Source organism: Pseudomonas sp. AC255 (assembly GCF_979258175.1).
Map to the genome: position 1 here is coordinate 5088823 of NZ_OZ409841.1, position 56609 is coordinate 5145431.

At 61.2% G+C, this 56609-nt stretch carries 50 protein-coding genes, 1 tRNA gene and 2 pseudogenes (2 of these 53 only partly in view); 13 read left to right on the forward strand and 40 right to left on the reverse strand.

Features of this window, described 5'->3' with window-relative positions:
- On the forward strand, window positions 1-550 hold the final stretch of the coding sequence (locus tag ACZZ0K_RS22940) for an alkaline phosphatase family protein (RefSeq protein WP_258707439.1). It extends 1067 nt beyond the left edge of the window; the window shows 550 of its 1617 coding nt (coding positions 1068-1617); its start codon lies off the left edge, out of view; it ends in the stop codon at window positions 548-550.
- Window positions 551-747: 197 nt separating this feature from the next.
- Here ACZZ0K_RS22940 and ACZZ0K_RS22945 read toward each other — a convergent pair whose 3' ends face one another.
- Window positions 748-1656 (reverse strand): TauD/TfdA dioxygenase family protein, encoded by a 909-nt coding sequence (locus ACZZ0K_RS22945; protein WP_463559402.1) that lies wholly within the window; start codon window positions 1654-1656, stop codon window positions 748-750.
- Window positions 1657-1838: 182 nt separating this feature from the next.
- On the opposite strand from ACZZ0K_RS22945, the gene ACZZ0K_RS22950 reads away from it, so the two are divergent.
- A complete protein-coding gene (locus ACZZ0K_RS22950; RefSeq protein ID WP_095181123.1) occupies window positions 1839-2759 on the forward strand; it encodes a LysR family transcriptional regulator in 921 nt (306 codons plus the stop codon).
- A gap of 100 nt (window positions 2760-2859) precedes the next feature.
- On the opposite strand, the gene ACZZ0K_RS22955 is transcribed toward ACZZ0K_RS22950, so the two are convergent.
- The gene (locus ACZZ0K_RS22955) at window positions 2860-3873 is read right to left on the reverse strand and encodes an ABC transporter substrate-binding protein (protein ID WP_258707437.1); all 1014 of its coding nucleotides are present in this window, start codon (window positions 3871-3873) and stop codon (window positions 2860-2862) included.
- A gap of 395 nt (window positions 3874-4268) precedes the next feature.
- Between ACZZ0K_RS22955 and ACZZ0K_RS22960 the strand changes: the two genes are divergently transcribed.
- From ACZZ0K_RS22960 to ACZZ0K_RS22970, 3 genes are read left to right on the forward strand one after another with little or no spacing between them, the layout of a single operon-like run.
- Window positions 4269-5867 (forward strand): ABC transporter permease, encoded by a 1599-nt coding sequence (locus tag ACZZ0K_RS22960; RefSeq protein ID WP_258707436.1) that lies wholly within the window; start codon window positions 4269-4271, stop codon window positions 5865-5867.
- Entirely contained in the window at window positions 5864-6679 is an 816-nt protein-coding gene (locus tag ACZZ0K_RS22965; protein ID WP_041477445.1) for an ABC transporter ATP-binding protein, read from the forward strand. Before ACZZ0K_RS22960 ends, ACZZ0K_RS22965 begins: the two co-directional genes overlap by 4 nt.
- A gap of 14 nt (window positions 6680-6693) precedes the next feature.
- Window positions 6694-8304 (forward strand): arylsulfatase, encoded by a 1611-nt coding sequence (locus ACZZ0K_RS22970; RefSeq protein ID WP_258707435.1) that lies wholly within the window; start codon window positions 6694-6696, stop codon window positions 8302-8304.
- A gap of 178 nt (window positions 8305-8482) precedes the next feature.
- Here ACZZ0K_RS22970 and ACZZ0K_RS22975 read toward each other — a convergent pair whose 3' ends face one another.
- On the reverse strand, window positions 8483-9553 hold the full coding sequence (locus ACZZ0K_RS22975) for a fatty acid desaturase (protein ID WP_056787009.1): 1071 nt from the start codon (window positions 9551-9553) through the stop codon (window positions 8483-8485).
- A 100-nt stretch (window positions 9554-9653) separates the two neighbouring features.
- Between ACZZ0K_RS22975 and ACZZ0K_RS22980 the strand changes: the two genes are divergently transcribed.
- Window positions 9654-10658, forward strand: coding sequence for an AraC family transcriptional regulator (locus ACZZ0K_RS22980; protein WP_252868593.1), 1005 nt, complete (start codon window positions 9654-9656; stop codon window positions 10656-10658).
- A gap of 3 nt (window positions 10659-10661) precedes the next feature.
- Here ACZZ0K_RS22980 and ACZZ0K_RS22985 read toward each other — a convergent pair whose 3' ends face one another.
- The 4 genes from ACZZ0K_RS22985 to ACZZ0K_RS23000 all read right to left on the reverse strand — a co-directional run bounded on the left by ACZZ0K_RS22985 (window position 10662) and on the right by ACZZ0K_RS23000 (window position 14295).
- Window positions 10662-11885, reverse strand: coding sequence for a type II toxin-antitoxin system HipA family toxin (locus tag ACZZ0K_RS22985; protein WP_252879215.1), 1224 nt, complete (start codon window positions 11883-11885; stop codon window positions 10662-10664).
- Window positions 11878-12126, reverse strand: coding sequence for a helix-turn-helix domain-containing protein (locus ACZZ0K_RS22990; protein ID WP_016772238.1), 249 nt, complete (start codon window positions 12124-12126; stop codon window positions 11878-11880). Before ACZZ0K_RS22990 ends, ACZZ0K_RS22985 begins: the two co-directional genes overlap by 8 nt.
- A 110-nt stretch (window positions 12127-12236) precedes the next feature.
- Window positions 12237-13625, reverse strand: a complete 1389-nt coding sequence (locus tag ACZZ0K_RS22995; RefSeq protein ID WP_258707434.1) for a heavy metal sensor histidine kinase — start codon at window positions 13623-13625, stop codon at window positions 12237-12239.
- Window positions 13615-14295: a heavy metal response regulator transcription factor gene (locus tag ACZZ0K_RS23000; RefSeq protein WP_041477440.1), complete on the reverse strand. Its 681-nt coding sequence runs from the start codon at window positions 14293-14295 to the stop codon at window positions 13615-13617. The genes ACZZ0K_RS22995 and ACZZ0K_RS23000 overlap by 11 nt, the downstream gene beginning before the upstream one ends.
- A gap of 136 nt (window positions 14296-14431) precedes the next feature.
- Here ACZZ0K_RS23000 and ACZZ0K_RS23005 point away from each other — a divergent pair, with 136 nt between their 5' ends.
- Both ACZZ0K_RS23005 and uraH read left to right on the forward strand, forming a co-directional pair.
- Complete coding sequence (locus tag ACZZ0K_RS23005) at window positions 14432-14917, forward strand: GlcG/HbpS family heme-binding protein (RefSeq protein ID WP_258707433.1); 486 nt, start codon at window positions 14432-14434, stop codon at window positions 14915-14917.
- Between the two features lie 11 nt (window positions 14918-14928).
- Window positions 14929-15339, forward strand: coding sequence for a hydroxyisourate hydrolase (gene uraH, locus ACZZ0K_RS23010; protein ID WP_150637862.1), 411 nt, complete (start codon window positions 14929-14931; stop codon window positions 15337-15339).
- 160 nt (window positions 15340-15499) lie between these two features.
- On the opposite strand, the gene ACZZ0K_RS23015 is transcribed toward uraH, so the two are convergent.
- Entirely contained in the window at window positions 15500-16177 is a 678-nt protein-coding gene (locus ACZZ0K_RS23015; protein WP_258707432.1) for a Crp/Fnr family transcriptional regulator, read from the reverse strand.
- 84 nt (window positions 16178-16261) lie between these two features.
- On the opposite strand from ACZZ0K_RS23015, the gene ACZZ0K_RS23020 reads away from it, so the two are divergent.
- Entirely contained in the window at window positions 16262-16786 is a 525-nt protein-coding gene (locus tag ACZZ0K_RS23020; protein WP_258707431.1) for an Mpo1 family 2-hydroxy fatty acid dioxygenase, read from the forward strand.
- A gap of 82 nt (window positions 16787-16868) precedes the next feature.
- On the opposite strand, the gene ACZZ0K_RS23025 is transcribed toward ACZZ0K_RS23020, so the two are convergent.
- The 6 genes from ACZZ0K_RS23025 to dibA form a co-directional block, all read right to left on the reverse strand.
- Window positions 16869-17858 carry a sulfate/molybdate ABC transporter ATP-binding protein gene (locus ACZZ0K_RS23025; protein WP_056786991.1) on the reverse strand — a complete coding sequence of 330 codons (990 nt, stop codon included), beginning with the start codon at window positions 17856-17858 and terminating at the stop codon, window positions 16869-16871.
- A 3-nt stretch (window positions 17859-17861) separates the two neighbouring features.
- Complete coding sequence (gene cysW, locus ACZZ0K_RS23030; RefSeq protein ID WP_041477435.1) at window positions 17862-18734, reverse strand: sulfate ABC transporter permease subunit CysW; 873 nt, start codon at window positions 18732-18734, stop codon at window positions 17862-17864.
- 12 nt (window positions 18735-18746) lie between these two features.
- On the reverse strand, window positions 18747-19565 hold the full coding sequence (gene cysT / locus ACZZ0K_RS23035) for a sulfate ABC transporter permease subunit CysT (protein WP_016772245.1): 819 nt from the start codon (window positions 19563-19565) through the stop codon (window positions 18747-18749).
- Window positions 19566-19691: 126 nt separating this feature from the next.
- Window positions 19692-20705 carry a sulfate ABC transporter substrate-binding protein gene (locus ACZZ0K_RS23040; protein ID WP_258707430.1) on the reverse strand — a complete coding sequence of 338 codons (1014 nt, stop codon included), beginning with the start codon at window positions 20703-20705 and terminating at the stop codon, window positions 19692-19694.
- A gap of 145 nt (window positions 20706-20850) precedes the next feature.
- On the reverse strand, window positions 20851-21033 hold the full coding sequence (gene oscA, locus ACZZ0K_RS23045) for a sulfur starvation response protein OscA (protein WP_007917682.1): 183 nt from the start codon (window positions 21031-21033) through the stop codon (window positions 20851-20853).
- A gap of 298 nt (window positions 21034-21331) precedes the next feature.
- Window positions 21332-23251 (reverse strand): phosphodiesterase DibA, encoded by a 1920-nt coding sequence (gene dibA, locus ACZZ0K_RS23050; protein WP_463559413.1) that lies wholly within the window; start codon window positions 23249-23251, stop codon window positions 21332-21334.
- 147 nt (window positions 23252-23398) lie between these two features.
- On the opposite strand from dibA, the gene desA reads away from it, so the two are divergent.
- Window positions 23399-24583: a delta-9 fatty acid desaturase DesA gene (desA, locus tag ACZZ0K_RS23055; RefSeq protein ID WP_016772248.1), complete on the forward strand. Its 1185-nt coding sequence runs from the start codon at window positions 23399-23401 to the stop codon at window positions 24581-24583.
- A 195-nt stretch (window positions 24584-24778) separates the two neighbouring features.
- Window positions 24779-25768, forward strand: coding sequence for a GGDEF domain-containing protein (locus tag ACZZ0K_RS23060; RefSeq protein WP_150638089.1), 990 nt, complete (start codon window positions 24779-24781; stop codon window positions 25766-25768).
- A gap of 135 nt (window positions 25769-25903) precedes the next feature.
- Here the strand turns inward: ACZZ0K_RS23060 and ACZZ0K_RS23065 are convergent, their stop codons facing one another.
- The 3 genes from ACZZ0K_RS23065 to gabD all read right to left on the reverse strand — a co-directional run bounded on the left by ACZZ0K_RS23065 (window position 25904) and on the right by gabD (window position 30155).
- Window positions 25904-27115: a response regulator gene (locus tag ACZZ0K_RS23065; RefSeq protein WP_150637854.1), complete on the reverse strand. Its 1212-nt coding sequence runs from the start codon at window positions 27113-27115 to the stop codon at window positions 25904-25906.
- 134 nt (window positions 27116-27249) lie between these two features.
- Entirely contained in the window at window positions 27250-28527 is a 1278-nt protein-coding gene (gabT, locus tag ACZZ0K_RS23070; RefSeq protein WP_003220503.1) for a 4-aminobutyrate--2-oxoglutarate transaminase, read from the reverse strand.
- Between the two features lie 185 nt (window positions 28528-28712).
- Entirely contained in the window at window positions 28713-30155 is a 1443-nt protein-coding gene (gene gabD / locus ACZZ0K_RS23075; protein ID WP_024011131.1) for an NADP-dependent succinate-semialdehyde dehydrogenase, read from the reverse strand.
- A 432-nt stretch (window positions 30156-30587) separates the two neighbouring features.
- Here gabD and ACZZ0K_RS23080 point away from each other — a divergent pair.
- Window positions 30588-30664: transfer RNA gene (locus tag ACZZ0K_RS23080), tRNA-Arg, on the forward strand.
- Window positions 30665-30741: 77 nt separating this feature from the next.
- Here ACZZ0K_RS23080 and ACZZ0K_RS23085 read toward each other — a convergent pair.
- Both ACZZ0K_RS23085 and ACZZ0K_RS23090 read right to left on the reverse strand, forming a co-directional pair.
- Window positions 30742-31011, reverse strand: a complete 270-nt coding sequence (locus tag ACZZ0K_RS23085; RefSeq protein WP_463559417.1) for a hypothetical protein — start codon at window positions 31009-31011, stop codon at window positions 30742-30744.
- 46 nt (window positions 31012-31057) lie between these two features.
- Complete coding sequence (locus ACZZ0K_RS23090; RefSeq protein WP_258707428.1) at window positions 31058-31618, reverse strand: YbhB/YbcL family Raf kinase inhibitor-like protein; 561 nt, start codon at window positions 31616-31618, stop codon at window positions 31058-31060.
- Between the two features lie 139 nt (window positions 31619-31757).
- Between ACZZ0K_RS23090 and ACZZ0K_RS23095 the strand changes: the two genes are divergently transcribed.
- Window positions 31758-33281 carry an FAD-dependent oxidoreductase gene (locus ACZZ0K_RS23095; RefSeq protein ID WP_258707427.1) on the forward strand — a complete coding sequence of 508 codons (1524 nt, stop codon included), beginning with the start codon at window positions 31758-31760 and terminating at the stop codon, window positions 33279-33281.
- A gap of 110 nt (window positions 33282-33391) precedes the next feature.
- Here the strand turns inward: ACZZ0K_RS23095 and pgaD are convergent, their stop codons facing one another.
- From pgaD to ACZZ0K_RS23200, 21 genes and pseudogenes are all read right to left on the reverse strand, one after another.
- Window positions 33392-33913, reverse strand: coding sequence for a poly-beta-1,6-N-acetyl-D-glucosamine biosynthesis protein PgaD (gene pgaD, locus ACZZ0K_RS23100; protein WP_095181140.1), 522 nt, complete (start codon window positions 33911-33913; stop codon window positions 33392-33394).
- Window positions 33910-35265 carry a poly-beta-1,6-N-acetyl-D-glucosamine synthase gene (pgaC, locus tag ACZZ0K_RS23105; RefSeq protein WP_252882972.1) on the reverse strand — a complete coding sequence of 452 codons (1356 nt, stop codon included), beginning with the start codon at window positions 35263-35265 and terminating at the stop codon, window positions 33910-33912. Before pgaC ends, pgaD begins: the two co-directional genes overlap by 4 nt.
- 1 nt (window position 35266) lies before the next feature.
- A pseudogene (gene pgaB / locus ACZZ0K_RS23110) lies at window positions 35267-37263 on the reverse strand (poly-beta-1,6-N-acetyl-D-glucosamine N-deacetylase PgaB).
- A 12-nt stretch (window positions 37264-37275) separates the two neighbouring features.
- Entirely contained in the window at window positions 37276-39756 is a 2481-nt protein-coding gene (pgaA, locus tag ACZZ0K_RS23115; RefSeq protein WP_258707426.1) for a poly-beta-1,6 N-acetyl-D-glucosamine export porin PgaA, read from the reverse strand.
- Between the two features lie 234 nt (window positions 39757-39990).
- The gene (locus tag ACZZ0K_RS23120) at window positions 39991-41496 is read right to left on the reverse strand and encodes a YdgA family protein (protein ID WP_016772258.1); all 1506 of its coding nucleotides are present in this window, start codon (window positions 41494-41496) and stop codon (window positions 39991-39993) included.
- A 248-nt stretch (window positions 41497-41744) separates the two neighbouring features.
- Window positions 41745-42380, reverse strand: coding sequence for an NADH:ubiquinone oxidoreductase subunit N (locus tag ACZZ0K_RS23125; protein WP_252885117.1), 636 nt, complete (start codon window positions 42378-42380; stop codon window positions 41745-41747).
- A 93-nt stretch (window positions 42381-42473) separates the two neighbouring features.
- Window positions 42474-43916, reverse strand: coding sequence for an efflux transporter outer membrane subunit (locus tag ACZZ0K_RS23130; protein WP_150742986.1), 1443 nt, complete (start codon window positions 43914-43916; stop codon window positions 42474-42476).
- Window positions 43913-44800 carry an efflux RND transporter periplasmic adaptor subunit gene (locus tag ACZZ0K_RS23135; protein WP_056786955.1) on the reverse strand — a complete coding sequence of 296 codons (888 nt, stop codon included), beginning with the start codon at window positions 44798-44800 and terminating at the stop codon, window positions 43913-43915. Before ACZZ0K_RS23135 ends, ACZZ0K_RS23130 begins: the two co-directional genes overlap by 4 nt.
- The gene (locus ACZZ0K_RS23140) at window positions 44797-45006 is read right to left on the reverse strand and encodes a DUF1656 domain-containing protein (RefSeq protein ID WP_016772264.1); all 210 of its coding nucleotides are present in this window, start codon (window positions 45004-45006) and stop codon (window positions 44797-44799) included. The genes ACZZ0K_RS23135 and ACZZ0K_RS23140 overlap by 4 nt, the downstream gene beginning before the upstream one ends.
- On the reverse strand, window positions 45003-47066 hold the full coding sequence (locus ACZZ0K_RS23145; RefSeq protein WP_150742985.1) for an FUSC family protein: 2064 nt from the start codon (window positions 47064-47066) through the stop codon (window positions 45003-45005). The genes ACZZ0K_RS23140 and ACZZ0K_RS23145 overlap by 4 nt, the downstream gene beginning before the upstream one ends.
- The gene (locus ACZZ0K_RS23150; protein ID WP_016772266.1) at window positions 47063-47491 is read right to left on the reverse strand and encodes a MarR family winged helix-turn-helix transcriptional regulator; all 429 of its coding nucleotides are present in this window, start codon (window positions 47489-47491) and stop codon (window positions 47063-47065) included. The genes ACZZ0K_RS23145 and ACZZ0K_RS23150 overlap by 4 nt, the downstream gene beginning before the upstream one ends.
- Window positions 47492-47853: 362 nt before the next feature.
- Window positions 47854-48135 (reverse strand): type II toxin-antitoxin system RelE family toxin, encoded by a 282-nt coding sequence (locus ACZZ0K_RS23155; protein ID WP_252877214.1) that lies wholly within the window; start codon window positions 48133-48135, stop codon window positions 47854-47856.
- A pseudogene (locus ACZZ0K_RS23160) lies at window positions 48125-48368 on the reverse strand (type II toxin-antitoxin system Phd/YefM family antitoxin). The gene ACZZ0K_RS23155 and the pseudogene ACZZ0K_RS23160 overlap by 11 nt, the downstream one beginning before the upstream one ends.
- 89 nt (window positions 48369-48457) lie before the next feature.
- A complete protein-coding gene (locus ACZZ0K_RS23165; RefSeq protein WP_252885116.1) occupies window positions 48458-48703 on the reverse strand; it encodes a DUF2789 domain-containing protein in 246 nt (81 codons plus the stop codon).
- 78 nt (window positions 48704-48781) lie between these two features.
- Window positions 48782-50377, reverse strand: coding sequence for an efflux transporter outer membrane subunit (locus tag ACZZ0K_RS23170; protein WP_258707425.1), 1596 nt, complete (start codon window positions 50375-50377; stop codon window positions 48782-48784).
- Window positions 50374-51441, reverse strand: a complete 1068-nt coding sequence (locus ACZZ0K_RS23175) for an HlyD family secretion protein (protein ID WP_150637840.1) — start codon at window positions 51439-51441, stop codon at window positions 50374-50376. Before ACZZ0K_RS23175 ends, ACZZ0K_RS23170 begins: the two co-directional genes overlap by 4 nt.
- 27 nt (window positions 51442-51468) lie before the next feature.
- Window positions 51469-53007, reverse strand: a complete 1539-nt coding sequence (locus ACZZ0K_RS23180; protein WP_258707424.1) for an MFS transporter — start codon at window positions 53005-53007, stop codon at window positions 51469-51471.
- 223 nt (window positions 53008-53230) lie between these two features.
- Window positions 53231-54148, reverse strand: a complete 918-nt coding sequence (locus tag ACZZ0K_RS23185; protein ID WP_016772273.1) for a LysR family transcriptional regulator — start codon at window positions 54146-54148, stop codon at window positions 53231-53233.
- Between the two features lie 132 nt (window positions 54149-54280).
- Window positions 54281-55147: an ABC transporter permease gene (locus ACZZ0K_RS23190; protein ID WP_041477414.1), complete on the reverse strand. Its 867-nt coding sequence runs from the start codon at window positions 55145-55147 to the stop codon at window positions 54281-54283.
- A gap of 20 nt (window positions 55148-55167) precedes the next feature.
- Window positions 55168-56028 (reverse strand): ABC transporter ATP-binding protein, encoded by an 861-nt coding sequence (locus ACZZ0K_RS23195; RefSeq protein WP_236168265.1) that lies wholly within the window; start codon window positions 56026-56028, stop codon window positions 55168-55170.
- A 17-nt stretch (window positions 56029-56045) separates the two neighbouring features.
- Window positions 56046-56609 carry the 3' portion of a TauD/TfdA dioxygenase family protein gene (locus ACZZ0K_RS23200; RefSeq protein WP_130928977.1) on the reverse strand. It continues 333 nt past the right edge of the window, so only the last 564 of its 897 coding nucleotides appear in the window; its start codon lies off the right edge, out of view — the gene reads right to left on this strand; it ends in the stop codon at window positions 56046-56048.

A 56609-nucleotide genomic window follows, 5' to 3' on the forward strand; every position in this document is an offset into this window, starting at 1 on the left:
TGTGCCGTTGATCGTGCGCGATCCTCGGGGGGCGGCGGATGTCACTCGCGGCACTGTCGATGAGCGCTTGGCAGAAACCATCGATGCGCTGCCGACATTTCTTCAAGCACTGGGATTGCCGGCAGCAGAGCATCGGCTTGAAGGGCGTTCATTGATCCCGTTGCTGCACGGGGAAAATCCCGATTGGCGCCGCTATGCAATCAGCGAATACGACTACGCCTTCCAGGCCCCGGCGCGGGAACGTCTCGGCCAGCCGATCGACCGTTGCCGCATGACCATGGTGCGCAGCGAGCGCTGGAAATACCTGGCGTACGACGGGTTTAGACCGCAGCTGTTTGATCTGTTGAATGATCCGCAGGAGCTGAATGATCTGGGTGAGGACCCGGCATACGCGGCGGTGCGCGAGGAGCATGCCGGATATCTGTTTGAGTGGATGAGGGGGTTGAAGCGGCGGACGACGATCAGCCATCCGGAGATCGATTTGCGCGGGCAGCGGTTTCGTTATGGCGAACCGGAAACCGAGAAGGTTGTTCAGATTGGTGTTTGGTAGCGGGAAGAGCCCCTCACCCTAACCCTCTCCCGGAGGGAGAGGGGACTGAATGGGGGATATTTCAGAGGTGCACCGACCTGATCCAGCTTCACCGAATCCATAATCGATAAGGTCTTTCAGGTCGATGCATAACGCTAGATAACTCGGTCGGCTCCCTCTCCCTCTGGGAGAGGGCTGGGGTGAGGGGCTCTTGATCTTCAATCACGACCTTTGATGGTCTGGCTGCGCTGCCCATTCACCCCCACCGGCACCTCGCCCTTGAGCGTCACCCGGCGCACCACGCGATCCTGGCTGCCGTAATCATCAATCGCGTAATGCTGCGTCGAGCGGTTGTCCCAGATCGCCACATCTCCAGCCTGCCAGCGCCAGCGCACGGTGTTTTCCTGGCGGATCACATGGCTCTGCAGCAAGCCGAACAGGTGTGCCGAATCGGCCTGTGAATAACCTTTGATGCGTTTGACGAAATGCCCCAGCAGCAAGCTCTTCTCGCCGCTGATCGGGTGCACGCGCACCACCGGGTGCTCGGTTTCGTAGACGGTCGAGGTGAAGACTTTGCGATAGCGCTCCAGCTTCTCTGCCGAGACGTCCGGCTTCGCCCCGGCGTAGTCGTACTCGTTGCTGTGCACAGCGGTCAGTTTGTCGGCCAGCTCACGCAGCTCGCTCGGCAAACCGCTGTAAGCGGTCGCGGTGTTGGCCCACAGCGTATCGCCGCCGAATGCCGGCGCAACCACCGAGCGCAGGATCGATGCTTTCGGATAGGCATCAACGAAGGTCACGTCGGTGTGCCAGGAATTGGCGCGCTGGCCCTCGGCGCCGTCCAGCTCCAGAAGGTAGCGAGTGCCTTCACGCACCGGCACGGTCGGGTGCGCCACCGGTTCGCCAAGCAGATGGGCAAAGGCTTCCTGACGCTGATCGTCGAGTTGCGTCTGCTCGCGGAAGAACAGCACTTTGTATTCGACCAAGGCTTGCTGGATGGCTTCGACAGTGGCGGCGTCCAGCTCACCGGACAGGTGAACGCCGCGGATTTCGGCACCGATACGACCGGCCACCGGGTGAATTTCCAGCGCGTGAGAAACGGGTTTTACAGCGAGTGCGGCATTGCTCATGGGAAGACCCTCATCGACGGCTTGCGGTTTTGACGGCAGCGAAACAACGCTCTATCTATATTCCATTTACATCTAATAGATAATCACATGCTTCGTTGACGGAATAAGAGCTTGCATTTAAAACCTCAAGCAACCCTCGTCGCAAATGCCTTCGAGCTATTTTTAGGATGCCGGAAAAGCATATGGATCTTCGCCAGTTGCGCTACTTCATCGCCCTTAACGAACACCGCAGTTTTGTCCGTGCGGCAGACGCCATGGGCATCACTCAACCGGCGTTCAGCCGCAGCATTCAGGGGCTGGAGCAGGAATTCGGTTGCGTGCTGGTCGATCGCGGCAACAAGGATCTGCGCCCTACGCCCGAAGGCCAGGTGGTGCTGCAACACGCCCTGAGCCTGGTGCAGGGCGCAGCTTTGCTCAGCGCCGAAGTGACGCAGATGACCAAGCTCGACGCTGGCGAGGTGCACTTCGGCTGCGGCCCGGCACCCGCGGTGAAACTGGTGCCGGATGCGGTGGCGCAATTCATCAATGCGCACCCGAAAGTGCGCACCTGTTTTCAAGTGGATAACTGGGAAAAACTCAGCCGTGCGCTGAGCCGCGAAGAGATCGAATTCTTCATCGCCGACATCCGCCATTTCGAGTCCGACCCGAATTTCCAGACGCAACCGCTGACGCCCAAGCGCGGCGTGTTTTTCTGCCGACCGGGGCATCCGTTGCTGGCCAAGGAAAGCCTGTCGACCAACGACATGTTCGACTACCCGCTGGCCGCCACACTGATCCCGCCGGGCATTCGCAAGCTGCTGGCGAACCTGAGCGGGCGCATCGATTTCTCGCCGACCATCGAGACCGAGCACTTTCCGGCACTGGTCAAAGTGGTGCTGCAATCCAATGCGATAGGTGTCGGTACCGAGGAGGCGTTTGCCGAGGATGTCGCCAAGGGCTCGCTGGTGCTGCTGCACTGGCGCAACCTGCCGCAGAACCTCGAAACGATGAACGCGCGCTGCGGCATCGTCAGCCGCACCGGGTTTCGACTATCACCAGCAGCGAGGGCAATGATCGAGACGTTGATCGCGTTGGATCGGCAGGACGTCAGCGTCGCTGTCTGAAACCCTTTCGCGAGCAGGCTCGCTCCCACACAGGACCTGTGTACACATCCAATGTGGGAGCGAGCCTGCTCGCGAAGAGGGCAGCGAAGACGCTGGAGATCTAAAGCTTGGCGGCTGAGAGTTCAGGCGCCACCCAATCACTGACCTTGAACGGCTTGCGGATCAGCTTCTGCTGCGCCGCCAGGTCGACCTTGTCTTGCAGGCCGCTCAAGAACACCGGATCCAGTGTCGACGGGAAAATCTCGCTGAGATTCTGATCCTTCAGATCCTGAGCAAGAATCACCGGCGGATAACTGGCCAGCCCTGATACCAGCTGCACATAGGCGTCCTTGTTGCTGTCCTGCGTCAGCCACTCGACCGCTTGCTGCTGCGCCTTGAGCAGTTTCGCAATGACCTCAGGATGGGCGTCGACAAACTTGCCATTACCCAGCAGCACCGCCTGCACGCTGCCAGCGCCGCCAAGGTCCTTGGTGTTGAGCGGCAATTCCGCCAGGCCTTTGGCTTGCAAGGCACTCAGCGCGGAGCTGCCCCACGAGGCATCGATCTGCTTGGCCGCGAGTGCCGAAACCGCCGCGTTGAAATCCAGATTGATGACCTTCAGATCCTTCTCGCTCAGGCCCTGACTGGCGAGCGCCGCATCGAACGACAGCTGCGTCGCCGTCCCGCGAAAGATCGCCACGCGTTTGCCCTTGAGATCCTGCAAGGTCTTGATCCCCGAGCCGGGCACCACGCCGAGGTATTGCTTGACCCCACGCGCCGTCGCGCTGAGCAGGCGCGTGTCCAGACCGTTGGACTTGCCGATGATGGCGGCCAGATCACCGAGATAGGCCAGATCGACCTGCCCATTGGCAAACGCCTCATTGATCACCGGCCCGGCGCCCTTGAAGAAACTCCACTGGATCTTGATGCCCTGCTCGGCGAAGGCCTTTTCGAAGATCTGCTGATCGTGCAGCACATCGACGATGCCGCCGCCGCTGTGCTGCGTACCGGCGCTGAGGTCGGGCACGGCGATGCGGATTTCCTTGAGCTCCTCGGCTTGGGCGCCAAGCGCGAGAAAGCCTGCAAGCGCGGGGACGGCAAACAGGCTGAGGATTCGTTTGAAGGGAAGGTTCATGGGTGCGGCTCCTTGATCGCTGAGGAGCCGAAAGTAGGCTGACTGGCTACATTCGCTTAAATACTAAAAATTCACATTTTTATATCTTTATGAGCTAAGCAAGTGGTTGTGCGGCGTGCAGCGCGATATGCATTAACAGCATCGAAAATATTCTTCGAATGCATTGGATGCGCGTAAGCAGGCAAGCCTTAAATGGATTCGCTTATCTCCCGATAGCATCGAACGCAACTTTGTTAGATCAGTTTCATATATGACGAAACCCAGTGTGGGAGCGAGCCTGCTCGCGAATAGGCCATACCAGCCGACATCAGTGCTGCCTGAAACAGCCATTCGCGAGCAGGCTCGCTCCCACATGAAAAGCGGTTCGCCATGCAACCCGACAACGGAGGTCACCCATGGCCCGTCAATCTCTGCTCAGCCTGCCGCTGGCCGCGCCGCCGCTGAAAAGCCGTCGCACCTGGCCGAGCCTGAATCAACGCCTGTTGCCCTGGCTGCTACCCGTCAGCCTGTTCGTCCTGTGGTGGCTGGCCGCGCGCAATCAGTGGATGAGCGAGCAGATCCTGCCGGCGCCATCGCTGGTGTGGAGCAGCGCTGTGGAACTGGCCCAAGGCGAGTTGTGGAGTCATTTGTGGATCAGCCTGCAACGGTTGTTCTGGGGTTTGTTGGCAGGCGTTTCGACCGGCGCGGTGCTTGGCGCCGCACTGGGTTTCAGTCGACGTCTGGAGCGCCTGGTTTTTCCGACATTCGCTGGATTGGCGCAGGTGCCGACGCTGGCGTGGATTCCGCTGTTCATGGTGTTCTTCGGCATCGGCGAAGTGCTGAAACTGGTGGTGCTGATCAAGGCCATTGTGGTGCCGGTGACCTTGCACACACTGGTCGGTGTGCGCGATGCGCAACCGAAACTGCGCGAAGCCGCCGCCGTGCTGCGCCTGCCGCCGCTTCTGCTGATTCGGCGTCTGGTGCTCCCAGCGGCGTTGCCGGCGTTCATGGCCGGTGTGCGCCTGGCACTCGCCGCCGGCTGGACCTCGTTGCTGGCGGTCGAGCTGCTGGCCTCCAGTGAAGGCATCGGCTATCTGATGGTCTGGGCGCGGCAGCTGTTCATGCTCGACATCGTGTTCGTGTGCATCGTGGTCATCGGTCTGATCGGTGTGGCCATGGATCGCGGCATCGGCCTTCTCGACCGCAGACTGGTGCACTGGCCGCACCCGGCCACCGCGCAAATCACTCGCGGCCCGCGCTATCAGGGCTGGCAACGCCTGCAACCGTGGCTGTTGCCGCTGGGCTTGTTGGCGCTTTGGCAAACGGCCAATGATCAGCAGTGGGTCGACGCGAATATTCTGATCAGCCCTGCGGCTGTGCTGAGCACGACATGGGACGGATTGCTCGACGGCACGCTGGTCAACGGCATGGCGCTGAGCCTGAGCCGCACCCTGAGCGGCTTGCTGATCGGTGGCGGCCTCGGCTTCGCCCTGGGCTTGCTCCTCGGCCTGTCGCGTTTCAGCGAACGCCTGCTCGGCCCGACACTCGCCGCACTGCGGCAGATTGCGATTTTCGCCTGGGTGCCACTGCTCACCGCGTGGTTCGGTCTCGGCGAACTGGCCAAGTGGGTCTTTGTCGCCCTCGCTGCTTTCTTTCCGCTGTTCGTCGCCACCCAGCGCAGCGTCGCCAACCTCTCGCCGCAACTCAACGAAGCCGCGCAAGTGCTGCGCCTGAGCCTCGGCCAGCGCCTGCGTCGACTGGTCCTTCCCGGTGCTGCGCCGGGGATTTTCGCAGGGCTCAGATTGAGCCTGATCTACGCCTGGCTCGGCACCATCGGCGCTGAATATTTCATGCCGTCCAATGGCGGCATCGGCAGCCAGATGATCGGCGCGCAGCAGCTGTTGCGCATGGATCTGATCATGGCCGGCATGCTGCTTGTCGGCCTCACCGGCGCCCTGCTCAACCTGATCGGCCAACGCCTGGAAATTCGCGCGACCCGCTGGAGACACGCATGAACGCACCGATTGTCAGCTTCAACCACGTAGGCAAATCCTTCGCCGTCAACGGTTTCGAACTGGAGGCGATTCGCGAATTCAACCTGGACATTGCCGAGGGCGAATTCGTCGCCATCGTCGGCTCCAGCGGCTGCGGCAAATCCACTTTGCTGCGTTTGCTGGTCGGCCTCGACACCGAGTTTCGCGGACAGATCAGTGTCGATGGCAAGGCCGTCAGCGGCATCGGCGGCGAGCGCGGTATCGTCTTTCAGGAACATCGTCTGTTTCCGTGGCTGACGGTCGCCGACAACATCGGCCTCGGTCTGGTCAATGAACCGCTGAGCGGAGCGCAGAAACAACAACGCATCAAAGACTTTATCGAGCTGGTCGGCCTCAGCGATTTCACCGCGGCCTATCCGCATCAACTCTCCGGCGGCATGGCGCAGCGCGTGGCGATTGCTCGCGGTCTCGTCGCCAGCCCGCGAATCCTGTTGCTCGACGAACCCTTCGGCGCCCTCGACGCACTGACCCGCCAGCAAATGCAGGACGAACTGCTGGCAATCCGCGAACGAGCAAAGATCACCACGATTCTGGTGACCCACGATGTCGAGGAAGCGATTTTTCTGGCCGATCGCGTGGTGGTGATGGAGCCGCGTCCGGGGCGGATCAAGCAAGTGGTCGACATCGCCCTGCCGCACCCGCGCCAGCGCAGCAGTTACGACTTTCATCAGCTGCGCGAAGAACTGCTGCACGAGCTGACCAGTGATGACCATTACCAACCGAGCGCACCGGTGCAGATCCGCGATCTGCCGCTGACGTTCATTGCCTGCTGAACAGGAGTTTCGCGATGCCGCAACGTCCCAACTTTCTAGTGATTCTGGCCGACGACCTAGGCTTTTCCGACATCGGTGCGTTCGGCGGCGAAATCGCTACGCCGAACCTCGATGCGCTGGCCGAGAACGGCCTGCGCCTGACCGATTTCCACACCGCACCGACCTGCTCGCCGACGCGCTCGATGCTGCTGACCGGCACCGATCACCACATCGCCGGCATCGGCACCATGGCCGAAGCGTTGACCCCGGAACTGATCGGCAAACCTGGCTACGAAGGCTACCTGAATGACCGCGTCGTCGCCCTGCCCGAGCTGCTGCGCGAGGCCGGCTATCAAACCTTGATGAGCGGCAAATGGCATTTGGGTCTGAAGGCTGAACTGGCGCCCCATGCGCGCGGTTTCGAGCGCTCGTTTTCACTGTTGCCGGGCGCTGCCAACCACTATGGTTTCGAGCCGACCTACGATGAGCAAACGCCGGGCCTGCTGAAATCCACCCCGGCGCTGTACATCGAGGACGATCAGTTTGTTGACGAGTTGCCGAAGGATTTCTATTCCTCCGATGCCTTCGGCGACAAGCTGCTGCAGTACCTCAAGGAACGCGATCAGACCCGGCCGTTCTTCGCTTACCTGCCCTTCTCCGCGCCGCACTGGCCGCTGCAGGCACCGGCCGAGATCGTCGAGAAATACCGTGGCCGCTATGACGCCGGCCCACAAGTGCTGCGCCTCGAACGCCTGGAAAAACTCAAGGCACTGGGTCTGATCGAGGCAGACGTCGAACCGCACCCGCTGATTCAGCTCAGCGCGCAGTGGGACGCGATGAGCGATGAACAAAGGCAGATTTCCGCACGAGCCATGGAGGTCTACGCGGCGATGGTCGAGCGCATGGACTGGAACATCGGCCGGGTCGTCTATTACCTGCGCCAGCAAGGCCAGCTCGACAACACCTTCATCCTGTTCATGTCCGACAACGGTGCCGAAGGCGCGCTGCTGGAAGCGTTCCCCAAATTCGGCCCGGAGCTGATGACCTACCTCAACCAGCATTACGACAACAGCCTCGACAACATCGGCCGGGCCAATTCCTACGTCTGGTACGGGCCGAACTGGGCGCAAGTGGCAACCGCGCCGTCACGCTTGTTCAAGGCTTTCACCACCGAGGGCGGGATCCGCGTGCCGGCGCTGCTGCACTATCCACAATTGCCGCTGAAAGGGCAGATCAGCCATGGTTTCGGCACGGTGATGGACATCACCCCGACCATTCTCGATCTGGCTGGCGTGCGGCATCCGGGCAAACAGTGGAAAGGCAAAGCCGTGGCGCCACTGCGCGGCAAGTCGTGGCTGGGCTTCCTGTCCGGCGAGACCGCGCAGGTGCATGACGAGCATACGGTCACCGGTTGGGAATTGTTCGGACGCCGGGCGATTCGCCAGGGCTCGTGGAAAGCGGTATGGATCCCCGGGCCGGTCGGGCCAGCGACCTGGCAGCTTTATGATCTGGCGAATGATCCAGGGGAGATTCATGATCTGGCGTTGAGTCAGCCGCAGAAACTCACTGACCTGATCGGGCATTGGCAGCGGTATGTAGAAGAGACCGGGGTGATCCTCAGTGCTTCGCCGTTTCAGCCGGATTGAACCAAGATCAAAAGCCCCCTCACCCCCAGCCCTCTCCCTGAGGGGGAGGGGGAAAGGGAGCAGATCTTCATGCTTTTCCAACCTGAGGTCGGCTCGAAATTTCAGGTCGATGTATCCAGCATAAACAGCTGGATCAGTCCCCTCTCCCCTGGGAGAGGGTTAGGGTGAGGGGCATCTGTCAGGCCTCCACCGCCTCCCCGGACACCACTTCCTCATCTCCGCGCACAAACCGGTTCGCCCGGCCAAACGTGCCGAAATCATTGAACCGCACGCCCATCTCGCGCATCACCTTGTGCGCCACCGGCACGGTCATCTGACGAATGTAAAACGGCTCCTTGACCACGAAATGATGAATCCCGTGACTGCTGCCGAAGTTGAAGCAGAACGCTTGCAACGGCCACAGCCACCACGGGTTCAGCACCTGGCATTGCTGCAGCACATTGCCCGGTTCGACGTCGCCGTAGTAATGCATGTTCGAGCTGATGAAGTGCAGGCAGAAAGTGCGCAGCACGTTGGGGCCGATGATCACCACGGCGGCGATATCGATCACCTGCATCACCGACAGCGTGGTGGCCGACCATTCGATGGGCGAGCCGAGCAAATGCGCAATGCCATTGGCCGCGTGAAAGCCGAGAAACACATACCACGCGCCCCAATGCAGCAGCGCCAGCGGTGCGTAGACCTTGAGCACGCGTTTGGCGATGCTCCACTTGTGTGCCCAGGTCCTGGCGCGGAGCAGGCGGATAAACGCCGACATGACGTTATCGCCAACCATCAGCAGACGGGCAAACCCCCACGGCTCGCCATTGGTGATTGCGCGCTCTTCCATGTCGGCTTCAGTGCCGGAAACCTTGTGATGGTTGAGGTGCAGATGACGACGGATCCACGGGTTGATCGTGCTCGGTCGCGCCAGCCAGACCAGGCCCATCATCAGGTTGTGCGGCACGCGCTGCTTGCGGAAGTACATGCTGTGGATCAGGTCGTGTTCCAGCTCATGGGTCAGCGAGGCGAAAAACCCGTTGAGCAGCAGGCACACCCACCAGGCCATATGGCCAGTGATGTACAGCGCCGCCGAGCCGATCATCCCGGCCAGCGCCAACGCCAGAATCCCCGCACCGAGGGCATCCTGATGCTGAAGCATCGGGTAGCGCTCACGCAATTGCGCACCCTTGGCCAACACCACTTGGCGAATATGTGCCGAGCGCTGCGCCGCATTCAGTCGTTCAGGGCTTGCAGAAGTACCGTCCATGCTTCCATCCTCGGGTCTAAGATGAATGCATCGTGCCTTGCCGGGGTTCGATCCGCGCTAGCCAAGAACGCCAACCTGTTGACCGGACGCGCCAATCAGCATGAAGGAACCGACCTCCCTCGCCAGCTGGACCCGCGCCTTGCGCAAACAACTCGACGCGCTCGGGCTGGACAGCCTTGCCTTGTGCCAACAGGCCGGGCTCGACCCAACGCTGATGGACGACCCCAATGCGCGCTATCCGCTATCCGGTACCACGCGCCTGTGGGCGCTCGCCGTTGAAGCCAGCGGCGACCCGGCGCTGGGCTTGCGCGTGTCGCGTTTCGTCAGCCCGACCACGTTCCACGCGCTTGGTTATGCACTGGTGGCGAGCGGCAGCTTGCGCGAAGTGTTCGAACGCATCGTGCGTTATCATCCGGTGGTCAGCGATGCGCTGGAGCTGGAGCTGAGCCGTAGCAATGACCGTTATCAATTTCGCCTGAAAATTCCGCCCGGCAACCCGGCGCCGGCCTTCGAAGCCATCGACGCATTTACGGCGATCTACGTGCGCACCTGCCGCAATCGCCTCGGCCGTGACTACGCACCGCTGGCGGTGTACTTGCGCCGCCCCGAACCGAGCGATGCCCAGCAATGGCACAAAGTCTTCCGCGCGCCGGTGTATTTTTCCGCCGCCGAGGACCGCCTGGAATTCGCCCTCAGCGACTTCGACAGCCACCTCGACGACGCCAACCCGGAACTGGCCGAGCACAACGAAGCCGTACTCAAACGCACCCTCGCCCAGCTCAAACCGCTGACCTGGGAGCGCAAGGTGCGCGATGCCATTGAAGAACAACTGCCCGAAGGCGAACCGAGCGCCGAGCGCATCGCCCAGGCCTTGCACCTGAGCCTGCGCAGCCTGCAGCGGCATCTGGCGGATGAGGGCTGTCGCTTCGACACCCTGCTCAACGAAAGCCGCGAAAATCTCGCGCTGCTGCACCTGCGTGACCCGCAGTGTTCCTTGAGTGAAGTCAGCTATCTGCTGGGATTCGCCGACACCAGCAGCTTCAGCCGCGCGTTCAAGCGCTGGACCGGGATGACGCCGGGGCAGTTTCGGGATCAGTTGCGCTGAGTTTCAACTGTTGCGCAGGCTGCGCGCCAGACCGGCCGACCATTGTTCGATCATTGCAGCGCCCACCTCTGCGAAGGCAGGATGATTTGCGCTGTACTCCGCCATTTCGCCCAGCGCTTGCTGTACACCCTGCGCGACCATTTGCAGTAACTGGTTGCAACGCGCTTCACTTAGATTGCAGGCCGTACGACCAAACCTGGTAAGCATTTTATGCTTGGGCCACGCCTTCGAACCGCCCAACAGCAGTGCCATGCTATCGCTCTTGATGTACACCGACGTGGTGATGATGTCGTACGCCGGAGCCAGCCTGACCAATGCGCGCTCGCCACAATCCTCATAGAGCACGCCAAAGTTTTTCAGGTGGGCATCGCCGTTTTTCAATGCCGCCGATAAAGCGACAATCTTGAAGAAAGCTTCCAGTGCGTGCTTGAGTAATGAGGGCGAAACAAACGCCTTGATCTGCCGTGCGACTCCTTCGTAAGAGCCATCGTATTTGGCCTTCGACGGCCAGCCGTTGAGCACGCAAAAGTCTTCGAAACCGAGGTATCCGGTGTCGCTCAAGTCAAAACGCTCGATGACGAGAAACTTGCCATGCTCGCTGAGTTCGAAATGCGGCACGTCGAGGCCACAAAGTTGCGCAGCGCGCAGGCAGAAATATTCGTTGGTTGCCAGCTCGGGATACTCTTCGGCACGGAAGGCTTTGACCAGATGAGTCGAGCCTCGGTGCGTCAGTCGGTCTATTGCAGCGGCACTGTCACGCACCAACACTTTGGGCTGCACGCCTGAAACTCCGGAATACTGCCCGTAAGTCTGCAAAAGATCCTCGAACAAACCTTGCGCACCGTCATGAACCAACAATTCAGCCAGCGAGGTTTCAGGTGGACGATCAGTTGTCGATGCGCTCGCGATCGAAAGACGCCCGAGTTGATGCGGGCCGACGATACTTAGTAAAGCGAAGTCATCGAAGCCGCGCACGGCTTTGCTGAAACGCCTGACCAACTCATCGCGCAACGCACCTTCAGGAAGATTCATCTCGAATATCGGATGAATGCCGCGTTCATAACCATAACTTTCCAGGCGTGTCGGCATGGTCAGCGAAACGGCATTTTCATCAATCGCATCGTCCCGATAGCTGAACACGCTGTCGACACCTGCGTGCCCGCGCCCCAATCTTCCAACCTCATGGCCGCCGACGCAGACCTGCAAGCGGTCCAATGCCTCAGTCATGGAAGTTCACCTTGCGCAGCGTGTCGAGTGTCGGCCGTCGAGAGGCGCGGGGGATTGCGGCCAATTCGTAGCCGAATCCGTTAAGAATCGCTTCGACTTTACGCAGACCGATTTCCGAGATTGTGTTGTTTTCAATCCCCGAGATTGTTGCGCGGCTCATGCCGTATTGCTGCGCCAAAGCTTGCTGGGACAGCTTTTCAGCCTTACGCAAGCTTCTGATCAACTCGCCAATTTTTTCCATCACCGCCCCAGATGCATTGTTTACAATGCAAATCCACTAAAAAAATTAACTGCATCATAAGCAATGCAATTAATTGAGCTTAGCGTAGATGGTCAGCCATCGCTAACGTCTTAACACCGCCCCGCAAACCCCAACTCAAACACCGTCCCCCCCACATCACTCCTCACCCGCACCTGCCCGCCATGCAACTGCATGATCGACTGCACGATCGCCAAACCCAGCCCACCCGAATCTCCCGGTTCCGCACGTGAAGGATCGACGCGGTAGAAACGGTCGAACAGTTTGCCCAGATGCTCAGGCGCGATGACCGGGCCGTGGTTGTGCACTTGCAGCCAGCACATACCCGGTTCATCGCGGCGTTGCAGGCTGATCAGGGTGCCGGGGTCGGCGTGGCGTACGGCATTGGCCAGCAGATTGCCGAGGGCGCGTTGCAGCAGTTGCTGGTCGGCGAGCAATTCGCCGTGCATGCGGTTTTGCAGTTGGAGGTCGCGGTCATCGGCGAGGGCTTCGAAGTAATCGCAGAGTTCGTCGCCGACGTTGCGCAAGTCCAGTGTTTGCAGATTTAGCGCACGTTCGGCCTGTTCGGCGCGGGCGAGGAACATCAGGTTCTCGGCCATGCGCTTGAGCCGTTCGAACTCTTCCATGTTCGAGGCCAGCACTTCCTGATATTCGGCCGTGCTGCGCGGATGGTTCAGGGCCTGGCCGTTGCTGGCGAGCAAGGTGTGCAGAGGGGTGCGGATTTCGTGGGCGAGGTCGGCGGAGAATTGCGACAGGCGCTGCACGCTGTCGTCCAGCCGCGCCAGCATGGTGTTGAGCGCGTGCACCGGCTCGCGCAGTTCGCTCGGCGTGCCCTCGGTAGGCAGGCGTCGATCGAGGCTGCGCAGATCGATACTGCGCACCGCTTCGCTCAACTGATGCAAGGGCTGCAAGCCACGCCGCAGCAATAACAGACCCAAGGCAAATGCGAGCACCGCGCCGAGGCCGACGGACAGGTACAGACGCAGGCGATAACTGCCGAGCATCTGCTCGCGCTCGCTGAGCACTTTGCCGGCGATCACCGTGAGGGTTTCACCGTTGGGGCCTTGCGCCTGGCCGGACAGCAAGGCCAATTCGGCGCCGTCGCTGGCCTGCCAGGTGAGCACGTCACGGCGCTGCGGCATTTGCTCTCGCGGTAATGCATTGAGCGCGGGCAGTTCACGCTGACGCGGGTTGATCGCGATCACGCTGGAACCGTCGGCCCGGCGCACCAGCAGCAGACTGTCGAGATTACCGAGCATGTTCTGATACAACCGTGGCCGTGCCTGCAAGGCGTCGAGGCTGTCGCTGTCGGCGAGCAAGGCGCGTACTTGCTCGAGGCGACCGAGCAGGGCCATGTCGTCACGAAAGGCCAATTCCGAGGCCAGCGAGCGGTAGAGAAACACGCCGATTGCGCTCAGCACCAGCGCGCAGACCATGGCGAAGGCCAGCGCCAATCGCCAGGCGATCGACTTACTCCACATCGTCCGGCGCTTCCAGTTGATAACCGACGCCGCGCACGGTGTGGATAAGTTTCGGCATGTACGGATCATCAACCTTGGCGCGCAGACGCCGGACGGCGACTTCGACCATGTTGGTGTCGCTGTCGAAATTCAGGTTCCACACTTGCGAGGCGATCAGCGTGCGCGAAAGCACTTCGCCCTGGCGGCTGGCGAGCAGTTGCAAGAGGGCGAATTCCTTGTTGGTCAGGGCAATGCGCTGGCCGCCGCGACTGACCCGTCGGCGCAATACGTCGATTTCCAGGTCGGCGATGCTGTACGACTCGGCTTCGCGCATCGGCCCGCGTCGCAGTAGCGTGCGCACGCGCGCGAGCAGTTCGGCGAAGGCGAAGGGTTTAAGCAGGTAGTCATCTGCGCCCAGCTCAAGACCACGCACGCGGTCTTCGATAGCGTCCTTGGCGGTGAGAAACAGCACCGGTGTGGCGCCGCGCTGGCGGATCAGTTGCAACAATTGCCAGCCGTTGAGACCCGGGAGCATCACGTCGAGGATGATCAGGTCGTATTCCTGCTGCTCGATAAAATAGCGGCCGTCGAGGCCATTGAGCGCCACATCCACGGCGAAACCCGACTCGCCCAGGCCCTTGGCGAGGAAATTGGCGGTTTTGGCTTCATCTTCTACGACCAGCAAACGCATGGCACACCTCGATTGATCAGGTACACAGGCTAGGCGTGTTCGGCGCCGTTGCCCATTACAAACTTGTAATCCGCCTGACGGAGTTCTGACGAAGTGCGCCGGTTAAGGTGCAGACATCCCCATTCGGAGCCTGCCCATGACCGTCAAATACCTTGTCGCCAGCCTGATCCTCGGCCTCAGCGGCGCAGCAAGTGCCACGCCAGAACTGCCGCGCCACGCCGATCTCGACCTGAAAACCGCACGCTGGCTGGCGGACAAGGCGATGAGCAGTTGCACCGGCACGGTGTCGGTGCTCGACCGTGGCGGCAACCTGCTGGTGACTCTGCGTGGTGACGGCGTTGGCCCGCACAACACCGCCGCCAGCCAACGCAAGGCCTACACCGCGCTGTCGACCAAGACGCCGACACGGCTGTTCGCCGAGCGCGCCCGCAGCAACCCGGAAACCGCCAACCTCAACACCCTCGATGAATTGCTCTTGCTCGGCGGCGGCATTCCGCTGTTCGCCGGCAGCGAACTGGTCGGCGCCTTGGGCGTGGCCGGTTCCGGCGGCGGTGAGCAAGACGAAAACTGCGCCCGCGCCGCCGCCGACAAAGCCGGCCTGACCATCACCCGTTCCCACTAAGGAGATCCACCATGACCACCCTGCGCATGACCCTCGCCGCGCTCAGCCTGAGCGCTGTTTCCAGCCTGGCGCTGGCCGCCGGCAATCCGCTGAGCGTGCACGTGCTCAACCTGGAAAACGGCCTGCCGTCACCGGGCATCAACGTCACCCTGGAAAAACACGTCGGCGAAAACTGGCAGCCACTGGCCAAAGGCACCACCAACGAGCAAGGGCGGATCGCCGAGCTGTTCCCTGCCAAACAGCCATTCGAAGCCGGTGAATACCGCGTGGTGTTCAAGACCGGCGAGTATTACCAGAAGATCAAGCATGAGACGTTCTTCCCGGAAATTCCGGTGATCTTTCAGGTCAAGCAGACCGATCAGCACTACCACATCCCGCTGCTGCTGAGCCCGTACGGTTTCTCGACCTATCGCGGTTCGTAAAATAAACACAGATCCTTTGTTGGAACTGGTTTCTGTGGCGAGGGGATTTATCCCGGTTGGACTGCGCAGCGGTCCCATTTTTCAGGGCCGCTTCGCGCCCCAGCGGGGATAAATCCCCTCGCCACAGGTGCCAGTTCCGACATTGGATCGGTTTCAGTTTTCAGATCGTGGCCAAGGCACGCAATCTCACCGCATCGAGAATTTCGATTTCGCCGTATGCGAGCCCGATAATCCCCTGCCCCTGCAGATCCTTGAGGATCTGATTGGTGGTCTGCCGCGACAGCGACAGCATCGCCGCCAGCTGCTCCTGCGGCAGTTGCAGCGTCCGGCGTGGTGCGTCGAGTTCGCCGTAGCCTTCGGCAATCATCAGCAGCCGATGGGCGAGACGCGCCGGGGCTGGCAGCAGGCTCAGCTGTTCGAGATTGATGAAGGCCAGGCGCAATTTGTGGCTCATCAACAGCGCCAGATGCCGCCAGTACTGCGGCTGTTCGTCGAGCAATTTGAGCAACGCCGCTTGCGGAACATTCAGCAAGGTGCACGACCCGACTGCATAGGCATCGTGAGTGCGAGGCTGGCCATCGAACAGGCAGATTTCGCCGAACCAGTGCGGCGCCTCCACCAGACTCAACAACGCCTCCTTGCCCTGCTCGCTCACCGCGCCGATGCGCACGGCGCCATCGAGCACTGCATACAGACCGCACGGCGCATCGCCACGCTGGAACAATCGTTGTCCCGCCGTCAGCCGCCGCTCCCGAGCCAGCGCCAGCAGGCTATCCTGAAAAGATGCAGGCAAATGACTGAACCACTGGCCGCTGAGTAACTGTGCACGAATTTGCATAACCACTCCTGGAGTGTCGCCTGCCCGACAGAGCGAACGCGGATCCCGAGAGATGATGCATTCAACCCCACTGGAGGAACAACAATGAAAAGCCTCGTCGACCATCTCAGTCAATACGCCGCCTACCACCGCGACCCGCGCAACATTGCCAGCCACTTTATCGGCATTCCGCTGATCGTGGTGGCGGTGGCTGTCCTGCTGTCACGGCCGCAGTGGGCGCTGGGCGGGCTGTGGATATCTCCAGCCGTCGTGGTGGCGCTGGCCTCGGCGTGGTTTTACCTGCGTCTGGAGTTGAAGCTTGGCGTGTTGATGACAGTACTGATGGGGCTGTCGGTGTGGGCCGGGCATGCACTGGCGCAGCAGAGCACCATGGTCTGGCTGAGCAGCGGCCTGGCGATGTTTGTGATCGGCTGGGTGATCCAGTTTGTCGGGCATCACTATGAAGGGCGCAAACCGGCGTTTGTCGATGACATCAGCGGGCTGATTGTCGGGCCGTTGTTCGTTGTGGCTGAGTTGGCGTTTCTGCTGGGGATACGGCAGGAATTGAAACAAGAGATCGAGTTGCGGGCGGGGATGGTGCGTGTCAATCCGAATCGCGCTGCTGTCTAGATCGTATTCGCGAGCAGGCTCGCTCCCACATTTGGAATGAGTTTTCCCTGTGGGAGCGAGCCTGCTCGCGAAGCTTTTGCCTTTAAATATTGGCGACTTTCTGCCAGACCTTCGGCTTGAAGAACAGGGTTTCACCCTTGGCCAACCCGATCAGGCTGTCGTGGTCTTTCACCACTTCGGCCTCGATCAAATCCGTCTGCCCTTCCACCTTCAGCGTCACCCGCGTCGTCGCACCCAATGGGCGGATATCGCGCACTTCAGCGGCATGGTGATCTTCCAGCTCATGCTTGGACAACGACACTTCATGCGGGCGGAACAGCACGTGGTTGTCGTCGCTCAACAGCAAGCGGTTCGAATCGCCGAGGAAGTGATAGACGAAATCGCTGGCCGGGTTTTCGTAGACGTCGCCCGGTGAGCCGATCTGCTCGATCACACCCTTGTTCATCACCACGATGCGGTCGGCGACTTCCATCGCTTCTTCCTGGTCGTGGGTCACGAACACCGAAGTCAGGTTGATGTCTTCGTGCAACCGCGCCAGCCAGCGCCGCAGTTCCTTGCGCACCTTGGCGTCGAGGGCGCCGAACGGTTCATCCAGCAGCAGCACTTTAGGTTCCACCGCCAAAGCACGGGCCAACGCGATGCGCTGACGCTGACCACCGGACAACTGCTCCGGGTAGCGATCCGACAACCAGTCCAGCTGGACCATGTTCAGCAGTTCGTGAACCTTGGTGGCGATCTGGCTTTCGCTCGGGCGCTGGTTTTTCGGTTTCATCCGCAGGCCGAACGCGACGTTGTCGAACACCGTCATGTGGCGGAACAAGGCGTAATGCTGGAACACGAAACCGACGTTACGATCACGCACGTCGTGGCCGGAAACGTCCTCGCCGTGAAAAACGATGTTGCCCTGATCCGGAGTTTCCAGACCGGCAATAATCCGCAGCAAGGTGGTTTTGCCGCAGCCCGACGGACCAAGCAGCGCGACCAGCTCACCGCTGTGGATATCCAGGCTGATGTTGTCCAGCGCCTTGAACGCGTTGAAATTCTTGCTGACGTTACGCACTTCGATCGACATGAATTATTCCTCCGCGGCGCTGGCGCGCAGGCGGTTGATACGGTTTTCGCTCCACTGCTTGAGCAGCAGGATGAAGAGCGCCAGGATCAGCAACAGGCTCGCCACGGCGAACGCGGCCACGTGGTTGTATTCGTTGTAGAGGATCTCGACGTGCAGCGGCAAGGTGTTGGTCACCCCGCGAATGTGCCCGGAAACCACCGACACCGCACCGAACTCGCCCATGGCCCGCGCGGTACACAGCACCACGCCATAAATCAGGCCCCACTTGATGTTCGGCACGGTGACGTGCCAGAACATCTGCCAGCCATTGGCACCGAGCAGGCGCGCGGCTTCCTCCTCTTGGGTGCCTTGTTCCTGCATCAGCGGAATCAGTTCACGGGCCACGAACGGCACGGTGACGAAAATCGTCGCCAGCACAATGCCCGGCAGGGCGAAGACGATCTGGATGTCGTGATCCTGCAGCCACGGCCCGAACAGGCCCTGCGCACCGAACATCAGCACGTAGACCAGACCGGCGATCACCGGCGACACCGAGAACGGCAGGTCGATCAGCGTGACCAGCATGCTCTTGCCACGGAACGAGTATTTGCTCACGCACCACGCCGCACTGACACCGAACACCAGGTTCAGCGGCACCGAAATCAGCACGGCGAACACGGTAAGTTTCAGTGCCGACAGTGCGTCCGGTTCAAAGATCGCGGTGAAAAATGCACCGAGGCCATTCTTCAAACCCTGCGACACCACGATGAACAATGGCAGCAGCAGAAACAGGAAAAAGATCAGCCAGCCAAGACCGATCAGGACTCTGCGCGAAGTGGCGCTGCCACGGCGCGCAGCGTTGGCCGAAGAGGCGGCCGCAATGGACGATTGGGACATGTTCGCGCCTCCTTATGGTGTTTCGATGCGTCGCTGCAGCAAGTTGATCAGCAGCAACAGGATGAAGGAAACCACCAGCATCAATACGCCGATGGCGGTAGCGCCGGTGTAATCGTATTGGTCGAGTTTGACCATGATCAGCAGCGGCAGGATCTCGGTTTTCATCGGCATGTTGCCGGCAATGAAAATCACCGAACCGTACTCGCCGACGCCACGCGCGAACGCCAGGGCAAAACCGGTCAGCCAGGCGGGCAGCAGTGCCGGAACCAGAATGTGGCGAAATACCTGCCATGGCTTCGCACCCAGGCACGCCGCCGCTTCTTCGACTTCACGGGGAATATCGGCCAGCACCGGCTGCACCGTGCGCACCACGAACGGCAGCGTGACGAAGGTCAGTGCGAGGGTGATGCCCAGTGGGGTGTAGGCGATTTTGAAACCGAGGTCGGCGGCGAACTGCCCGACCAGCCCGGCCGGCGCGTACAGCGCGGTCAGCGCGATACCGGCCACAGCGGTCGGCAGGGCGAACGGCAGATCGATCATCGCATCGATCACCTTGCGCCCGGGGAAGGTGTAGCGCACCAGCACCCAGGCCAGCAGCGTGCCGATGATACCGTTGATGATCGCCGCACACAGTGCGGTACCGAAGCTCAGCTTCAACGCCGCCAGCACCCGTGGTGCGGAGATGATCGTCCAGAACTGATCCCAGGTCAGCTGGGCGGCATGGACGAACATCGCCGCCAGCGGGATAAGCACAATCAGACTGAGGTACACCAAGGTGTAACCCAGCGTCAGCCCGAAGCCGGGTATGACGGGGGAGATACGACGCGACATAAAAGTCCCTGGTTGAAAACGCATCAATGTGAGAGTGAGCCCTGTGGTGAGGGGACTTATCCCCTCACCACAAAAGCTCAGTCCCACATGTCATGTGCCCAGACATCAGGCCGGTTGAAGGCGAGATTACTGCGCCTGATAAATCTGGTCGAACACGCCGCCGTCGTTGAAGAATTTCGGCTGCGCGGATTTCCAGCCGCCGAAGTCCTTGTCGATGGTCACCAGTTCCAGTTTCGGGAACTGCTGGGCGTACTTGGCCGCTACGTCCTTGTCACGTGGACGATAGAAGTTTTTCGCGGCGATTTCCTGGCCGGCCGGGCTGTACAGGTGCTTGAGATATGCTTCAGCGATCTGCGCGTTGCCCTTCTTCTCGGCATTCTTGTCGACCACCGCCACTGGCGGTTCGGCGAGGATCGACAGCGACGGCACGACGATATCGAACTTGTCCGCGCCGCCGTCTTCTTTCAACGCCAGGAACGCTTCGTTTTCCCAGGCCAGCAACACGTCGCCCTGACCGTTGTTGACGAAGGTGATGGTCGAACCGCGGGCGCCGGTGTCGAGGATCGGCACGTGCTTGAACAGGGTTTGCACGTATTCCTTGGCCTTGGCTTCATCACCGCCGTTGGCTTTCAGGCCATAGGCCCACGCGGCGAGGAAGTTCCAGCGCGCACCGCCCGAGGTTTTCGGGTTTGGCGTGATCACCGAGACATCGTTCTTGACCAGATCGCCCCAGTCCTTGATGCCTTTCGGGTTGCCCTTGCGCACCAGAAACACAATGGTCGAGGTGTACGGCGTGCTCGCTTGCGGCAGACGCTTCTGCCAGTCGGCCGGCAGGCTCTTGCCGAGCTTGGCGATTTCATCGATGTCGCCAGCCAGGGCCAGGGTCACCACGTCAGCACGCAGACCGTCGATCACCGCACGGCCCTGCTTGCCCGAGCCACCGTGGGACTGCTGGATTTTTACAGTGTCGCCGGCATGGTCCTTCTGCCAGAACTTGATGAATTCGGCGTTGTATTCCTGATACAGCTCCCGCGTCGGGTCATACGACACGTTGAGCAGCTCGTAATCCTTGGCAACGGCGGAACCGGCAAACACGGCACTGACCAGCGTGGCCAGAGCGTAACGGCGAATCGACGACATGGTGAAAGCTCCTGGAATTCTTGGTGATGGCTTTTTCTTATGTATTGCTGGAATCGGATCGCGTTGAAAGATCGCCGCCTTCGCCAGCTCCTGCACGCAGCCCCCTGTAGGAGCTGCCGAAGGCTGCGATCTTTTGATCTTCAGCTCAGCCCGGTTGCTTACCGGGTTGCTGCAAACGGAATTTCTCTTTGCGTTCGATCTGTACGACTTGCGCGTTGTGCACAGTGATCTCCACTGCGCCGAACCGCAGATCGCGCAGGGCACTCTGGATTTCACGCAAGATGGTGCTTTCGTCCTGACCGTCAACGCTGCGAAGGGATGCGCTCATGGTGCTGCTCCTTTGAAGGGGATTTGCCTGGCAGTGGGCGGCACTGCGTTCGGCGTGGGAGCAATATAAGAGAGGCATGGATATTCTTAAAAAGACTATTTAAGAATGTTTATATAACCAGAAATCAATATGAGAGAGGGCAAGGGGTTTGCGCTGATTTGAAATCGTCAAGAGAACTTGTGGCGAGGGGATTTATCCCCGTTGGACTGCGTAGCAGTCCCATTTCTTGGGGCCGCTACGCGACCCAACGGGGATAAATCCCCTCACCACAAGGTCGGTGATAGCCTGATAGGCCTTTTCAGCCAATCAATGGCGTTTTCGCCCAATCAAGCCTATCCGCAGACACCGGCCGCCCAAACCAGTAGCCCTGCCCCAGATCGCATTCCTGCGCCAACAGAAATGCCGCCTGCTCAACCTGTTCGATCCCTTCGGCATGGACCTGCATGCCCATGCTGCGGGCCAGCGCGATGATCACCCGGACAATCGCCACGTCATCTTCATCCCACGGCAACCCGGCGACGAAGCCCTGATCGATCTTGAGTTTCTGCACCGGCAGGCGCTTGAGCCGCAGCAGCGACGAATAGCCAGTACCGAAATCATCAATAGCCAGACGCACACCCAGCTCGCGCAAGCGATGCATCTGTTCCAGCGCCACTTCAGGGTCATCCATCACCGCGCTTTCGGTAACTTCCAGTTCCAGATAGACCGGATCCAGCCCCGTGTCGTGCAGCACCTGCGCTACCTGCTGGTAAAGCTCACGTCGGGCAAACAGCCGCGAGGAGACATTCACCGCGACGAACGCCAGCACCACACCGCTCTGCTGCCACTGACACATCTGCCGGCAGGCCTGTTGCATCACCCAGGCATCGATCTCGGCGATCAGGCCGGTGCGCTCGGCAATCGGAATGAATTCTGCCGGCGACACCAGACCGCGCTGCGGATGCTGCCAGCGCACCAGTGCTTCGACGCCGACCAGACGGCCGCTTTGCAGGTCATGCACCGGTTGGTAGTAGACGCGCAGTTCCTCCTGCTCCAGTGCGCGGCGCAGTTCGAAGGCGATTTCGACCCGTTGCTGGGCATGGGCGGTCAGCTCTTCGGTATACAGCGCGTAGCCATTGCGCCCGCTGCTTTTGGCCTTGAACAGCGCGCTGTCGGCGTTGCGTAACAACTGCTCGGCGCTGAGGGCATCGCTGGGAAACAGGCTGATGCCGATGCTCGCGTTGATGAACAGTTGATTGCCATCTACCAGCACCGGCTCCTTCAAGGCGTCCAGAGTCCGTTGCGCCAGCGCGGCAGCCTGGGCCGGCTGTGGACAACTTTCCGCGAGCACCGCGAACTCGTCACCGCCGAGCCGCGCCAAGGTAATGCCGTGGCCGAAGAGTTCCTGCAAACGCGTCGCCACCGCTTTTAGCAACCGATCGCCGACGTTATGCCCGAGGCTGTCGTTGATCATCTTGAAATGATCCAGATCGAGCATCAGCAGCGCGCAGCCACGCTTGTGCGTCTGCGCGGAAGCCAACGCCTGTTCGGCGCGGTCGCTGAACAGCAGGCGATTGGGCAGATCGGTAAACGGATCGTGATGCGCCAGGTGTTTGAGCTCGGACTCGGAATCCTTGATCGCACTGATGTCGGAGAACACCGCCACGTAATGGCTGAGCCGGCCGGAATCATCGTGAATCACCCGGATGGTTTGCCACTGTGGATAAATCTCGCCAGTCTTGCGCCGGTTCCAGATCTCGCCGCTCCACTCACCTTCAGCCTCGAGGGTAGCGAACATCGCCTGATAGAAGCCCGGCGGATGATGGCCGGACTTGAACAGACTGGGCTGCTGGCCGATGACCTCGTCGCGCCGATAACCGGTGATCTCGATAAAGGCGCGATTGACGTGGACGATCAGGCCCCGGTGGTCGGTAACCAGCACCCCTTCGCGAGTGCAGTCGAACACGGCGGCCGCCTGACGCAGACGCTCACGGTCGGTGTGGCGCTCGCGCAAATGCGCGCCGATGCCGAGAAACCCGCACAGCCGCGCCCGTGCGAGGAAAATCAGCGCGGCGCTGATCGTCGCCAGCAGATAACCGTTGATCAGTTGCCAATGGGTCAGCTCACGGGAGTCATCGAAGAATCTGCTTAATAAATGATCAGAAACTTGCAGCCACAGGGCGGCCAGTACGAGGTAGAGCAGCGCTGCACGCAAGGCATCGCGGTAAGTCGCAGACATTCGGTCGTCCATGTCCCTACAAAAAGGTTGGAATTATAGGTCAAGAAACATTCAGCGACTTCTTATCTGAAAGGGCGACTGGTTTTATCTGTGTGCTTAGTGATAATGCAACGGCTGTTTTTATCTTTATCGAGGGCCCTATAGCCTATGTGGTACGAAGGTTTTCTTGGCTTGTCGGCCTGGTCACTGGTCGCGGTCACCCTGCTGATGACCCATGTGACGATTGTCGCCGTCACGGTCTATCTGCACCGTTACTCGGCCCACCGCTCGCTCGAGCTGAATGCGGGTCTGAAGCACTTTTTCCGTTTCTGGCTGTGGCTCACCACGGCGCAGAACACCCGCGAGTGGACTGCCATCCACCGCAAACACCACGCCAAATGCGAAACCGAGGATGACCCGCACAGCCCGGTCATCAAGGGTCTGTCCACCGTACTGCGCACCGGCGCCGAGCTGTACCGCAGCGAAGCGCAGAACCCGGAAACCCTGCGCATCTACGGCAAGAACTGCCCGGAAGACTGGATCGAACGCAACGTCTACAGCCGCTATCCGCTGCTGGGCGTGGCGATCATGGGCGTGATCGACCTGCTGCTGTTCGGCACCATCGGCATCACCATCTGGGCGATCCAGATGATGTGGATTCCGGTGTGGGCCGCTGGCGTGATCAACGGTCTGGGCCATGCTGTCGGCTACCGCAACTTCGAATGCCGTGACGCGGCGACCAATCTGGTGCCGTGGGGCATCCTGATCGGCGGTGAAGAGCTGCACAACAACCATCACACCTACCCCAACTCGGCCAAGCTGTCGGTGAAGAAGTGGGAATTCGACCTCGGCTGGGCGTGGATCAAGGTCTTCTGCTTCCTGCGCCTGGCCAAGGTGCAGCGGGTCGCACCGATTGCCCACCGCGTCGAAGGCAAAGGCAGCCTGGACATGGACACCGCCATGGCGATCCTCAACAACCGCTTCCAGATCATGGCCCAGTACCGCAAATTGGTGATCGGCCCGCTGGTCAAGCAAGAGCTGGCCAAGGTTGATCATTCGGTGCGCCACCAGTTCCACCGGGCCAAACGCCTGCTGTCGCGGGAAACCAGCCTGCTGGAAGACCGTCATCACCTGCGCATCCAGACCATGCTCGAACACAGCCATGCTTTGAAAGTGATCTACGAGAAGCGCCTGGCTTTGCAGCAGATCTGGGTCAAGACCAGTTCCAATGGCCACGACATGCTGGCCGCCATCAAGGAATGGATTCACGAGGCCGAGGCCAGTGGCATCCAGTCGTTGCGGGATTTTGCTGATCAGCTGAAAACCTACTCGCTGCGTCCTGCGACTGCCTGACCGGCAACGAGGCTGCGATCTCAAAGATCGCAGCCTCGTTGCGCTCTTCGGTTCCTGCACCTCGCCGCCCGGCGGGACTCGGTAATGGCCGGGAACTTCGCCGAAAATCCTCTATCTCAATGACACTTCGCCATCCCGGCGGGCTGTCCTGTGGCCGTTGTCGACATTGCGGCGCGCCCTTTGAGATTTGTGCCGATGGTCAACAACAACCAGAAAGACACGTCCTTCACTCAATGGCCCGAGGCCGCGCAAACGCTGATGGCGCTGATGCACGCGCAGGGCGAAGTCGCGCGCCTGAGCGAGCGCGAACAATTGATCAGTTCGCTGCTGGTCAGCGTCAACGCCGTGCTCTGGGCTTTCAACTGGGAAACCCGACAGGTGTTGTACGTCAGTCCGGCCTATGAACGGATCTTCGGCCGTTCCGCCGCGCTGTTGTTGGCGGATTACAACCAGTGGCGCGACAGCATTTATCCCGATGATCTGGAGTACGCCGAGCAGAGCCTCGCCGAAGTCCTGCACCGAGGTGCGGTGGAAGATCGCGAGTACCGCATCATTGCCGCCGATGGCCAGGTGCGCTGGCTCAGCGACAAATGTTTTATCAATCGCCAGGACGAGCCTGGACAGCCGGTAATCATCGTCGGCATCGCCGAAGACATCACTGACAAGAAAAACATGGAAACCGAGCTGCAGCGCTTGGCCACCACCGATGTGCTGACGCAAAGCAGCAACCGCCGCCACTTCTTCGAATGTGCCCACCGCGAGTTCGCTGAGGCCCGCCGCCAAGGCACACCGCTGGCCTTCCTGTTGCTGGACATCGACGATTTCAAAGTGATCAACGACAGCTACGGCCACCCCGAGGGCGACAACGTGCTGCAACGGATCGCCGAATGCGGGCGCGGCTCATTGCGCCGTGGCGATCTGTTCGGGCGGATTGGTGGTGAGGAGTTCGCTGCGGTGTTTCCCGGCTGTGCGCCGGACATGGCCGTGCAAGTGGCAGAGCGACTGCAGCAGGAGATCCAGCGACTGCGCTTCAACCACGACGGGCAAGCATTCAGCATCACCGTGAGCCAGGGCCTTACCAACCTCACCGACGAAGACAAGAGCCTGGACAGCCTGTTCGCCCGCGCGGATGCGGCGATGTACGAGGCGAAACGGCAGGGCAAGAACCGGATTATTGCGGCCTGATCCGTATTTTGTGGCTGCCGCAATTCCTGTGGGAGCGGGCTTGCCCGCGATGAGGCCTGCACCTTCAATAAAAATGTTGCCTGCGCTGGCGCCTTCGCGAGCAGGCTCGCTCCCACATTGGAATGTGGTGATCTGTCATTTGCGCATCCGCAGCAACTCCGGCAGCCCGATCTTGAGCAACCGCGCCGTCCGGCTCTTCGCCAGTTCCTCTACGCCTTCATGCTCGGTCAGCCGCGCCATCTGCGCCGCCATGTGCATCACCAGCGCCTCGCGACTGTAAACGCCACCACCGAGCTGGTAGGCCGAAGCAATCAACTCGCGCAACTCCAGCGGCAGACGCCAGCGAGTGCGCAATGCCGAGCCGTAAGAAGCGCCAAACTTCGCCAACGCTTCACCGACCTCCTGCAACTCGTCCAGCTCGCCGCCGGCTTGTTGCCACTCCTGCAAGCAGCGCAGCAGCGCCAGATCGCCGAGCCGATGCAGCATGCCCGCGCAATAGCAGCGCTCCTGATCCAGATCGAGCAGGCGCGCCAGCGTACGGGCGTATTCCGCAGTGTGCAGGGATAGTCCCCAATAGCGCTCGGCGTAATCCGCCAGGCATGGATCGCTGAGCCGCGCGCTGCGTTTGAGCGCCAGCCCGAGAATCAGGTTCATGCTCTGCCCGGTGCCGAGTCGGTGCAGCGCCTGGGCCAGGGTTTGCACCGGCGCGCCGTAGTGTTGCGCGGCACTGTTGGCGGCTGCGATCAGCACGGCGGTAATCTGCGGATCGGTGCGCACCTCTTCTTCCAGCAGCTTGAGGTCCAGCCCCTCGGGATTGAGGCTGCGCTTGACCGCCACTTGCACGTCGGTCATCAGCGGCGCGCCATCAGCCTGCTCGCGACGCCGCTCAAGGAACACCGACAGGGTCATGCCCGGCGCCAGTGCCGGCACTTCGCAAACCACCGCTTCGCCAGCGTTGAGCAGCAAGCCCTGCAAGCGCTCGGTCAGGCCTTCCATGTTCAACGGTTTGGTCAGGTACGCCGTCGGCGCCAGCGGAATCGCTTCGCGCACGCTGGCGCTGTCGTTGCGGCTGCTCATCAGAATGAACGGCAACGGCGGATTGCGTTTGCGCTGGCGGACGCTGCGCAGCACATGCAATCCGTCGATGCCGGGCAGCTCCCAATCGACGATGGCCAAGTCATAGGGCACCTCGCTGAGCAACGACATCGCCTGCTGGCCATCGGCACACAAATCCAGGCGCGCATCGCAGCGCACATTGAGCAGCACTTGTTTGAGCAGGTCGCGGGACCAGGGATCGGCCTCGGCAATCAACACCCGGGGTACAGCGGGTAAATCAACGGCAGTCATGCGCGCTCTCCTTGCAATGCCTGAACCTTAGCCAATGCTGGCGATTCGATACAGCGCAAACAGGTCCGATGTGTTTCAAGGGACGAAAAAAACCCGCCGAAGCGGGTTTTTGTCGAACAAGTCACACCAACGGATCAGAGCTCAGAGAAGCACTCTTCGATGATCGCCAGGCCTTTGTCCAGTTGCTCGTCTGGCGACGTCAGCGGAACCAGCACACGCAGCACGTTACCGTAAGTGCCGCAGGACAGCAGGATCAGGCCCTTGTCACGCGCCTTGGCCACCACGGCAGCCACGGCAGTCGGGTTCGGCTTGTGGCTGTCGCCGTTTTCGAACAGCTCGACCGCGATCATTGCGCCCAGCGCACGCACTTCACCGATGACCGGGTACTTCGCCTGAATCGCCTTCAAACCGGTGACCAGGCGCTCGCCGACAGCCTTGCAGCGGTCCAGCAGTTGCTCTTCTTCAAACACTTCCATGACTGCCAGCGCAGCGGCGCAAGCGATCGGGCTTCCGGCGTAGGTGCCGCCCAGGCCGCCCGGAGCGATGGCGTCCATGTATTCGGCCTTGCCGCACACGCCGGCCAGCGGGAAGCCGCCAGCGATGGACTTGGCGAAAGTGGTCAGATCGGCGGCAACGCCCATCTGTTCCATGGCGAAGAAAGTACCGGTACGGCCAGCGCCAGTCTGCACTTCGTCAGCGATCAGCAGGATACCGTGCTGGTCGCACAAAGCGCGCAGACGCTTCATGAATTCCTTCGGCGCGACGTAGAAACCACCTTCGCCCTGCACTGGCTCGATGATGATCGCAGCGATGTCTTTCGGCTCGGCGTCGTTCTTGAAGATGCGTTCGATGGAAGCGATCGAATCGTCGATGCTCACGCCGTGCAGTTCGTTCGGGTACAGCGCGCGGAAGATGCCGCCTGGCATCAGGCCCATGCCCGCCGAGTACGGCACGACTTTACCGGTCAGGCCCAAGGTCATCATGGTGCGACCGTGGTAAGCGCCGGTGAAAGCGATCACGCCAGCGCGGCCAGTGGCGGCACGGGCGATCTTCACGGCGTTTTCCACCGCTTCGGAACCGGTGGTGACCAGCAGGGTTTTCTTGGCGAAATCACCCGGCACCTTGGCGTTGATTTTTTCGCACAGCTCAACGTACGGTTCGTAGGCCAGCACCTGGAAGCAGGTGTGGGTCAGCTTATTCAGCTGTTCAGTCACGGCGGCGATGATTTTCGGGTGTACGTGGCCGGTGTTCAGTACAGCGATACCGCCAGCGAAGTCGATGAACTCACGACCTTCAACGTCAGTCACGGTGGCGTTCTTTGCCGACTCGGCGAAGATCGGGTGAATCTGGCCAACACCACGTGGAACAGCTGCGGTACGACGGGCCATCAGTTCAGCGTTAGTCTTGCTCATTACAGTCCTCATTCGCCGCTCATCGGGCGGCGTGGTTCAAGGATGAAGCGGGAGGAATCGGCGGTGGCAGCATGCGATGATCGACTGCCACGGCGTTCCTGGCCGCAGAGAAATTTCCTGTTTGAAACCACGCAAAGGGACAGCGCTCTCGTGCCCATTGCGTTTGCAGCGATCCCTTTCTCGGCTTAGATGCCCAGGCAGAGGTATTTGATTTCCAGGTAATCTTCGATGCCGTACTTGGAGCCTTCACGGCCCAGGCCCGAAGCCTTGATGCCGCCGAACGGCGCGACTTCGTTGGAGATCAGCCCGGTGTTGACGCCGACCATGCCGTATTCCAGCGCTTCGGCGACACGGAACACACGGCCCAGGTCACGTGCGTAGAAGTACGAGGCCAGACCGAATTCGGTGTCGTTGGACATGGCGATCACTTCGGCTTCGTCTTTGAAGCGGAACAGCGGAGCCAGCGGACCGAAGGTTTCTTCCTTGGCCACGGCCGCGTTTTTCGGCACGTTGGTGAGAATGGTCGGCTCGAAGAAGTTGCCTTCCATCGCCTTGCCGCCCGCCAATACGGTGGCACCTTTGCTCACGGCGTCAGCGATGTGTTCCTGAACCTTGGCCACGGCTTTTTCGTCGATCAGCGGGCCGGTGGTGGTGCCGTCTTCCAGACCGTTGCCGATCTTCAGTTTGGCTACAGCTACTTTCAGCTTCTCGGCGAACGCATCGTAGACCGCGTCCTGAATGTACAGACGGTTGGCGCAGACGCAGGTCTGGCCATTGTTGCGGTATTTGGAGATGATCGCGCCTTCGACGGCCTTATCCAGATCGGCGTCGTCGAACACGATGAACGGCGCGTTGCCGCCCAGTTCCAGCGAGACTTTCTTGATGTCCTTGGCGCATTCGGCCATCAACTGGCGACCGATTTCGGTCGAGCCGGTGAAGGACAGTTTGCGCACGATCGGGTTGCTGGTCAGCTCGCTGCCGATGTCGCCAGCGCTGCCGGAGACCACGCTGAACACGCCCGCAGGAATGCCCGCGCGCTGAGCCAGTTCGGCCAGGGCGAAAGCGGAAAACGGAGTTTGCGATGCCGGCTTGAGCACCATGGTGCAACCGGCGGCCAGCGCCGGGCCGGCCTTGCGAGTGATCATTGCTGCCGGGAAGTTCCACGGAGTGATCGCAGCAGTAACGCCGATCGGCTGCTTGATCACGATCAGGCGCTTGTCCGGCTGATGACCCGGAATCACGTCACCGTAGATGCGTTTGGCTTCCTCGGCGAACCACTCGATGAACGATGCGGCGTAAACGATTTCGCCCTTGGCTTCGGCCAGCGGCTTGCCCTGCTCGAGGGTCATCAGGCGCGCGAGGTCGTCCTGGTTCTCGATCATCAGTTCGAACCAGCGACGCAGCTTGCCGGCACGCTCTTTGGCGGTCAGTGCACGCCAGGCCGGCAGCGCCTTGTCGGCGGCCTCGATGGCACGGCGGGTTTCAGCGGCGCCCATCTTCGGCACGGTGCCGAGGATTTCGCCGGTTGCCGGGTTGTTGACCTTGATCGTCTGACCGTTGTCGGCATCGACCCAAGCGCCATCGATGAAGGCTTGCTGGCGGAACAACTGGGTGTCTTTAAGCTGCATGTCGGCTTTCCTTAACAGCACCGCGGCCTGCGCGGAGCAAATTATGATTGTAGAAAGGCGCCTCGCAAGGCTGCCGTCAGGGAAATCAGTGAGCGGATTGTGGCGCATCAACAGTGCACGACCGGGCGCACCTGCGCTGCAACATCCCGCCAAAGAGCGTTTGAAATCTCAAACGGATCGTAGGTTCAAAGGGGGTAAAGGACAATAGGTCGTTCGAAAAAAGAACAAAAATGCCGCTTTTCAGATCAACGCACACAATACCCATGCCGCAGGAAAAACCTTAGATCAACCCCGACGAAGCGCCAAGCGAGGGTTTTGCAGGACGTTACCGCTTTAAGGAATGCAGCGATTTTGCGCCGACACGCACACTGACAAAACCCGCCAAACCCGGCATGGACGCCCCGAGCCGACCTAGGTATGATGTCGCCCGCTGCACCAGTAGCTCAGCTGGATAGAGTACTGCCCTCCGAAGGCAGGGGTCGTGGGTTCGAATCCCGCCTGGTGCACCATGAATCAAACGAGAAAGCCCCGGACTGTGATGGTCCGGGGCTTTTTTGTGGGCGATGGCAAGATCGCTGGAACGCCGTCACTCCGTCGTCCAGTCAAACTCGTCATATTCATCGTCGTCATCCCCCTCCTCCTCAGCCTCGTCAAATACCTCGTCTTCTTCAACGAGTTCTTCTTCCGGCTGATTCAGCAGAAACTCCTTACGTGTCTCGGTTACTGCACGCCGCATTTGTTCGCCCTTTTCCGGGCAGTTGAGTAGCTGGGCGATGCGGTCGATTTTTGCTGCCACGGTGTCCTCCAGCGCATTGGCAATGGCTTGATAGTGCGCGTTTTCGCGGGGCAATGCCAAATGGCTGGGGAATCAGAGCAGTCAGCCGCCCGAGAGCGGCCGAACCTCAGCGGTGATAACGCCGCACCGCGCTGCTGTTGCGCAGCACATGGCCTTCGATTTTTTCCATCAGCTCGGCGCGGGTCAGGCCGGCAGGCAGGGCGTCCGGGGCGAGGTCGAGGGCGTAGATCTGGATGATGTAGTGGTGCGCGCTGTCGCCCACTGGCGGGCATGGACCCATGTAATGGGTGTTGCCTTTGCTGTTGGTGCCGCCGACGCCTTCGAGGGCGGATTTGGCACCGACGCCAGCCGCGATCTGGTGGGTGGTGGGTTTGATGCCGTAGTGAATCCAGTGATCGACGCCCAAGCCTTTCTGGCCATCCGGGTCGTGCATGACGATGGCGTAGCTCTGGGTACCGGCCGGGCCGGCGTTCCAGCTCAACGCCGGCGACTGGTTCTTGCCGCCGCAGCCGGGTGCGTCACTTGCCGCTGCCGAGGTGAACAGACGGTTATCCGACACGCCGGGGATGCTCAGGGTGAAGCGCTCCTGGGCCTGTGCCGGGAACTGCACGCAAAGGGTCACGGCGATGGCCGCCAGCCATGGGTTGAGAGAGGTCAATCGGGTCATTCCGGGAGCACCTTGTGCAGTGAGGCCGTCGTCGGCCCGCAAACTATAGCCGTACCGTTCGTGCCTTGGCAGTAGCAAATGGCTGAACCTCGCGCGGCGCCGCCAACTCACAAGAGAAATGCCTGCGAGGAAGCCGAAAATGTCCCTGCACCGTGTCGCCCGTTTCGCCGATGTCCCGCAAGACCGTGGCCTGCAAGTCGAAATCGGCGACTGCAAGATCGTCCTGCTGCGTGCCAACGGCGAGTTGCGGGCGTTTCAGGGCCTGTGTCCACATGCCGGCGCACCGTTGGCCGAGGGGGCGTTGTGTCACGGCAGGTTGATCTGCCCCTGGCACAAAGCCGCCTACCGCGCCGAGGACGGCGGCCTGTGCGAGCCGCCATCGCTGGACAGTCTCAAGCGCTATCCGCTGGAGTTGCGCGGCGATGAAGTGTGGGTCGATGACCAGCCGTTGCCCGATCCGCACACCCCGCCCGCTGACGACCCAAGAACGTTCGTGGTGGTCGGCGCCGGGGCGGCGGGCACGGCTTGCGCGGCGGCGCTACGGGAGAAGGGTTTCGGCGGACGCATCGTGCTGGTCGATGGCGAACCGGATGCCGGCTACGACCGCACGGTGTTGAGCAAATTTGTTCTCGCCGGGGAGATGTCGCCGAAAGAAGTGCCGCCGCTGCGCGATGAGGCGTTCTATCAAGCGCAACGGATTGAACGTGTGCAAGGCGAAGTGACTTCACTCGACGCCCCAGGCAAAACACTGCATCTGAACAACGGCGGCATCCTGCGCTACGACGCCGCTGTACTCGCCACCGGTGGCGCGCCCAATCCTTTGAAGTTGCCTGGCGCCGAGTTGGCCAACGTTTTCGTCCTGCGCTCAAAAGCCCAGGCTGAACAGATCATCAACGCAGCTCAACCTGGCCAGCGCGCGGTGATCATCGGCGACAGTTTCATCGCCCTCGAATGCGCGTCGGCCCTGCGCGAGTACGGCCTCGACGTTACCGTGCTTGCCCGCCATGCAATACCGTTCGCCAAGCAATTCGGAGAAGCGGTGGGCAAAGCGATCCGCAGGTTGCACGAAGAGCACGGGGTGAAGTTCATCAGTGAACATGAGGCCACGCAGATACTCGGCGAGGACAAGGTCGAGGGCGTGCTGCTCGACAACGGTCTGCGCCTGGCGGCGGATCTGGTTCTCGCCGGCGTCGGCGTTCACCCGGCCACTGAGCCTTTCGACTCATTACCCAAGGAAGAAGACCAATCGTTGCGTGTCGATGACGGCATGCGCGTGAGCGATGGTTTATGGGCCATCGGCGATATCGCCACGTTTCCGCTGAGCGGCCAGCCAACTCGCATCGAGCATTGGCGCCTGGCCCAGCAACACGCGCGGATTGCCGCCGCCAACATGCTGGGTGGCGAGGAACATTATCTGGATGTGCCGTTTTTCTGGACGTACCACTTCGGCAAGAACTACGACTATCTCGGTCACGCGCAGGAGTGGGACGAGGTCGAGTTCAGCGGTGAGCCGGAACAGCCGCCATTCATTGGCCTGTTTGCAAAAGACGGTATCGTCGTTGCGGCGGTGGCCTGCGACAAGCAACGCGCGATGGCGCTGCTGGCCGAGCGGATGAAGCAACCTCTGCGGATCAAAGAGGCCTGGACGCTGATCCAGGCCTGACACCAGTCCTGTAGGAGCTGACGAGTGCAACGAGGCTGCGATCTCTTGATCTTGTTTTTACATAAGCAAAATCAAAAGATCGCAGCCTTCGGCAGCTCCTACAGTGGAGGTCACGTCAGCCGGTTCACCGGCTCGCGATTGTCATCTTCATCGGCATGCAGAAAGATCACCCGCTGTTGCCCCAGCGGCGCGGGCAAGGCCTGCTGCTGTAACGGCCAGAAATGCGTTTCCACATGGCTGATGTCGCCGTCCTGATCGTTATGAATGGTCATCACCCCCGGCGTGCGCAGTTTCTGGAAACGCTCGTCGCACAACTTGAAACTCTTGCTCAGACCTTCATCGCCAATCACCGGTGACGGCAAACGGCGCTGGGCGAAGCTGCGGCTTTTGCGTTGCTGGTAACGCGCCCAACCGATCAGGATCACCGCGTTGACCAGCGCCACCCACATGTAAACCTGCAAAGTGCCCAAGGCGTCGAATGCCGAATGATCGATGCGCGGGCCGCCGGTGGTTTCGATCAATGGCCATAACCCGCGTACCAGCAGGAACAGCAGGCCAACCCAGGCCAGGACGGTGAGGATCACGTCGATCACCACCAGAAAGGGCCGCTGGCGAGTGCGGATAATTTTCATTTGATGACTTCCTCCTGGTCGTCGCCCAGCGGGCGAATGCCCCGATCAGGACTGACCCAGCGCGCGCGTTTTTTGTGTTGGCTGAACAACACTCTGGGGAAACTGACCAGGGTGGTCAGCAGACTGACGAGCCAGAACACCAACGGATACCAGACCACCCAGAACATGGTCTTGCCCAGACCCGGCTCATACCGTCGGTCAATGACGATGCTGACGGCAAACTGCACCAGGCAGACAAACGCCAGCAACAGACCGGTGAAGGCCGGTGGCATCAGGTGATCCACGGCGATCGCGTCGGGCATGACCATGAACTTGCCCATGCCCCAGAAAATCACCGACAGCAGGAAAGTGAAGGCCCAACCGGTGGACAGGCAGTATTCGAACAGCAGCGGCCACAGGTAGCGATGGCGGTACTGCCAGATGCCGCGAATGTTCTTGAACAGCACTTCGGCGCCGCCCTGAGCCCAGCGCAGACGCTGCTTCCACAGACCGCCGAGGGTTTCCGGCATGAGGATCCAGCACAGTGCGCGCGGTTCGTAGAAGATGCTCCAGTGATCCAGTTGCAGCTTCCAGCTGATATCGATGTCTTCGGTGATCATGTCCGGGCTCCAGTAGCCGACCCGGTTCAGCGCGGTGCGGCGGAACGCGACGATCACCCCGGAGACGGTAAAGATGCGCCCGAAGACCCGTTGCGTACGTTTGATCAGGCCGATGATCGAGGAGAACTCGCCGACCTGCACCCGCCCGATCAAGGTCGAACGCGTGCGGATCCGCGGGTTGCCGGTCACTGCGCCAAGACGTGCGTTATCCAGCATCGGCGCGACCAGGTACGCCGCAGTGTTTGGGGCCAGCAAGGCGTCGCCGTCGATGCACACCAGATACTCGCTGCGCGCAGCAATCGCGCCCATGCGCAGGGCTACAGCCTTGCCCTGGTTTTCCGCCAGATGCAGAACCCGCAGTCGCGGATCTTCCTTGGCCAGCGCATCGAGCACAGCGGCAGTGTTGTCCTTGGAGCCGTCGTTGATCGCGATGACTTCGATGTTCGGGTAATGCTGCGCCAGCGCCGCGTGGATGGTATCGGCAGCGTTATCGCCTTCGTTGTAGCAAGGAATCAGGATCGAAATCAGCGGTTCGCCCTCCAGCGGCGGCGGCAGCGTGTCGTCCTGCCATGGCCAGTGGCGCTCCCAGTGCAGCCAGAAATACAGGCCGCCGGCGATCCACAACCCGGACATGAACAGTGGGTAGAAGAACACGAACGACATCAGGAACTGGCCGGTCACGAGGAAGATCAGCCCCAGCGGAACGCCAAGGACAATCGCCAGAACAAGCAGGGCTAACAGTCTATCCAGCATGTTATGGATTCCATTTGTTGGAGAGTGCAGGCCTTACGGTTTTCAGGTCTGGCAGGTTGTCGAGAAAGTTGTCCGGGTAGTAACCGAAGCTGGTTGCGCCTTGACGCTTGAGCCGGCCCATCCAGTCCGCCAGATGCACGGCGTCGATATCGGCCTGATCCTTCTGGTTCCAGTCACGCGCCTGCAATTCGAACACGGTGCGGTTGAGCGCGCCGGGACGTTTCTTCACCGTGGCGACCAGTTCTTCCAGCCACGGGCCGGACTCGGCCAGCGTCTGTTTTTCCATCAACGGCATGGCCATTGGCGCCGTCCAGTCGTAGGTGGCGAGGAAGTCATCGAGGTTCTGTGCGAACCACGCTTCGCTCTCTGGATTGAGCATCGGTTCGGCGAAGATGTTGCGTGCCGTCAGCACTTGCGGGCCGCGAATCGCACGGACTTTCGCGGTCAGTTCGTTGGTGAAGTCGATCAGGTAGCGGCTCTTGAACCGCGTCCAGCGTTGCATCGCCGCCGGATCGTCGCGCAGCGCGGCAATCGAACCTGGCAGACCTTGAGCGGCGTAGGCCTTCAGGGCATCCGGGCTGGCGTCCTCGAAATCCGAGAGCACCGCATCGTCGTGGTAGAGAATGCCGTCGACCGAGGTCAGCCGCGCCACGTCTTCATAGATTTCACCGATGATCTTGCGCACTTCCGGATTGAACGGTGACAGGCGTTTGTACTGTTTCGGATCGACCGAGGTGGTGGCGGTTTTCGGGTCCCAGCGGGTCACGCGCGGCAGCTTCGAATCCAGTTCGAAACTCAGCACCGGCATCCACGCAAAGACCTTCACGTGGGCACGGGTGCGCAGTTGCCAGGCGACGCGATCGAACAGGTCGGCGCGCATCGGCAAGTGACGGTTGGGGAAGTACAGCGAATGCACCAGACCATCGCCCTTGGGGTCGGCGAAGGCTTGCAGGAACACCGTGCTGGCACCGAGGTCAGCCATGCGCTGCACCAGTTTGCCGAGGTTGATGTCCTGCTGGGCCGGGTCCGGGTCGTAGACGTTGTCGAGGTCGACATGCACCACGCGCATCGGCGCTTCGGCCTGCACCGAGACGATGCTGTTGGCGAAATGCTCGCCATCAGGATCGGAGGCGACCAGAAAGCGCGGCCCGCTCATCAGGTTATCGAGGGTGTCGAGGCCGTCGTCCAGGGTCAGGGCCATTTCATAGCCCTCCTCACCGACCACGGTCAGCGAGGTACCGTCGGCGGTGCCGTACGGCCAGACCCAGACGCGTGGTTTGTAACCGGTGGCCTTGCGGATCTTCTCGGAAATGTTTTTCACGTCGGTGCGAATGCGCGCCTGGAAATCGGCTTCGGATTCGTAGCGTTTGGTCACCGGGTCATAACGCCGGGTCGCGGCGGCCGGCTGCAGGTTGCCCTGCGGGTTGCCAAGGATGCCTTTGTGGTTGGCATCGGTGTGAGCGGCGATCTCTACCAACCCGGACCTGGAAATTTCGCGGATCTGCTGCCAGGTCAGGAAGTTCTCACGGTTACGCGGCGTGCCGGCGAAATCCACCGGTTGATTGAGCGGCGTGTCGATCCAGGTGCCAACCGGCGCCAGCAAGGCTGGCCAGTTGTAGGCGCGCAGCACTGGCAGCACGCGGGTATAGAAGCTGGCGTAACCGTCGTCGAAACTGAGCAGCACCGCTCTCGCCGGCAGCTCCGGGCCGCCATTGCGTGCGGCCATGATCTGGTCGACGGTCACTGGTTTGTAGCCGTTCTCGCGCAGCCAGGCGAGCTGCTCGATCATGCGCTCGGTGCGCACCGCCACCACGGCCTGATCAGGATCACGGTCTTCGACATCGTGGTAGGCGATGCCGAGCACGTGGTTTTTGGCCACGGTTGTTCACTGGCCGCGACCGGGCGCTCGGAGGGCGGCGCGAAGGCCGGGGCTTGCTGGGCGCAGGCGCTGACCAGCAGCGCTCCCAGCAGAAGGATGAAACGCGAGATAAAAGGCATCTTCAAACTCTTCTAGAAGCGGAAAGTGAGGTCGACAAGCAGACGCAGATCAGTTTCCCGATCACCGTCATAAGGCCGGTTGATCACACTGAACATGCCGCCCACATCGAACACGTCGTTCCAGGCGTACCGTTGGCCGTAACCGAGCAATGCCATGCCGCCGGTGCCGTGGTCGCGCTGACTGTAAGTGCCCGCGCCGGCCTGGAATTGCTGGCTCCAGGAAGTCTCGTAGCGGTGGTAGAGCACGTGGTTGACGTTGACCAGCGGCATCACGCTGAAGTCCGACTTCGGGTTGAAGTAGGGCACGTCGTCGGATTTCGAGTTGTGGCTGGTGCCGACTTCCAGACCAGCGTCGACCTGGATGTTCGGCGCGGTGTAGATACCCTCGCGCCCGGTCACCAAGGCTTCGACGCGGTTGTTGCCATCGCTGAAGTGCGACGGGCTGACCGACACGCGCCACTCGCGACTTTCGTTGGCGCGCCAGCGCAGGAACGCACTGCCGCCATTGGCCTTGATGTCGCTGTTGAGCGCGCGCAGCGGCGTTTCCGCCGAGAGGTATTCGAGGCTGCCGCCGTACTGCCAGTGATCGTTGATGTCGCGGGCTATCGCCAGGCGTGCGCCTTGTTTGTCACCGAAGCCGTAATCGTGATTCGACACCTCGGCTTCGAGGGTCATGTCACGGGTGCGCCGTTCCAGGCCGACACGCTGGAAGCGATGGTGGCCGGTGCCTTCGGCGAAATCACCGGTGGCATAACCGGCGCCGGCGAACACTCGCCAGTCTTCATTGATCGGTGGGCTGTAAAGGGTGCTCTGGATACCGAAATCACGGCTGCCGCTGACCGCACCGGCATCGCCGCTGCCGCCACCGTTGGCCTTGCCGCCGTAGGCTTCGACGCGCAGTTCGGCCATGTCATGCACTTCCCGTTCGCGAGCCAGACGCTGCACCTGGCGGTTGTCCGGATAACGCGCGACCACGTCGTCGACCAGCGCATCGTTCTGCCGCCACTCCTGCAACTCCATCGCGGTGCGCGCCTGAGCGACTTCCAGGCCGGCATCGCGGGGCGCCATGCTCTCGGTTTCCTTGAGCTGATTTTCCGCGCGGCGCGGCCACTGTCGGGCGAGGTAAAGATCGGCCTGGGCCAGACGCAAGCCAAGGTTGCCCGGCGCCTGATCGACCAGCGTCTGCAAACGCTCTTCACCGTGCGGAAGATCGGAACCGTAGGTACCGGCCTGGGCGGCAAGTTGCTGGGCGTCCATCCATTCATCGTTGGGGTTGCCGATGGGCAGACCTTTGAGCTCGACGCGCGGACGCTGGGCTTTCGCTGCGTCCTCGGCGACCTTGCGCGCCTCATCGGCGCGGTCGCTTTCTAGCAAGGAGTAATACAGCGCAGTGCTGTCCTCAAGGCGATCACCGACATCGGCGTCCGGCGCCGAAAGCACCTGGCGATACAGATCGGTGGCAGTCTCGGGCTCACGCTGATCGAGATAAGACGCTGCCACCCAGCGCAGGGCATAGGTCGGAATTTCCACGCCCTCGGCTTGCAGTTTCTGGTATTCGCTGATGACGTCGGCGGTGCGCGCCCGCGCCTTGAGCGCGCCCATGCGGTCGATGCGCCAGCGCGTCACGTCATCGTGAGCAGTGGCGTCAGGGGTCCAGGTTGCGAGCAATTTGTCGTAATCGGCCAGCGCGCGGTCGGCGATGACGTAGCGTTCCTTTTCGCTGCGGGTGGCCAGTTCGGCGAGGCGCACGCGTTCGGCGGCGAGATCGCCTTCCAGGCGGCGCAAGGACACCGGATCAATCAGGCCGGGACGTTGACTGGCCAGACGCAGCGCCGGTTCTGGCAGGCGGGCCTTTTGCAGGGCGACCACGTACTCGCGGGCAACTTCCGGCTTGTTGCCGGCGCGGATGAAGGCCTGATCGTATTCGAAGAGTGCGTCGTACTGTTTGCCGGCTCGACCGAGTGCGTAGCCCAAGGCGAGACGGCGTGACGGATCGTCGGGTTTGGCGGCGACCAGCGCCTGGGCGCGGGTGACGGCCTGATCGGGCTTGCCGGAATCGGCCTGGGTCAGCGCGAGACCCAGTTGCAGGTCGGCGTTGTCCGGCTCCAGCACCAGCGCCTTGTTGTACACCTGGGTGGCCTGATCCCAGCGCTTGAGGTTGCGATAGGCACGCGCAACGGCAGTCAGCGCCTGCACCGGCAGAACGCGGTCACGGCCTTGGGTTTCATAGACCTTGACCACTTCGGCATCGAGCCCGGCCCAACTGGCGATTTGCAGATGATCGCTGACCTGGCCTTCGCTGGCCTGGCCAGGCGGCACCTGACGCAGCACGGTCAACGCAGGCGTGTAATGCCCGGCCCGGGCATCGCGCACCATCTCGTCGTAGGGTGTGTCGGCCAACGCCAGCAGCGGCCAGAGCAACTGGCTGCACAGGGCGAATCGGAACAAAGGGCGTAAACCACGATGTAATACAGGGCCATCAATACGCGGCATTTGTCAGCATCCTTACATGGCCAGCCGGGTCGCAATGCCCTCCTTGCCCATTCGTAACGGTGGCCGACAAAAACAGCCTTCGGCCAAGCTTGGTGAGGCAGTCTGCACGCAAGCGAGAGCGAATTTTCACAACGCAATATTTGTTCAGAATCGGTCCATCTGTACAAAATCCGTACAGCAAAACGCCCGGCGCCTGTTCACACAGGGGCCGGGCGTCTGGGGGCGCGGTTGGGTTTATTGCTCTTGGGTGACGCCGGCAAACTTGCTCATGAGGAAACCGATGAACTGCTCGACGGTCATCTTCTGGCCGTTGAATTCGACCTGATTGGCCGCGTAATGCAGTTTGGTCACCACGTTGGTGCCGTCGGCGACAGCCAGTTGCGAGCCGACCGCCATGCCGGCGAACATGTCCGCCGCTTCCTTGGACTGGTCGACGATGGCTTTGGCGTCAGTCTGGCCATCGAGTTGCGCCTGCACGCTGAGCAGATCGACCAGCATCGGCTTGGATACCTGAATGTTCAGGTCGAGCAGCGCGATCAGTTGCTTGCCGAGTTGATCCGGCGGCAGATCCATCGATTGCGGCTTGGTCAGGTCGATCACCAGATTGGCGCGGCTTTCACCGTTGGCGGTGTTGAACGACAGGTTCTCCAGCGCCAGTTGCGGGCCGGCCGCCAGCAACTTCTGCAGATCGGCTTTGACCTGGGCGTTTTCCGCTTCGGTCAGATTCAGCTCCGGTGCCGGCAACCCTTGCGCAGCGGCCTCGGCGGCAGCTTTTTCGTATGGCTGCAATTTGGTCTGGTAGATCTGCATCAGCGACATGGTCGACGGAATGTCGAGGTTCTTCAGGCTCATGGCCATGGCCGCCGAACCGACTTTCTTGTCGTTGAGCGTCACTTCGCCGATTTTGTAGTCGGCACGCCCCGAGGCGTTGCTGCCGCTTTCTTCGGTGCGGTTCTTCATTTCGAAGTTCTTCACGCCCAGCACCATCGGCTTGGCACCGAAGGTGGTTTTGCTGCTGGTCACTTCCAGGGTGTTTTCCCCGGTGTAGTAGCCGTAGCTGCTCTTGGCGAGGTTGCTGGCCAGGGTCAGACCGTTGAGCTCGACCTGCACCGGCGCCTGGTCTTCCGACACGGTGACCAGTTTCAGGTTATCCATGTAGCCGTCGGCCTTGACCTTCTGCGCCTGGGCGCTGGCGGCGATGTCCATGCTCAGACCGGAAAACTTCAGGCTCGACTGCTCATCCAGCGCGGTTTCGAACGGCACCAGATTCAGAGTGCTGGTGGTCGATTCGTCGTAGCCGATGTTGGTCACGCCCTTGAGCGGCGCGGCGCCGTTGGTGGCGGCGAACCATTTTTCCGTGGACGGGCTCTTTTCCAGCTCGTAGTTGCTGGTGGCCATGACCGGCAGCCACTTCAGCGAAACCAGGCGCGAGAACGGCAGCGGGCCGTGTTCGATGTGGTCGACGAACAGCAGCTCGACCGGCGCATCGCCGAACATCTCGCCCTCGCCCTTGAGACGATAGTGCGCGGTGCTGGTGAAGGTGTGGCGCTCCAGCGATACCAGTTCCAGCGACGCGGTGCCGTTGGAGCCGGCCATGGCGGTCTGCAGCTCTTTGTTGGCGTTGGTCACGGCGTTGTTCAGTACGCCTTCGATCTTGGTCCCGGTGTACCAGGCCCCGCCTGCGCTGATCGCGCCGATGGCAACAACAATTCCGAGAAGCACGCCTGCTGATTTATTCATGAATGACCTGATCGGTTTCCGTGGCTGTGGATGAAGTCGTCTTCCTTGAACCCGGGATCGGGTCGCGGCTCGACTGTGCGCAATTAAGCGATGGAGATTAGCACCGGGCGCGGGCGACGGCCCAATGTTTAAAGGTTAAAGAGTGTCTATGGACACTTGGGAGAGCAAAAAGATCGCAGCCTTCGGCAGCTCCTACATTTGCAATCCGATTGTCCTGTAGGAGCTGCCGAAGGCTGCGATCTTTGATTTCAGGAATATTGAACCTCGATTTCATCCAACTGATGATCAAAGCTCTTCAGCCGCGCGGTCCACGTATACACCAGCACTTCAAAGTCACGATCGATCACCGCTCCGCCGGTGGTATCCGCCCGCACATCGCAGAAATCCAGCTGATAGCGTTCACGAGCCATGGCCGTGGCGACGTCGGACAGCTCGCGGGCGTTGTTCAGCCAGTGCCAGCCGTCATCGGCGATCTGCTTGTCGAGTTCCAGGCATTGCTTCTTCAGCCCTTCGAGGCTTTTTTCCAGCGGCGTGCCGGTGAGCTCGCCCATGACCTCGGCGAAGGTTCGCCCGGGCTGCCAGTAACTACCCCAGAAGTAGCGGTCGAACACGGTTTCGACCCGCCGCAGGGCGACTTTAGTGTCCCAGATCAGCACGAGCATCCTGCCCCGTTCGAGCTGGCGCTTCTTGACCCGTTGCAGCTGAATCGAGGTCCACGCGACGACGACGATCGCCATCACCGCGATCAACGCAACGGCGCTGTCGAGGAAAACCATTGCCGTGTCGATCTGGTGGGCCAGCATGATCCCGTAGAAATACGTGGCCGAGAGCAGCACCAGCGCCACCAGAGCGCACCAGAAGCCGAGAGCGTAAGGGTTTTTCATTATTGGTTTCCCCTGGGCCAGCACGAGCAATGTGCATTGCAGGAGCGCTTGGCATGGGGCGCCCCTCCAACACTTCAAAGCATAGCAACGGCCTCAGGGTTTGCTGGCGCTCGAGGTGTTCGTTCGTCCGCTTTCCCAGCCACCGCCCAGGGCGAGGAACAAATCGATCTGGCTCATTGCGACCTGGGTGTTGGCGGCGGCCAGTTGCGCGGTGACATCGGTGTAGGTGCGGGTTGCTTGCAGGTCGGCAAGGAACGACTCGCGGCCGGCCTGGAAGAAGCGGTGCGTCTGCTCGGCGGCGAGCTTGGCCGACTGCTCGGCTTCGGCCAGCGCATCGCGGCGTTGCAGCAGCGCGCTGTACTGGGCCAGACCGGTCTGGGTCTCGCGGATGGCGTTGAGCACCACGCCGTCGAAATGCGCTAGCGCGCCTTGAGTGTTGGCCTCGGCTTCACGGATGCGCGCGCGGGCGCCGTTGGTCGGTACTTTCCAGCTCAACGACGGGCCGAAGCCCCAGCGGTTGGTCGACGGGTCGCCGAGGTCATCAATGATGCCGACGGTGCCGATGGTCGCGCCGATGCTGATGTCCGGGTACAGCTCGCCGGTGGCAATGCCGATTCCGGCGGTTGCCGCCGCGAGGCGCCGTTCAGCCTGACGAATGTCGGGACGGCGCTTGAGCAGCGCAGCGCCGTCACCGACCGGCACCAGTTGCGCGATCTTCGGCAACTCGGCGCAACTGGCGGTACCTGCCGGCAACTGCTCGACCGGTTTGGCCAGCAGCATCGACAGACGGAACAGCCCGGCCTGACGCGCTGCTTCATAGCGCGGCAAGTCGGCGCGCAGGGATTTGAATTGGGTCTGCGAACGGGTGACCTGGGTCTCGTCGCCACGCCCGGCATCGCGCAGACGCTGGATCAGCGTGGTGCTCTGCGATTGCAGGTCGAGAGAATGCTCGGCGATTTCCCGCTCTTCATTGGCTGCGCAGACTTGCGTATAGGCGCGAACCACGTCCGCCACCAAGGTGATACGCGCAGTGTCGGCTGCGGCCTGAGTAGCATCGGCATTGGCTTTGGCCGCTTCGATACCGCGCTGCAAGGTGCCCCACAGGTCGAATTGGTACGAAGCGCTGATGCCGATATCGGCGATGTTGGCCACCGGGACTTTTTCCGGCAGCAGGAACGCCTGACCGGATTCCTGCAGACGTTGCGCACCCATTTTCACCCCGCCGCTCCAGCCGCCAGCGGCCTCGGCTTCATCCACCTGAGCGCGCGCCCGCGACAGGTTCGCCGCCGCTACACGCAAATCGGTGTTGGAAGCCATGGCCTGCTGTACCAGTTGATCGAGGCGCGGGTCTTTATACAGCCGCCACCAGTCCGCTGGCACCGGCGCCGAGACCACCGGTTTGCCGGCGACTGCCAGCTCACCCTGAATATCCTTGCGCTGCACCGCCGCGTCGGCGGGCACCTGATAATCCGGGCCGACCATCTGACAGGCCGAGAGCATCATGCCCAACCCGGCGATCAACCAGGCCCTGCTCATGGCTGCGGCTCCTCATGCTGATCGTCGATGATCGACACAGTGGCGGTACGCCCGGCAATCATGCGGAAGTCGGCCGGTACATCATCGAATGCGATGCGCACCGGAATCCGCTGCGCCAGGCGCACCCAACTGAACGCCGGGTTGACGTTGGGCAGCAGGTTGCTGCCGCTGGTGCGGTCGCGGTCTTCGATGCCGGCGACGATGCTTTCGACATGCCCGCGCAACCGCGCGCGGTCGCCGATCACGCGAATATCCACCGATTGCCCGACGTGAATGCCGTCGAGTTTGGTTTCTTCAAAATAGCCGTCGATGTGGAATGAATTGCTGTCGACCACCGATAACACCGGGCGCCCGGCGGTGACGAACTCCTGCGGACGCGGCGCGCGGTCGTTGACGTAACCGTCGACCGGGCTGCGGATCACCGAGCGATCGAGGTTGAGCTGTGCACTGTCGACCGCCACCAAGGCTTCGGCCAATGCCGACTGCGCACGGGCGACGCGCGACTGGCTTTCTTCCAGTTGTTCGGCCGGCACCAGGTTACCGAGGCCACGGTTACGCTTGGCTTCACGCTGCGCCTGGGCGAGGGTTTCTTCGCGATCGGCAACGGCGGCCTTGGCTTGGCGCAGGGCCAGTTTGAAGCGATCCTGGTCGATGCTGAACAGCACCTGGCCACGCTTGATCAACTGGTTGTCCTTTACCTCGACCTGCTGGATCAGCCCGGACACGTCCGGAGCGATCTGGATGATGTCGGCACGAATGTGGCCGTCGCGGGTCCACGGCGCGAACATGTAATACATCACCATGCGCCAGACGAGGACAACGGCAAAAGTCACGATCAGCAGGGTCAGAACCACGCGACCGATGGTCAGAAACGGTTTTTTCATGTCATCAGGTATCGACTGAGTGAGTCCACGCCGTACAGCAGCACGGCATAGAGCGCCACGTTGAACAATGCCCGGTGCCAGACCAGACGGTAAAAGTGCAGGCGTTGCAGCACGCCATGCACCAACAAAAACAGCACGTAAGTGATGCCCATCAGCACCAGCAGGGTCGGCAGGAAGATGCCGCTGATATCCAGGTCACCGATCATAGGGGCGCTCCATCGGGCAGCGGTTCTTCGGGCTCGGCGCTGGAGACGAACTCGACGCCGGGCAGCAAGGCCAGACGCAGACCGCTCAAGGCGTGCAACAGGTGCAGACGGGTTTCATCGTCACCCTGGCCGTTGAGCGCACGGCGCGTGCGATCGAGGGTCATCAGCAGACCGCTTGGCGCCGGCAGGCGTTCGTCGGCTTTGAGGCAGGCGCGAAAATACTCGCCGACCTCCCCCACCACTTGTCGCAACAGGGCATTTGGCACGCCGGTGACGCGCGGGGTGTAGGCAAGCAGATCGAGCATGTTCAGACCGACACGCACTTCACGCATCGCGATGCCGGTGTCCTGACCGGTCAGGGCCAGACGCGGCAGGTGCTGCATCAGCCGATCGAGCAACTGCACGCCCAACTGCCGATGCTCGGCGAGGCTGGCCGGTTCGGTCATGCTGACGATGTCTTTCCAGCTGAATCGGGTCAGACGCTTGGCCGCCAGTTCGGCACCGAATGGCCGCGCTACCAGCGTCCAGATGAAGGCGAACAACAGCCCCAGCGGTCCAGCCAGATTGGAGTTGGCGAAGGCGAAAAAGTCCGCGTCGTAGGCACCCTGAATACTGATGAACGACGAGGTATTGACCAGCGTCAGCAGCATGCCGAGGTAGAAACGCGGCTGCACGGTCAGCGTACCGATGCAAATGAACGGCACGGCAAACGCCAGCACCAGCATCGGGAAATCGTGCAGGTTGGGTAGAATCAGAAACAGGTAAAGACTGGCGAACAGCACCGACATCCCGGTCCAGAAAAAGAACCGGTAAATCTGCGGCGCCGGGTCGTCCATCGAGGCAAAGAAGCTGCACGCCACCGCCGCCAGAATCACCGCGCTGCCGCCGTCCGGCCAGCCGAGCAGAATCCACAGCACCGAAGCGACGATGATCGCCAGGATGGTCGAGGCCACCGAATACAACATCAGCCCGCGATCGATGAACGGCGTCAACCGGCCCAGGCGCCAGTGCCGGTACACCGCGCGCCAGCTGTCCTGGCGCTCGCAAAGAATCGCATCCTGCAGGCTGCGGCAGTCCTGCCACAGATCGATGAATTCACCGAGGCGGTAAATCGCATTGGAGAACAGCAACTGTTTGCGCTCCTCCAGCGCTTCGGCGCTCGGTTGCAACGCGTCGAGTTGATCTCTCAGTGCTTGCCAGCGCTCGAGATTGGCGTCCGCGTGGCCCAGCCATTCCCGGGTCGCGGTCAGCAACGGCTGGAATTTTTCCACCAGTTCCGGGGTGCGGCGTTCGAGGGCGTACAGCGAATCCTCTAGGGCATCGATCACTGGCAACAGGTGAATCATCCGGCCGCGCAGTTCCTTGGTGTTACGCACGGTTTGTGGCCGCGCGCCTTCGTGGGGCAACTGGCCGATCATCAACTCGAGGCTGTTGAAATTGGCGACCATGGCCATGCGCAGCGCGGTGACCTCTTCCGGCTGCACATCGCGGCTGAGAAACTTCAGGCTGTAGCTCGTCGCATCGGCGAACCATTTGCTCACGGCATCATTGAACACCGGCGCCAGCCGTCGCGGCCAGAACATCGCACCGACCACCGCAGCGACGGCGATGCCAAGGAAAATCTCTTCGGTACGCGCCTCGGCCACGTCCCACACCGCCAGCGGATTATCCACCACCGGCAGGGCAATCAGCGGCAAGGTGTAACCGGCCAGCATCAGCGCATAACTGTTGGCGGTGCGCAGATGCAGGGACATGAACAACAAGATCCCCGTCCACAAGGCAATCACCACCACCAGCACATACGGGCTCTGCACGAACATCGGCACGAACAGCACCGCCGCCGCTGCGCCGAGAAATGTACCGGCCGCGCGGTACAGCGCTTTGGAGCTGGTCGGGCCGAGAAACGGGCTGGAGACGATGTACACCGTGGCCATCGCCCAATACGGACGCGGCATTTGCATGAGCAACGCGATGTACAGCGCAATCATCGACGCTGCAAAGGTACGAACCCCGTAAAACCAGTCACGGGCCGGCGGCATGCCAGTGAAAAAACCGTTCAAGAATTGACCACCACAGGCGAACTCGCCGCCTCAAAAGCCCTCAGTACCCGAAGCGTAGCTTCCAGATCACTGCGCTCGATGCCTTCCAGCACTTCGTGGCGCAGGCGCACCAGCTCGGCCTCCACCGCCTGCACCAGCTCGCGACCGGTATCGGTCAGGCTCAGGCACTTGGCCCGGCGATCCTGGGCATCTTCGGTGCGACAGACGTAACCGGCGTGGCACAGCTGATCGAGCAAACGCACCAGCGAAGGACTCTCCATCCCCGCAGCCTGGGCGACTTGCACCTGACGCACGCCCTCGCCCAAACGCCCGATCATCAACAAGGGCACGGCGCAGGCTTCGGAAATTCCGTAATTGACCAGCGTGGTCTGGCAGATCTTCCGCCAATGCCGGGCGGCCACCACCATGGCGCTGCTGATGTTCATCTGGAGACTGTCGAGGGAATCGGACACGGGATAACGGACACTGTTAGTTTGCTAACTATCAATATCGCATTGGAGGGGAATTTCAGTCAAGTTTTGAAACAAATCTCCCTACGCTTGGCCGAGGCGTACCACGAGTTGGATTTGTAATTTTTCGAAGAAAAAATCTAATGCGACGGACAAAACGAAATTTTTTTTACAGTAAGGAGGTTTTTTTACATCTGAGCCTTTTCGCGCAATTTTTTTTACATGCTGCGCCTCATGCCAGACGATACATCAACTGATCCCACACTTTGGTGGCCCAGTCCGGTCACTCAAGAATCTCATCGACAAACATCGGCCACTTGAATAAAGCGGGGGCTCGTTCAACGGTTCCTGGCAGCATCGTAAACGCTGCTGCGTTCGCGCTTGCCAACCGCTAGCACGGAAACCACGACTCGTTCGTCGATGACTTGGTAAACCAATCGATATCCCGAGGCTTTGAGTTTGATTTTGTAGCAGTCGGGCATGCCGTGGAGTGCGTCAGCCGGGATTCTGGGAAGCTTCAGCCTCTCACCCAGCTTCTTTTTGAACTGCTCCCGCAACGTATGACCCAGCTTGTTCCACTCTTTGTGCGCAGACGGCAGAAACTCAAGCTTATAAGTCATCCAGGCTTACCGAAATGGGCGTTTCGTGGAGGCGGGAACGAACAATGTCAGCCAGCTCAAGATCATCAAGCCGCTCCATCATTGCTTCATAAACTTCGGCCGGCACCATATAGCCCATGACGCGATTGTGGTTGAGGACAGCGACGGCCCCCATGTGCACCGTTCAACACGGCAGTAGGATTTTTCTTCAGTTCAGAGACACTGACAGCCATATCGGCGAGAACGCTTTGCATAATAAGGACCTCAAATTAGGACGTGATTTTGGTCTATTTATGCCATGTGGACAACTGTGGCGTTCAACGAGGATACAACTTCGCGATGATCACCCCACCCGCCCCTTGCGCAACATCACATTCAACTGATCCACCACTTCCGCCCAATCCGCATCATCCAGAATCTCCTCGCGCAGAAACTGCGCCTGACCTGCCGTCCAGAAAAACGCGTCAGCCAGATGCAATTCCGGTTTGAGCGGCGAATGGCTGGCGATGAATTTGTCGATGCCGGTCGGATCGTCTTCGAGGCCGAGTTGTTTGAACAGGGCCGGTAGGCTGTGCTGCGGATTTTCCATGATGCAACTCCTCTGCAATTCAGGTCCGGCGTTGCGCCGTTTGCTGCAATGGAGTTGATCATAGCTGGCGCTGCGGGTTCAGGGTCTGGCGACGTCAGGTGAGCCTGCGGCCAGTTGCGCTGCCGGATAGACCGACTGCCATCCACCGCCAAGCGCCTTGTACAAACCGACCATCGCCAGTGACACGCCGGTCGAGCTTTCTACCCATTGCTCCTGCGTGGCGAGCAAGGCGCTCTGCACGGTGAGGACGTTGACGAAATCGACCACGCCTTCGACGTATTGCTGTTGCGCGGTGCGCAGGGCGATCTGGTTCTGGCGCACGGCTTCGGCGAGGCTGTCGCGCCGGCGCTGGCTGGCGTTGTAGGCGGTCAGCTGGTCGTCGATTTCATGCCAGGCACGCAGCACAGTCTGCTGGTAGGCGATGGCCGCTTCTTGTTGCTGGGCTTCGCGCAGTTGCAGCATGCCGCGCAAGCGACCGCCGTCGAACAACGGCAAGCTGAATTGCGGGCCGATGGCAAAGGCACGCGAGCCCCATGAACCGAAATCGCTCAGCTGCATGGCCTGTGAACCGAGGTTGCCGGACAGGGTGATGCGCGGATAGAAATCGCCCTTGGCCACGCCGATGTTGGCGGTGGCGGCGTGCAGACGCGCTTCGGCCTGGCGGATATCGGGGCGGCGTTCGGCCAATTGCGACGGCAGGCCGATGGCGACTTGCAGTGGCGACTGCGGTACTGCCGCGTCTGTGGATAACGTTTGAGCGAGAGTTTGCGGTGGCTCGCCCATCAACAGACTGATCGCGTTGATCAGTTGCGCCTGACGCTGCTCGAGCGCCGGCAGCCGTGCCTCGATGGCGGCGACTTGCGCGGCGGCTTCGGCGACGTCCAGGTCGGTCGCCACGCCATCGGCCAGCCGCAGCTGCGAGAGTTTCAGGCTGTGGCGAGCGACGTCGAGGTTCTGCTCGGTGACGGCGCGGGTGTTCTGCACGCCGCGCAGCTGAATGTAGTTTTGCGCGGTGTCGGCGAGCACGGTCAGCAGTACGTCACGACGGTCGTTTTCTGCCACTTCGAGATTGGCATCAGCGGCTTCGGTTTCACGGCGCACGCGGCCCCAGAAGTCCAGTTCCCATGACGCCGAGAAGCCGGCATCCCACAGGTTGAAAGCCTCATCGCCGTTATTTCCCGATGGATCGTTCAAGCCTTTGCCACTGTTGCGTTTACGTGCGTAGCTGCCGGTGGCGGCGCTGTTCGGATAACGCTCGGCGGTGATCACCTGGCGCGCGGCGCGGCTTTGTTGCAGGCGGCTGCTGGCCAGTTGCAGGTCGAGGTTGCTGTTCAGCGCGCGCTGGGTGAGCGCGGAAAGTTGCGGGTCGTGGAAGGTTTCCCACCAGCGTTCGTTCAGGGGTTCGCTGACGGCCTGGCTCGGGGCGGATTGGCTCGGTTTGGCCCAGTCGGCAGGCTGCCTGGTTTCGGGTTTCTGAAAGTCCGGGCCGACGGTGCAGGCGCTGAGGCTGACTGCAAGCAAGGCACTCAGGGTGAGCTGCTGCCTATGCCGCCATCGCTGGCAAGCCAGCTCCCACAAGGATTGTGCAGGTTGTGCAAAATGGTTCAGCCTGCCAATGACCCCTGTGGGAGCTGGCTTGCCAGCGATGAGGCCAACCGATTTAACACCGATCATCGCTGCGTCACCTCGCGCCCGGACGCCTTCGAGCTGGCGGTATCAATACTCGCCTCGACCGACATCCCCACCCGCAAGCGCTCGGCCAGTGGCTGGCCCGGTTCCAGCATGATCTTCACCGGAATCCGCTGCACCACTTTGGTGAAGTTACCGGTGGCGTTATCCGGTTTCACCGCAGCGAAGGTCACGCCGGTCGCTGGCGCAATGCTCTCGACGCGGCCGGTCAGGGCTTCGCCGCCCAAGCTGTCGACCCGCACTTGCACATCCTGACCCGGCTGCACGTCGGTCAACTGGGTTTCCTGAAAATTGGCGACCACATAAGCCTGCTGCAACGGCACCACCGCCAGCAGTTTGCTGCCCGGGGTGACGTAGGCACCGACACGCACCGCGCGCTCGCCGATCATGCCGTCCTGCGGCGCGGTAATGCGCGTGTAAGAGAGGTTGAAACTGGCGATTTCCAGTGCCGCCTGCGCGTGTTTCAGATTGCCTTCAGCGGCGTTGCGCTGGGCAGTGAGGATTTCGACTTGTTTGCGTTCGGCCGCCAGTTTCGCCGTCGCGGTGTCGAGGCGCGCCGAAGCCTGATCAATGCGCGTGCGCGCCTGCTGCGCGTTCTGCACGGTGCCGGCACCGACTCCGGCGAGATGGTTGTAGCGGTTCAGTTCCTGCTGCGCAAAAGCCATTTGCGCTTTGGCCGAGACCACGGTGGCCTGCGCCTGAGCGATCAGCGACGCCTGCCGCTCAAGGGTCGCATTGGCGTTCTGCAATTGCGCCCGCGCGACCAGGGTTTGCGCGTCCGCCGCTTCCGCCGCTGCGCGCAAATCACGGTCATCGATCAGCGCCAACAATTGCCCGGCCTTGACCTGCTGGTTGTCTTCGACCAGCACCTGCTTGATGAACCCGGCCACGCGCGGCACCACCAGCGTGTAGTCGGCGGAGACGAAGGCGTCATTGGTGGTTTGCTCGGTGCGTTGGCCGAACAGCCCGGGCATCGCCAGGTACACCAGCACGCCCACCGCCAGCGCGGCAGCCACGGCCACCGCGAGTTTTTGCTTGGATTGAGTCATAAAAAACCTTCAGTTTCAGTACAGCGATCAGGTCGGCGCGCGCGGCGGATAAATCCGCGTCGGCAGCCAGAAAATCAGCAGGATCAACGCCACGGCGACGCCGGCCATGCACACGTAGAGATCGGCCGAAGTCAGCACCACCGCCTGCTCGTGCACGCGGTGAGCGAGGCCCGGATCGCTGTGATCGGCCAGCGGCGAATTGCCCAGGCTGTCGACCAACATGGTCGAATGGAAATGCAGGCGCGCGGTGGTCAGCGCTTCGATCACGCCGGTGGCGACCACTGCGGCGAGACCTTTGACGGTGTTGAACCACGCCGACGCGAACGGGCCTTCCATCGGCGTGATACTGCCGGTCGACAACATCAGCAGCGGCAACACCGCCATCGGCTGGCCGAAAATCTGCAGCCATTGCAGAACGTAGAAATCATCGCGAATCCACGCCGAAGTCAGGTGTGAACCGCCGAGGCAGGACAGCGCGAGCATGCTCAGACCAATGCCAAGCACCCAGCGGCAATCGACCCAGCGCAAGTTGCATAGCGCCGCCACCAATGGCAGCGCGATCAACTGCGGCAGCGCGGCAATGAGCATGATCGGCGCGGTTTGCGCCGGACGATAACCCTGCACCTGGGCCAGATAACTCGACGGAATCAACACCACCGCCAGCAGCACGATCAGCACCCCGGCGAGGGTGATCAGGGCGAACAGCAGGTTGCGGATGCCGAGCATCTGCAGCTTGAAAAACGGAATCGGCTGCGACCATTCATTGATCATAAAAGCCACCAGCAGCAGCGAACCGGCACCGAGTAATCCACAGATCAGATTCGACTCGAACCAGTCCAGTCGATTGCCCTGCAACAGACCGATCACCAGCATGCAGATCGCTGGAAAGCCCAGCAGCAGGCCTTTCCAGTTGAACGACTTGAGACGCTCCAAGCGCAGCGGATCCTGGGGCAATCCGTAAGCCACTGCGGCCATGGCGATCAGGCACGGCACGATGATCTGCCAGAAGGTCCATTGCCAGCCGACGTATTCAGTCCACAGACCGGCCAGCGGCGTGCCGAGTCCCGGGCCGAAAGTCGCGGTCAGTGCGTAGCCGGCCAGTCCGTACAGTTTGATGTTCGCCGGGAGAAAGCGCAGCGCGACGGTCATCAGCATCGGCGGCAATGCACCGCCGGCGAGACCTTGGAGGATGCGCATCAGCAGCAGACTTTCGTAGTTCGGGGCGAACGGGCACAGCACGCCGAGCAAGGTAAACAGGCCGATGGCGCAGAGGGTGAAGCGACGCAGCGAGAAGGTCACCGAGCACCAAGGCGCGAAGGCCATGGCCGCGACCGACGTGGCCGTGTAGCTGGCGACCAGCCAGGTGCCTTCGTCGTAGCCAATGTGCAGCGCGCCGCGAATGTCGGCGAGTGCGACTTTGGTGACCATCTCGTTGAGGCCCGAGACCAGCACGGCCAACAGCACGCCGACCAGACCAATGATGATCCGCGCCCCGAACAGCGGTGGCGCAGCCGCCGTCGCCGGGCTGGTCGCGGCGAGGGGCGCCGTGACCGTCAGGGATGTCATGAATGAAAAGCTCCGGGGTGAAATACCGGAGCATTTTAGTGGGGCTTGATGCTGACGAAAATTGACTTATTGGCAGGTTATAAGTGCATCAGACACAACGGTGAATGCCTATGTGGGAGCGAGCCTGCTCGCGAAAGCGGTGGACCAGCCGCCATTGAGGTGACTGACTCGACGCCTTCGCGAGCAGGCTCGCTCCCACAGGGATTCGATGGTGTCTGATGATTTACGGCTGTGCCGCCAGCCACGTTTCATCGCAGCAGGTCTTGAGGGTTTCGCGCAGCCAGCGGTGGGCCGGGTCCTTGTCGAAGCGCGGGTGCCAGGCCTGGGTCAGCATCAGCATGGGCAGCGGAATCGGCAGGTCGAATGAACGCAGTTTCAGGCCCAGCCGCCGCACGCTGAGCAGGGCTTCTTTAGGCACCGGCAGGATCAGGTCGGAGTCCGGCAGGGCAAACATCGCCGCATGGAAACTCGGCGCGATCACCGCCACTCGACGCTCCAGCCCCAACGCATTCAACGCCGTGTCGATCGGGCCGCGAGCGATGCCACGGCGCGACATGCTGATATGGGAAAAACCGGCGTAGCGCTCGGCAGTGATTTCGCCGTCGAGCAAAGGATGGTTCTCCCGCACCAAGCCGACGAAATGCGTGGAGAACAGGTTCTGTACCTTAACCTCCGGCGTGAGCGGTCGGGTGTTGCTGACGCTCAGATCGATGCGCCCTTCGCGCAGCGCTTCATCGTCGCCATCGCCTTCCGGGACGAAGCGCAATTCGCAATGCGGGGCGAGTTGGTCGAGGGTGTCGAACAGCTTGCCGCCGTAAACGCCGACGAAGAAATCATTGGCGCGAATGCTGAAACGTCGACGCAAGGTGCCTAGCTCGACGCTGTCGGCGGAACGAAACAGCAGCGCCGCCTGCTCGACCACGTCGCGCACCTGTTCGCGCAGTTCGAGGGCTTTGGGGGTCGGCACCAGACCACGCCCGGCGCGCACCAGAATCGGATCGCCGATGGCTTCGCGAATTCGCGTCAGCGTGCGGCTCATGGCCGCCGGGCTGAGGTTCATCCGCCGCGCCGCACCGACCACACTGCCCTCGTCGAGCAAGGCATCGAGGGCGACCAGAAGGTTCATGTCCGGGAGTTGCATGCTGAGCACTCTTGGCTGATCTGGATTAATCCAGGCGCAATGCTAGCAGATCAAAGATCGCAGCCTGCGGCAGCTCCTACCGGGGATGGTTTTCCCATGTAGGAGCTGCCGCAGGCTGCGATCTTTTTCAGGTCAGCGCTGCATACCCCAGCGCTTGACGGTCACCCGCTCAAGGGTGGCAAACACCAGATTCTCCACCAACAGGCCAATCAGGATCACCACCGCCAACCCGGCAAACACCTTGTCGGTGTACAGCTCATTGCGATTCTGGAAGATGTACCAGCCCAGCCCGCCCTTGCCGCTGGTCGCGCCAAACACCAGTTCGGCAGCGATCAAGGTGCGCCAGGCAAACGCCCAGCCAATCTTCAAACCGGCGAGAATCGACGGGAGTGCCGCCGGGATCAGGATGAACAACACAAGGCGCAAACCCTTGAGGCCATAGTTGCGCCCGGCCATGCGCAGCGTCTCGGACACACCGAGAAATCCGGCATAGGTGTTCAGCGCCAACGCCCACAACACTGAATGCACCAGCACGAAAATCAGACTGTTCTGCCCCAAGCCGAACCAGAGCAGCGCCAGCGGCAACAGGGCGATCGCCGGCAACGGGTTGAACATCGAAGTCATGGTGCTGAGCAGATCACGTCCCAACTGGGTCGAGACCGCCAATGTCGTCAGGGCAAAGGCGAGGACAATGCCGATCAGGTAGCCCTTGATCAGCACCACCAGGGAGATCCACACCTTGGCCAGCAACTCGCCACTGAGCAGCCCGTCGAACAGGGCCTGCGCGGTTTGCAGAAAACTCGGCAGCATCAGGTCATTGTTCTGAATCCGCGCGACCACCTCCCAGATGATCGCCAGCACGATCAGGATCAGGCTTTTGCGCAGCCAGCCCTGTTGCCACAGGCGTGTGCCGAGCGGCAATTCGCGCTCGACCGGCACTGCGGTCAGCGGCTCGAGCACGGTTTCGAATTCTTCACGCACGGATGATGAATGGCTCATCGGGTAGTCCTCCTGGCCGCTCAATAGGCGATGCGAACATCGTTGAAGTCGTGATCACATTCGGTCTCCGGCGCCTGGCCCTCATCGAACAGCAGACGATGAATGCGCCGCGCCGACGCCTGAAACGCCACGCCGCCGAGGCTGTGCAGATCGTATTGATGGCTGTGCACTTCGGCGCGCACCCGGCCCGGATGTGGCGACAACAAGAGGATGCGATTGCCCACCACCAGGGCTTCTTCAATCGAATGGGTGACGAACAACAAGGTGAAGCGCACCTCTTCCCAGAGCAGCAGCAACTCTTCCTGCATCTTGCGGCGGGTCAACGCATCGAGTGCAGCGAAGGGTTCGTCCATCAAAAGAATTTTCGGCTGCATGGCCAAAGCCCGGGCGATCGCCACCCGCGCCTTCATGCCGCCGGACAAGGTGTGTGGATAGGCGTCGGCAAACGCCGCCAGGCCGACCTTTTCCAGATAGTGCAGCGCGCGTTCTTCGGCGTCTTTCTTGCTCAAGGTGCGCGAGGCCAGCAGCGGGAACATCACGTTCTGCTTAACGGTTTTCCACGGCGGCAACTGGTCGAATTCCTGAAACACCACAATGCGATCCGGCCCCGGCGCATCAACGCGCTGGCCTTGCAGGCGGATCTCGCCTTCGCAGGGCTGGATGAATCCGGCGACCGCTTTGAGCAAGGTCGATTTACCGCAACCGGACGGGCCGAGCAGGACGAAACGATCAGCCGGGTCGACGGCGAAACTGACTTGATGGGTGGCGCGCACCACGCGTTGCGGCGTGCGGTATTCGAGGCTGACGTGATCGACGGCCAGCAACGCTTCGCTGTGGGCGATCGGGTTGCTGGCCGCGTGGCCTGGCAAAGGGGCGTTCATGGTCGATCTCCGGCAAATCAGAAAGGCGCATCGCCCTGAATGGTCGTGCGATACAGCTTGCGGCGCAGGTGCGCAGGACAGCCGGCGGCGAGATGGATCAGCGAACGGTTGTCCCAGAACACCAGATCATGCGGCTCCCATTGATGGCGGTAGATATTTTGCGGCAGCACGCTGTGAGCGAAGAGTTCGCCGAGCAGCTGACGACTTTCGTCTTCCGGCAGACCGACGATGCGCGTGGTGAAGCCTTCGCTGACGAACAAGGCTTTGCGGCCGTTTTCCGGATGGGTGCGCACCACCGGATGCACCACTTCGGCGACCTGAGCCAGTTGTTCCGGGGTCAGGGTCGGGCGCCAGTTACCTTCGAACTTGGTTTCGCTGTAGCGCGCGGTATAGGAATGCGCAGCGGAACGTCCTTCGACCGCAGTGCGCAAGGCAGCGGGCAAGTCGTCCCAGGCTTTGTGCATGTCGGCGAACAGCGTGTCGCCGCCCTCGGCGGGCAGCTCTTGGGCGTGCAGCATCGAGCCGAGACTTGGCAGCTCTTTATAGGAGAGATCGGAATGCCAGAACTTGCCGGCGTCACC

Excerpts from the sequence above, each read along its gene's own strand:
- ACZZ0K_RS22945 (WP_463559402.1), bottom strand. The coding sequence starts at position 1,656 with ATGAGCAATGCCGCACTCGCTGTAAAACCCGTTTCTCACGCGCTGGAA.
- ACZZ0K_RS22950 (WP_095181123.1), top strand. The coding sequence starts at position 1,839 with ATGGATCTTCGCCAGTTGCGCTACTTCATCGCCCTTAACGAACACCGC.
- ACZZ0K_RS22955 (WP_258707437.1), bottom strand. The coding sequence starts at position 3,873 with ATGAACCTTCCCTTCAAACGAATCCTCAGCCTGTTTGCCGTCCCCGCG.
- ACZZ0K_RS22960 (WP_258707436.1), top strand. The coding sequence starts at position 4,269 with ATGGCCCGTCAATCTCTGCTCAGCCTGCCGCTGGCCGCGCCGCCGCTG.
- ACZZ0K_RS22965 (WP_041477445.1), top strand. The coding sequence starts at position 5,864 with ATGAACGCACCGATTGTCAGCTTCAACCACGTAGGCAAATCCTTCGCC.
- ACZZ0K_RS22970 (WP_258707435.1), top strand. The coding sequence starts at position 6,694 with ATGCCGCAACGTCCCAACTTTCTAGTGATTCTGGCCGACGACCTAGGC.
- ACZZ0K_RS22975 (WP_056787009.1), bottom strand. The coding sequence starts at position 9,553 with ATGGACGGTACTTCTGCAAGCCCTGAACGACTGAATGCGGCGCAGCGC.
- ACZZ0K_RS22980 (WP_252868593.1), top strand. The coding sequence starts at position 9,654 with ATGAAGGAACCGACCTCCCTCGCCAGCTGGACCCGCGCCTTGCGCAAA.
- ACZZ0K_RS22985 (WP_252879215.1), bottom strand. The coding sequence starts at position 11,885 with ATGACTGAGGCATTGGACCGCTTGCAGGTCTGCGTCGGCGGCCATGAG.
- ACZZ0K_RS22990 (WP_016772238.1), bottom strand. The coding sequence starts at position 12,126 with ATGGAAAAAATTGGCGAGTTGATCAGAAGCTTGCGTAAGGCTGAAAAG.
- ACZZ0K_RS22995 (WP_258707434.1), bottom strand. The coding sequence starts at position 13,625 with ATGTGGAGTAAGTCGATCGCCTGGCGATTGGCGCTGGCCTTCGCCATG.
- ACZZ0K_RS23000 (WP_041477440.1), bottom strand. The coding sequence starts at position 14,295 with ATGCGTTTGCTGGTCGTAGAAGATGAAGCCAAAACCGCCAATTTCCTC.
- ACZZ0K_RS23005 (WP_258707433.1), top strand. The coding sequence starts at position 14,432 with ATGACCGTCAAATACCTTGTCGCCAGCCTGATCCTCGGCCTCAGCGGC.
- uraH (WP_150637862.1), top strand. The coding sequence starts at position 14,929 with ATGACCACCCTGCGCATGACCCTCGCCGCGCTCAGCCTGAGCGCTGTT.
- ACZZ0K_RS23015 (WP_258707432.1), bottom strand. The coding sequence starts at position 16,177 with ATGCAAATTCGTGCACAGTTACTCAGCGGCCAGTGGTTCAGTCATTTG.
- ACZZ0K_RS23020 (WP_258707431.1), top strand. The coding sequence starts at position 16,262 with ATGAAAAGCCTCGTCGACCATCTCAGTCAATACGCCGCCTACCACCGC.
- ACZZ0K_RS23025 (WP_056786991.1), bottom strand. The coding sequence starts at position 17,858 with ATGTCGATCGAAGTGCGTAACGTCAGCAAGAATTTCAACGCGTTCAAG.
- cysW (WP_041477435.1), bottom strand. The coding sequence starts at position 18,734 with ATGTCCCAATCGTCCATTGCGGCCGCCTCTTCGGCCAACGCTGCGCGC.
- cysT (WP_016772245.1), bottom strand. The coding sequence starts at position 19,565 with ATGTCGCGTCGTATCTCCCCCGTCATACCCGGCTTCGGGCTGACGCTG.
- ACZZ0K_RS23040 (WP_258707430.1), bottom strand. The coding sequence starts at position 20,705 with ATGTCGTCGATTCGCCGTTACGCTCTGGCCACGCTGGTCAGTGCCGTG.
- oscA (WP_007917682.1), bottom strand. The coding sequence starts at position 21,033 with ATGAGCGCATCCCTTCGCAGCGTTGACGGTCAGGACGAAAGCACCATC.
- dibA (WP_463559413.1), bottom strand. The coding sequence starts at position 23,251 with ATGTCTGCGACTTACCGCGATGCCTTGCGTGCAGCGCTGCTCTACCTC.
- desA (WP_016772248.1), top strand. The coding sequence starts at position 23,399 with ATGTGGTACGAAGGTTTTCTTGGCTTGTCGGCCTGGTCACTGGTCGCG.
- ACZZ0K_RS23060 (WP_150638089.1), top strand. The coding sequence starts at position 24,779 with ATGGTCAACAACAACCAGAAAGACACGTCCTTCACTCAATGGCCCGAG.
- ACZZ0K_RS23065 (WP_150637854.1), bottom strand. The coding sequence starts at position 27,115 with ATGACTGCCGTTGATTTACCCGCTGTACCCCGGGTGTTGATTGCCGAG.
- gabT (WP_003220503.1), bottom strand. The coding sequence starts at position 28,527 with ATGAGCAAGACTAACGCTGAACTGATGGCCCGTCGTACCGCAGCTGTT.
- gabD (WP_024011131.1), bottom strand. The coding sequence starts at position 30,155 with ATGCAGCTTAAAGACACCCAGTTGTTCCGCCAGCAAGCCTTCATCGAT.
- ACZZ0K_RS23090 (WP_258707428.1), bottom strand. The coding sequence starts at position 31,618 with ATGACCCGATTGACCTCTCTCAACCCATGGCTGGCGGCCATCGCCGTG.
- ACZZ0K_RS23095 (WP_258707427.1), top strand. The coding sequence starts at position 31,758 with ATGTCCCTGCACCGTGTCGCCCGTTTCGCCGATGTCCCGCAAGACCGT.
- pgaD (WP_095181140.1), bottom strand. The coding sequence starts at position 33,913 with ATGAAAATTATCCGCACTCGCCAGCGGCCCTTTCTGGTGGTGATCGAC.
- pgaC (WP_252882972.1), bottom strand. The coding sequence starts at position 35,265 with ATGCTGGATAGACTGTTAGCCCTGCTTGTTCTGGCGATTGTCCTTGGC.
- pgaA (WP_258707426.1), bottom strand. The coding sequence starts at position 39,756 with ATGCCGCGTATTGATGGCCCTGTATTACATCGTGGTTTACGCCCTTTG.
- ACZZ0K_RS23120 (WP_016772258.1), bottom strand. The coding sequence starts at position 41,496 with ATGAATAAATCAGCAGGCGTGCTTCTCGGAATTGTTGTTGCCATCGGC.
- ACZZ0K_RS23125 (WP_252885117.1), bottom strand. The coding sequence starts at position 42,380 with ATGAAAAACCCTTACGCTCTCGGCTTCTGGTGCGCTCTGGTGGCGCTG.
- ACZZ0K_RS23130 (WP_150742986.1), bottom strand. The coding sequence starts at position 43,916 with ATGAGCAGGGCCTGGTTGATCGCCGGGTTGGGCATGATGCTCTCGGCC.
- ACZZ0K_RS23135 (WP_056786955.1), bottom strand. The coding sequence starts at position 44,800 with ATGAAAAAACCGTTTCTGACCATCGGTCGCGTGGTTCTGACCCTGCTG.
- ACZZ0K_RS23140 (WP_016772264.1), bottom strand. The coding sequence starts at position 45,006 with ATGATCGGTGACCTGGATATCAGCGGCATCTTCCTGCCGACCCTGCTG.
- ACZZ0K_RS23150 (WP_016772266.1), bottom strand. The coding sequence starts at position 47,491 with ATGAACATCAGCAGCGCCATGGTGGTGGCCGCCCGGCATTGGCGGAAG.
- ACZZ0K_RS23155 (WP_252877214.1), bottom strand. The coding sequence starts at position 48,135 with ATGACTTATAAGCTTGAGTTTCTGCCGTCTGCGCACAAAGAGTGGAAC.
- ACZZ0K_RS23165 (WP_252885116.1), bottom strand. The coding sequence starts at position 48,703 with ATGGAAAATCCGCAGCACAGCCTACCGGCCCTGTTCAAACAACTCGGC.
- ACZZ0K_RS23170 (WP_258707425.1), bottom strand. The coding sequence starts at position 50,377 with ATGATCGGTGTTAAATCGGTTGGCCTCATCGCTGGCAAGCCAGCTCCC.
- ACZZ0K_RS23175 (WP_150637840.1), bottom strand. The coding sequence starts at position 51,441 with ATGACTCAATCCAAGCAAAAACTCGCGGTGGCCGTGGCTGCCGCGCTG.
- ACZZ0K_RS23180 (WP_258707424.1), bottom strand. The coding sequence starts at position 53,007 with ATGACATCCCTGACGGTCACGGCGCCCCTCGCCGCGACCAGCCCGGCG.
- ACZZ0K_RS23185 (WP_016772273.1), bottom strand. The coding sequence starts at position 54,148 with ATGCAACTCCCGGACATGAACCTTCTGGTCGCCCTCGATGCCTTGCTC.
- ACZZ0K_RS23190 (WP_041477414.1), bottom strand. The coding sequence starts at position 55,147 with ATGAGCCATTCATCATCCGTGCGTGAAGAATTCGAAACCGTGCTCGAG.
- ACZZ0K_RS23195 (WP_236168265.1), bottom strand. The coding sequence starts at position 56,028 with ATGAACGCCCCTTTGCCAGGCCACGCGGCCAGCAACCCGATCGCCCAC.